The sequence below is a fragment of the Iodidimonas sp. SYSU 1G8 genome (assembly GCF_039655775.1).
Lineage (GTDB): Bacteria > Pseudomonadota > Alphaproteobacteria > SMXS01 > SMXS01 > RI-34.
On record NZ_JBBYXJ010000002.1, the window covers coordinates 1,403,295 to 1,458,225 of the forward strand.

The window sequence follows — 54,931 nt, forward strand, 5'->3', positions numbered from 1 at the left end:
CGCCCGTCGGCCGTCAACAAGGGCGGCTTGCCGGCGATGTCCGACAGCGCTTCGGGCCGCGCCTCGAGCCAGGCGATCACCGCCGGATGCGCGGTGACGGCAAGGCGCGCGCCGGGCGAGGCGGCGGCTTCCGCGCGCAGGCGGCGCAGCACGTCATAGCCGGTCGATTCGGCGGTGCGCCGGCGGCGCTGGGCGGCGATGTCGCGGCGGCCGGCCAGGAAGTCGGGCAGCGCTTCGCGGCCGCGGCGGCGGCTCACCTCGCACAGTCCCATGCGCGACCAGCCGAGCACCGAGGCGGGTGACCGGTCGCCCGCCAGCGCCTCGCGCAGGGTATCGAGCACCCGGTCGCGGTGCTTGGGGCTTTCCATGTGGATGAAGTCGATCAGGATCATGCCGCCGATGTCGCGCAGGCGGATCTGGCGCGCGATCAGCGGCGCGGCGCGCAGATTGGTGGTGAAGGCGGTCTGCTCGCGGCTCGATTCGGCGGTGCCGTCGCCCGAATTGACGTCGATCACGGTCAGCGCCTCGCCGGTCTCGACGGTAATCCAGCCGCCGCCGTCCAGGTCGAGCCGGGTCTCCAGCAGGCTGTCGATGGCCGCCTCGATTCCCGCGGCCTCGAACAGCGGCGTGTGGCCGGCATGGACCTCCAGCAGGGGCAGCAGCTCGGGCTGGCCGCGCTGCAGGTGGGCCCGGGCCTCGGCATGCAGGGCGCGGCCGTCGACCGTGATGGCGGACAGGCCGGGCCGGGCCAGGTCGCGCAGAATGCGCGCGGCGGGCGGCAGGTCGGTCTGCAGGCAGGCGGGCGTATCGGCGGCGGCGGCGCGCGCCTTCAGGCCGAGCCAGCGGTCGCGCAGCGCGCGGGCCTCGTCGAGGATGTCAGCGATCGCCGCTGATTGGGCGGCGGTGCGGATCACGAAGCCGCCGTCGCCCACGGCATCGGCGGCCTGGCGGGCGGCATCCTCCAGCCGCGCGCGCTGCGCCTCCTCGCGGATGGCGCCGGACAGCACGTTGTCGCGGCGGAACGGGTGATAGACCAGCAGGCGGCCCGGCAGGGTCACCAGCGTGGTCAGGCCGGGACCCTTGTCGCCGACCGGATCGCGCGTCGCCTCGACCAGCAGAAGCTCGCCCTGGTGCACGACGCGCTCGATGCGGCGGGCGTCGCCATCCTCGACAAGCGCGCCGACATGCTTGGCCGACAGGAAGCCGGGCAGGGACGTGCCGGGAAGGGTGACGAAGGCCGCCTGCAGCGACGGCTCCACCGCGGCCACGCGGCCGACATAGATGTTGCCGACCAGGCTTTCATGGCCTTCCCGGTCGATATGGATCTCGGCGACTTCGCCATCCTCGATCAGCGCGGCGCGGACCTCGCCGGGAACGGCGTCGATCAGCAGCGCGCGGGTCATCTCAGCGACCGGGCCGGGGCATACCCGGCGCCCGCCAGCATGGAGACGACCTCGAACACGGGCAGGCCGACCACATTGGTATAGGAGCCGTTCACGGCGCGGATGAAGGCCGCGGCAAGGCCCTGGATGGCATAGCCGCCCGCCTTGCCCTGCCATTCGTCCGAGGCGAGATAGGTCGCCAGCTCGGTCTCGCCGAGACGCTTGAAGGTGACGGCGGTCTCGACCGTGCGGCGGCGGGCGCGGCCGTCCGGGCCGATCAGGGTCACGCCGGTGAAGACGCGGTGCCGCCGGCCGGACAGCAACTCGAGGCAGCGGCGCGCGTCGTCTTGCGTCTCGGCCTTGGGCAGGATGCGCCGGCCGACGCCGACGACCGTATCGGCCGCCAGCACGAAATCGGCCGGATGCAGCGCCGCGATGGCCGAGGCCTTGTCGTCGGCAAGTCGCGCGGCGTGCGGACGTGGCAATTCGCCCTTGCGCGGCGTCTCGTCGACGTCGGCGGGAACGGTCAGGTCGGGGGGCAGGGTCACCTGGTCCAGCAACTGGCGCCGGCGCGGCGACGCGCTGGCCAGTATCAGGCGCGCCCCGTGAGCGGTATCACCTGGCGCGGCCATGACGGGACTATTTATAGCGGTAGGTGATCCGACCCTTGGTCAGGTCGTAGGGGGTCATTTCGACCAGCACCTTGTCGCCCTGCAGCACGCGGATGCGGTGCTTGCGCATCTTGCCCGCGGTGTGCGCCAGCACCTCGTGTTCGTTGTCCAGCTTCACGCGGAACATCGCGTTCGGCAGAAGTTCGACGACGGTACCGGGAAACTCGAGCAGTTCTTCTTTCGCCATGGGCGGGTTTACAAGCCTCTCTTGATCTCGAAGGTGGCGTATAAATGAGCGAGGACGCGCGCGGATGCAAGGCTTTTGCCGCTTTCGCGGGCTGGAGGCCTCAGCCTTCGCACCGGGCGTGGACCAGGGGCATGGCCTCGGCGATGCGGTCCTGGGTCTCGGCGAGCTGCTCGGGCGACAGCTTGTGCCTGTCCATCAACCGCATGATGTCGTCGCGCGTGGCCTTGCCGGTGCCGCCCAGCAGGATGAAACTTGTAAAGACGGCATAGCCTTGTGGGCCCAGCGCCTGCTTCATCCCAGCGGACACGCAGCTGCAGTAATCGCCTGACTGGCCGTCACGCGTACAGTCGCGCACCACCACTTCCTCGTAGTCCGGGACACAGGCCGCCACCAGCGATGCGGTCGACAGGATCAGTGCCGCGCGCCGGGCGCGGCCGGTCAGCGGCATTGCCGCTCCGCCTTCATGGATACGCCCATGACGGCGAACTGGAACGCCATGAAGTCCGCGGCGTCGGTTTCCTGCATGATCTTTTCCTCGGCGGCCTCGGCCGTCGCGCCGTCCTTGCCCAGATCGGACATCCGGACCAGCAGTTTGCGGTGATCGTCGCCCAGATCGGCGGCGAGCACTTCGGCGCGGCACTGGCAGTATTCCTGTTCACCGCCATCCCTGACGCAGCTCTTGGCGAGGACCGATTCGTCGTCGTTGCCGCAGGCGGCCAGCAGGACGGGGACGAGCAACATCACGGTTCTGGCGATGCGGGGCATGAAACTCTCCTGGAAGCGGGGCCGGCTTGTTTCGCGCGGCTCCCGTCGGTCCCCCAACCGGACACCACGGTATGCATGCGGCGCCGAAGGGCAACAGCTTTTTAGCCGGAAGACCGGCCTCCGGTCGAGAACCGATCCCGGATCTTGCGCATCAGCTGGTCGCGCAGTTCCCGGTAGGCGTCAAGAATCTGTTCGCGGCTGCCGGTGGTCAGGCTGGGGTCCATGGTCGGCCAGTATTCCACCTCGCAGGCCATGGTGCGGGTCAGTTCCATGGCGTTGTGCTGGGCCTGCGGCGTCATGGTGATGACCAGATCGAAGGAGGTATCCTCCAGATCATCGAAGCTCTTGGGCTTGTGTTTCGTCATGTCGACGCCGATCTCGTCCATCACCGTGACCATGAACGGGTCCAGCACGCCGGGCCGCACGCCGGCGGAATCGAAATAGATTTTCTTGCCGAACATGTAGCGTGCGATGCCCAGCGCCATCGGCGACCGCACGGCGTTCAGGTTACAGGCAAACAGGACGCTGTCCGGCAGGTCGTCGTCGGGCCGCGCCTGGCTCATGCGGCATCAGCCCCGGATATGAAGAACGCAGATCAGCGTGAACAGCCGGCGCGCCGTGGCCAGATCCATTTCGACCTGCTGCGTCAGCCGCTCGCGCAGCAGTTCCGATCCCTCGTTGTGCAGGCCGCGCCGGCCCATGTCGATCGCCTCGATCTGTGAGGGGCTCGCGGTCTTGATGGCGGCGAAGTAGCTTTCGCACACCATGAAATAGTCCTTGATGATGCGGCGGAACGGCGTGACCTGAAGGCGGATTTCCTCCAGCTGGTTCTCCTCGCCATCGCGCACCTCGATGATCAGCCGGGTCTCCTCCAGCCGCAGGACGAGATCATAGGGACCGGGCACCGACTTCAGGCTGAAGACATTGTCCTCGAGCAGGTCGAAGATCGCCACCTTGCGCTCATGCTCGATATCCGCGTTGCGGCGGACTATGGACTTCTCGTCGAGTCTGATCCTGATGATGTCGCCGGGCATGGCGCGGACGCTAAAGCGGATCGTGTCGCGGGGAAACGGGAAAGGTTGCGTAGCCGGTACGCATCGTTCAGCGGCGCCTGATTTCCATGGACAATGCGTGCGCGTCGAGGCCTTCCAGATGGGCGAGCAGCTCCGCCGCCGGTGCGATGGCATCGAGGCTCGCCGCATCGCACGAGATCAGCGTCGTGCGCTTCAGGAAGTCGAGCACCGACAGGCCCGAGGCGAAGCGCGCCGTGCGCGACGTTGGGAGCACATGGTTCGGGCCGGCGATGTAGTCTCCGATGGCCTCCGGCGTGTGGCGGCCGAGGAAGATGGCGCCAGCGTGGCGCACCAGCCCGGAAAAGCGCTCGGCGTCATCCATGGCCAGTTCCAGATGCTCCGGCGCGATCCGGTCGACCAGCGGCGCGGCATCGTGCAGCGCCTTCACCAGGATGATGGCGCCATTGGCGTTCCACGACGCGCGGGCGATCTCGGTCCGGCCCAGGCTCTGCAGGTGAATCTCCACCGCCCGTTCCACCGCGTCGGCGAAGGCCGGGTCGTCGGTAATCAGGATCGACTGCGCGGCGGTATCGTGCTCGGCCTGGCTGAGCAGGTCGGCGGCGATCCATGCCGGATCGTTCTTGCCATCGGCGACCACCAGGATTTCCGAGGGGCCGGCGATCATGTCGATGCCGATGGTGCCGAACACCTGCCGCTTGGCGGCGGCCACGAAGGCGTTGCCGGGGCCGACCACCTTGTCGACCGGCGCGATGCTCTCGGTGCCATAGGCCAGCGCCGCGACCGCCTGAGCGCCGCCCACCTTGTAGATCTCGCCCACGCCCGCCGTGCTGGCGGCGGCGAGGACCATGGGATTGAGGATTCCGTCGGGCGTCGGCACGACCATGGCGAGACGGGGCACGCCAGCGACGCGCGCCGGGATCGCGTTCATCAGCACCGAACTGGGATAGGCGGCGGTGCCGCCCGGAACGTACAGGCCGACCGCGTCGATGGGCGTCCAGCGATAGCCAAGGACGACACCGGCGGCATCGGTGAAGCGCAAATCTTCCGGCTTCTGCTTCTCGTGGAACACCCGGATGCGCTCGGCGGCGACGCGCAGGGCGTCGAGCGCCTCGCCGGAGACGGATTCGCGGGCTTCCAGGATTTCCTGCGGCCGGACGCGGACCGTCTCGGCGGACAGATCGATCCGATCGAAGCGAGAGGTGTACTCGAATAGCGCCTCGTCGCCCCGCTGGCGCACATCGCCGATGATGTCGGCCACGATCTCGGCGACGTCCGGATCAGACTCGCGCTTCAGTCCCAGCAGGGTCTGGAAGGACTGCTCGAAATTGCGCGCCGACGCGTCAAGCCGCCTGGGCATTGACGACCTCCCGGAAGCGCTCGATGCGGGCGGCGATCTCGCCGGGACGGGTCTTGAACGCGGCGCGGTTGACGATCAGCCGGGAGCTGATGTCGACAATGCGCTCGATCTCGACCAGACCATTGGCCTTCAGCGTCACGCCCGTGCTCACCAGATCGACGATATGGCGGCACAGCCCGAGCGCCGGGGCCAGTTCCATGGCGCCGTTCAGCTTGATGCATTCCGCCTGCACGCCGCGCGCCGCGAAATGCCGGTGGGTGATGTTGGGATATTTGGTGGCGACGCGGACATGGCTCCACTGGCGCGGATCGTCGCTCTCGCTCAGCTCGACCGGTTCGGCAACCGACAGGCGGCAGTGACCGATGTTAAGGTCCAGCGGCGCGTAGACGCCGTCATAGTCGAATTCCATCAGCACATCGTTGCCGCACACGCCCATCTGCGCGCCGCCGAAGGCGACGAAGGTCGCCACGTCGAAGCTGCGCACGCGGATGATCTCCAGCCCTGGATCATTGGTGGCAAAGCGCAACTTGCGGGACTTCTCGTCGTCGAAATCCGGTTCGGGCTCGATACCGGCCGCATGCAGCAGGGGGCGCACCTCTTTGAGGATGCGCCCTTTCGGCAGGGCCAGGACGATCGGGTCCGTCGCGCTCATGGTCGTTCTTTCCGGCAGCGTTCTCGTGCGGTGTTGGGGTGCCTATGTGGGCCACGTTCCGCGTGCGGCAAGGTTTAGTGATCTAAGGCGCGGAAATCAACGACGGCCGGAACCGTTTCCCGCGCTGAAACGATAAAGGCGCCGCAGGGCGTGCGTGATCAGTTACCGCCGACTTCGTGACCGGCTATACTTTTTTTCATAGACGAGGATTCAATGGACGAGGCTAGCAAGGCGTTTGGTGGGTGCGCGGGTTGTCGTGAGCCGCTCGGCTTCGATATTTCGATGGCGTTCCAGCCCATTGTGGATATCGGTGACCGCTCCATCATCGCTTACGAGGCGCTGGTACGGGGCGCGGCGGGCGAACCGGCGGGCACGGTGTTCAGCCGCCTGACCGACGAGACGCTTTACGGGTTCGACCAGGCCTGCCGGATCAAGGCCGTCGAGATGGCGGCAACGCTGGGTCTGGATAGTTTCCTCAACATCAACTTCATGCCCAACGCGGTCTACGAGCCTCGGCACTGCATCCAGAGCACGCTGGCCGCCTCGCGCCGCACGGGATTCCCGCTGCAGCGTATCGTGTTCGAGGTGAGCGAGTCCGAGCGTATTACCCGTCAGGACAGGCTGATCGAAATCTTGCGCGAATACCGGGAATTCGGGTTCCGGACCGCCATCGACGATTTCGGCGCCGGATTTGCCGGCCTCTCGTTGCTTGCCAACTTCCAGCCCGACATCGTCAAGATCGATATGGAACTGGTGCGCGGCATTGATGCCGACCTGACGCGCCGCACGATCCTGAAAGGCATCCTCGATATCTGCGGGTCGATGGACATCAAGATCATCGCCGAGGGCGTCGAAACAGCCGATGAGATGAAAGCGCTCGCCGATCTGGGGGTGACCCAGATGCAGGGATACCTGTTCGCACGTCCCGGCTTTCAGACGTTGCCAGCCGTCGATTGGCCCTGACGCAAAGGCGGGCGCCTTCCGCGTGGGACGGAATCCGGGCATTCCCTCGTTGGAAAACTCTGGTATCCTGCGGCCCGAAACGGGGCACGCTTCATGGCTTGCCGCACCGGGTGATCCTCACTAGGATCGCGCGTGACTTTTACCGTGTTCAGGGGAGAGCCAGTCAACATGGCCAAGCAGCAAGTTCCGGTCCAGGAAGGTTTGTTCACGTGGCCGTCGGACAACCCGCGCCTTATCGGTCGCCGGGAAAAGAAGACGGGCCGCATCTACTTCCCGGCCATCCACAACTATGTGTCGGATGAAGATTCCGAAGAGGTCCACCTGTCCACGCGCGGCAAGCTGTGGACCTGGACCATTCAGGGCTTCCTGCCGAAGAATCCGCCCTACAAGGGGCCGGAGACGGTCGAGACCTTCAAGCCCTACGGCGTCGGCTACATCGAGTTGCCGGGCGAGATCATTGTCGAGTCGCGGCTGACCGAGAGCGATCCGGCCAAGCTGAAGATCGGCATGGAAATGGAAATGGTCCTTATTCCGTTCCGCGAGGACGAAAAAGGCAACGAGGTAGTCACTTTTGCATTCAAGCCGGTCGAAGGCTGAGCGGCTCGAACAGGGAGACGGAATATGACTGAAGTTTGCATCATCGGCATCGGTATCCACAAATTCGGCCGCACCGACGGCATGAGCGGTCGCCAGCAGGGCGCTTACGCCGTGCGTCAGGCCCTCAAGGATTGCGGCCTGGAATGGGAAGACATGCAGTTCGCCTTCGGTGGCTCGGCCGCCGCCGGCAACGCGGACTCGCTGGTCAATGAGCTGGGCCTCACGGGCATCCAGTTCGTGAACGTGTCCAACGGCTGCGCCACGGGCGGCTCGGCCCTCTTGTCTGCCTACACGGCCATCAAGGCGGGCCAGTACGATGTCGGCGTCGCCGTCGGCTTCGACAAGCACCCGCGCGGCGCGTTCAATGCCGACCCGAAGGCCTCGGGCCTCGAGACCTGGTACGGCGAAACCGGCCTCATGCTGACGACCCAGTTCTTCGGCATGAAGATCCAGAAGTATCTGCACGATCACAACCTGTCGCCGGAAGTGCTGGGCCTGGTCGCCCAGAAGGCTTTCCGCAACGGCGCGAAGAATCCGAACGCATGGCGCCGTGACGAGGTCGATCTCGACACGATCATGAACTCGGACATGCTGTCCAACCCGCTGACCAAGTACATGTTCTGCTCGCCTGCCGAAGGCGGCGTGGCGCTCATCCTGGCCAGCGAAAAGGCGGCCCGCCGCTTCACCAACCGTCCGGTGTTCCTGAAGGCCGTCACCATGAAGACGCGCCATTACGGCTCGTTCGAGGTGTTCAGCCCCTACCAGGCGCTGCAGCAGGCCCCCGCGCCGACCGTATTCGCCGCCAAGGCCGCGTTCGAGATGGCCGGCCTCGGTCCGGAAGACGTGGGTGTGATCCAGATCCAGGACACCGAGTCGGGCGCCGAGGTCATGCACATGGCCGAGAACGGCTTCTGCAAGGATGGCGAGCAGGAAAAGCTGCTGCGTGAAGGCGCGACCGAGATCAATGGCCGCATGCCGACCAACACGGATGGCGGCTGCATCGCCAATGGCGAGCCGATCGGCGCGTCGGGTCTGCGTCAGGTCTACGAAGTCGTCCTGCAGCTCCGCGGCGAGGCCGGCGAGCGTCAGGTGCAGAACAATCCGAAGACCGGCTACACCCATGTGTACGGTGCGCCGGGCCTGTCGGCCTGCACGGTTCTGCAGAACTAGTTCCGCGGACATAGAAGTTCGAGAGGCCCGGACGGTTTCCCCGTCCGGGCCTTTTCTTTGGCGGATGATGTGGCGGCGGCGGTACGATAGGATCGCTGGATAGATACAATGCCGGTCCTCGATCCAATGATGTTCAAGCCCTTTCTTCTTCCGGCCCTCGCTCTCCTTGGCATCGCCGGGTTTGTCGCCTTCTATTTGAATGGCGCCCCGGCCAAGGCGGGCGTCCGCGTCAGCGGCGACCAGATCCTTCTCGACGGCAAGCCTTTCCAGATGCGGGGCGCGGCCGGGACCCAGCGTCTCGATATCCTCAAAGGGCTCGGTGCGACCGTGGTGCGGACCTATGGCGATCCGCCCGATGCTGTCTTGAACGAAGCGCAGAAACTGGGTCTCAAGGTGGTCGTCGGCTTCTGGCTGGAGCATCCGCGGCGCGGCTTCGACTACCGCGATCCGGCCCAGGCGAAGGCGCAGCTCGACCAGCTGGAGGCCTTCATCCGGCGCTACAAGGATCATCCCGCGCTGCTGATGTGGGGTCTCGGCAACGAGGTCGAGGCCGAGCTGGATGACGACAGCGCGGTCTGGCCCGGCATCGCCGAGGCGGCGCGGCTGGTGCGCGGGATCGACCCCGACCATCCCATCATGGCGGTTCTCGCCGAAGCAGGCGGCGACAAGGTGACGAGGCTGATGCAGGCCGCGCCCGACATCGACGTGCTCGGCGTCAATTCCTATGGCGATGCGTTGCTCAGCCTTCCGGAACGCGTCCGGGCGCAGGGGTGGAAAGGGCCGCTGGTCGTGACCGAGCTTGGCGCGCTCGGTCAGTGGCAGGCGCAGCCCAAGCCGTGGGGCGCGGTCATCGAGCCGACCAGCACCCAGAAGGCCGCGCTGCTGCGCACCTATCTGGGTGGTCTCAAGCCGAAGACCGCCGGCCAGATCCTGTTCTACTGGGGCCAGAAACAGGAGGTAACGCCGACCTGGCACAGCCTGCTGTTGCCTGACGGCAGCTGGAACGAGATCGCGGAAGTCATGGCGGAGGTGTGGGGCGGGCGCGCACCCGGCGGCAATCGGGCGCCGCGCATCGGCCGTTTCGACATGGAAGCCGGGCGCGCGGTCCTCGAGGTAACCGATCCGGATGGCGATCCGCTGGATGTGCACTGGGACGTGATGGCCGAGAGTACCGATTTGCGCAAGGCCGGGGATCTGGAGTCCGTTCCGGCGCGCCATGCGGCGGCTATCCTGTCGTCGGATCATGCCGGCGCGCGGATCGGCGGGCTGCCGCCCGGCGCCTACCGCCTGTTCGTGACCATCCGCGATGGAAGAGGCGCGGTCGCCAGCGGTAATCTTCCGTTTCTCGCGCCTTGACCGCCGGGCATCCCGATCAGTCTTCGGCCGTGACCTCCCAACGACGTCAAGTTGCGCGGTTCCCGGATGCCGCTTACGCTTCTCGCCTCAATAGGGGAGACGGGCTCATGACCGATATGAACGATGTGCTGGCGCGACTTACCGCGCTGGAGGCAGAGGTGGCACGGCAGGCGGATCTGGCGGCCATCAACGATTTGCTGACTCGCTATTCGCGGGCGCTGGACTGGCTCGACGATGCCATGCTGGACACCGTGTTCTATGACGACGCCGACATCGACTACGGCTTCTTCAAGGGCAACGGCAAGGACTTCAAGCCGCGCCTGATGGACGTGGAGCACAGCGTCGGCCGCCGGTGGCATTTCACCAGCCAGGTGAAGATCGACCTGCACGGCGAAACGGCCGAGGTGGAAAGCTACAATCTCAGCCTCTCGCTGCCCGAGAGCAAGCCCGGAGACGGCACACCCTTTGCCATCTTCTTTGGTTTCTACAAGGACCGGGTACTGAAGCGGGGCAGCCAATGGGGCATAATCGCGCGCAAGCACCTGCTGGTCGCGGGCGCGCCGCTCGCGGAAATCCCCATGGACGGCGACATGGGCATGCTCAACCAGATCGGCATGACCGGCCCGTCCCATCCCGACTACCGCGTGCTGACACAGGCGCAGGTGCTCGAAGGACGCTGAGGCATTGCACCCGTACGGGCCGCCGCCTAATGTCGGCGGCCTGACAATCAGGGGTGACTTATGTCTTACGAAACCATTCTCTATGACGTCGATGGCCCGGTGGCCGTCATCACGCTGAACCGGCCCGAGCGGCGCAACGCCTGGACGCGGGTGATGTCGCGCGAGCTGGTCGAGGCGTTCGAGCGCGCCAATGCCGACAATGCGGTCGGCGCCATCGTGCTGACCGGCGCGGGCAAGGGCTTCTGCGCGGGCGCGGATATCGAACAGGCGTTCAAGGCGCGCATCGACGGCGCCGAGGACAAGAAGGAAGAAGAGACCGGCATGCCGGGCGGCACCGACTGGGCCGATCTATGCCGCCGGTCCAAGCCGCTGATCGCGGCGGTGAATGGGGCGTCCGTCGGCGTCGGCGCCACCATGATTCTGCCCTTCGACGTGATCGTGGCGTCCGAGGAGGCCAAGTTCGGCATGTTCTTCGCCAAGATGGGCCTGGTGCCGGAGTTGGGCTCTTCCCACTTCCTCGAGCGCCGCGTGGGCTTTGGCATGGCCAACGAGCTTTGCCTGACCGCCCGGCTGATCGACGCCAAGGAAGCTGGCCGCATCCGTCTTGCCGATCATGTGGTTCCGGCGGGCGAGCTGCTGGACAAGGCCAAGGCGCTCGGGCGTGAAATCTCCGCCAATCCGGACCGTCAGCTGCGGCTCATCAAGGGCCTGCTGCGCGACCACGGCCCGGCTTCGGACATGCTGGCGGTCCAGAAGCGGGAAGGGGCCGTGCTGAAGGATTGCTATGCCTCCGACGAGCACAAGGAAGCCGTGGACGCGTTCTTGAACAAGCGTCCGGCGGTGTTCCGCTAATCATTGACGCGCGTCCGTCGGTCCCGGTTTGGGGCCGGCGGCGCGCATCAGGCCACTATTGGCCCGGCTGGGGAAACTCGCCGCCGATGGGACGGTCGCTGTCTGCTCCATCGCCATCGCGAGGGCGGGGACCTGGTTTGTCGTCCTCGCCGTCTTTCAGGTCAGTCGCCGCGTCGCGCTTGACGCTCGCGGGCGGCACCCAGACCACCGGGACGAAGGACGCCGCCGCGTCCCGGCCCTTTTCCCATTGTTCCGGCGTGATCTTCAGGCGCGCGCGCGCGAGTTTCTCGGGCGGCGTAGGCGTGAAGCCCAGGCGCTTGGTCTTGGGATTCTTGTCATAGAGCGTGAGCCATTTCGCCGCCTCGACGGGGTCGGCCATGATCCCCGCCGCATATTCGTAGGCCAGCGCGCCCTGCGCTTCCGGCCAGCCGGCCTCGGCCGCGCGGCGCAGCCACACGATGCCGTCCATGTATTTGGTGCGGTCGCCCCCGGCGAGGACGATATTACACTCGCCCAGACGGCGCTGCGCATCCTCATAGCCCGAGCCCTGGACCGCGACCCGGTAGAGAAGTTTGCTGGCGCCAGCGCAGTCACCGGCATTGTGCATCTGGACGGCCCGCACATAGGCGTTGCTCATGCGGTCCACGGCATTGCGATCCTGCGGCAGGCGGCCGCGCGGCGGCGGTTTGGACGAGCAGGCGGCGAGGGCCATGCTCGCGGCGAGCAGGACGGCGATCGTCTTGATGGCGGTCAAAGGGCGTCTCCCGGCGTTGGCCTGTGGCCTATGAACTAGCACCGGACGGCAGCGCCGCCACCAAGATTCGTCACGGCAAGGGGAAACGGGCACGGCGTCCGCCGTGCCCGTGACCGTTCAGCGCGGCAGCAGTTGCTCGGCGATCTGGACCGCGTTCAGGGCGGCGCCCTTCAGCAGCTGGTCGCCGGCGACGAACAAGGCCAGCGTCTTGCCAGACGGGTCGCCCAGATCGGTACGGATGCGCCCGACCAGCACATCGTCCTGACCCGACGCCTCCGAGGGCATGGGGAAGTGGTTGCGGGCGCGGTCGTCAACCAGTTTCAGGCCCGGCGCGCCGCTCAGCAGGCGTACTGCCTCCTCCGGAGTTACCACCTGGTCGAATTCGACCGAAATCGCCATGGCATGGGCGCGCAGCACGGGTACGCGCACGCAGGTAATGCCGATGGGCAGATCGGCGGCGTCCAGCAGGCGGCGGGTTTCGGCGACGACCTTCTGTTCCTCGCCATTGTAGCCGCTCTCCATGTCCACGTCGGCATTGTGGCTGAACAGGTTGAACGCATAGGGGTGGGGCAGAACCTTGTGGGCGTAATCCTCGCCGCGCAGGTTGGCGGCGGTGGACTCGCGCAGTTCCTCCATGGCGGCGGCGCCGGCCCCCGACGCGGCCTGATAGGTCGCCATCTGGATGCGGCGGATAGGATGGGCGTTGTGCAGTGGCGCGAGCGCCACGGTGGCAATGGCGGCGACGCAGTTGGGATTGGCGACGATACCCTGGTGCGCGGCCATCGCGGCCGGGTTGACCTCGGGCACCACCAGCGGCACGTCCGGATCCATGCGGAAAGCGGAAGAATTATCGACGACGACCGCGCCGGCCTTGATCGCCGCCGGGGCGAATTTGCGGGAAATGCTGGCGCCCGCCGAGAACAGGGCGACATCCACGCCCTCGAAGCTGTTCTCGGTCAGCTCCTCGATGGCGACCTGATGGCCCTTGAATGACATGGTCTTGCCGGCCGAGCGGGCCGAAGCCAGCAGCCGGATGCCGCCGACCGGGAACTTGCGCGCTTCCAGGCACGCCAGCAGCTCGACGCCCACGGCGCCGGTGGCGCCTACGATGGCGACGGTGGGGGAGGCCGCGATGGTGCGGGCCGAACTCTGGGGATCGATAGTGGTCTGCATGAATCTCTCTCCTGGTGTTGAGGGAGAGACAGGAACGCTTCAGTGTACGGCCCCGTCTCCCGGGGCCTTCTGGTTTGCGCTCTTAACCTGCAAGCACCAGAAAACGCCCCGCCGAAGCGGTCGTTTTCGTCGTCGTCTTGCCGGTTTTCTCCGTACGCATGGGGCGGTGTGTACCATGGGCAGAGGGCGAGGGCAACCTGTGGGGCGGAAAACGCCCGGCGGCGTCACCCGAGAAAGGACGGCTCGAAGTGTTCCACGATGGGGAAGGGATCGTAGAAATCATGCAGCAGTCCCCGCCATTCCTGATAGCGCTCGGAGCCGCGAAAGCCCTCGGTATGATCCTCAAGCGTCTCCCACCATACGAGCAGCAGGTAGCCGTCCGGCCGCTCGACGCAGCGGCGCACCTCGATGCCGCCGAAGCCGGGCGAGGCCGCGATCAGGGGGCGGGCCTTTCGCATGGCCGCTTCGAACGCGTCGGCCCGGCCTGGCTTGACCGATAGAAGGGCAGCTTCAAGGATCACGGATTGTCCCCCCAGGTGACATAGGCGCCGTGCGGTTGGGCGAAGCCGATAAGTCGGTCGTCGCCGCCGGGCCACAGGGTCAGGCGCAGTTCAGGATAGTTGCGGGCGTCGATCATTTCCATGCGCAACCACGCAACCGGCGCCTCCGGCGTGGCATTCTCTCCGGCTTGCCTGATCGCGCTCTCGAAGATCGCTTTCGTGGCGGGCGGAAAATACTGGGCGGCCAGTGAGTGATAGACCACCGTCGCCATGCCGGGCGTCTGCCCGGCCAGCTTGCGGACCGTCCAGTCGCCGGCGTCGGCGGTCTCGAGGGTGACCGGGTGGTCGGCCGCCAGCGCCAGCGCCCCCTCGAGCGCCTGGAAGCGCTCGGTGTGTTCGGGCCAGACATAGGATTTCAGCCGATCCGCGGCGCCGGGCCGGCTGATGTCGATGGGGCTGATGTCGCAGCCGGCGCGCTCGACGCAGGACAGCGACACGGAGGTATCCGGCCCGTTGCCGATCCACTGGGTGTTGATCCTGACCGGGCTGGCGGGATCGCCCCAATTTTCTCCATTGCCGAAATCGTAGTGGAAGCGGTCCCAGCGGAGATTGAGGCCGGCGCTCGCGCCGACTTCCAGGCAGCGCAGCGGCAGGCCGGTCTGCCCCGCCACCAGCATGAAGCCGCCGATCAGCGCGCCGGTCCGGCGAACCTCGTTGGTCTGGGCCGTGTTGCGCATGAACGCCTCGAGAGCGGGCCACTGGGTTCGCAGCACCTCCTCGGCGGCGTCCCACAGGCCGTCCATGCGGAACTCGCCGCCGACATTGGGGTAATAGGTGGCGAGAGCAGGGGCGTGTCCGGTCAGCACCAGGTTGTGAAGGGCCCCGACGATGCGCAGGCCGAGCACGTTCTCCATGGGATCGCGTCCCTCCCAGTCGGCCAGCAACTTCCGGCTGACGCCGCCGGCCTGATAATCCTCCATGACGGCGCGCATGAGCGCGGCGGTGAGCGGCGCGTCGAGCAATTCGCAAGCCTTGGCCTGATAGGTCAGGGCCGAAACGACGGTGCTTGGTGCGTTGGCGTCTGGTCCTGCGTCGATAAAGGTGGCGCTCATCTCCTGTCTCCTTCCCGTCTGATGGGACGATTACGCAGGCCCTTATTGCCGACGTCAATATTGATCAATATAATCAATGTATGGATGCGAAGCTCATAGGAGCGGAGGAGGCGTGCAGACGGTTGGGTGTCCGGCCGCAGACGCTTTACGCCTATGTCAGCCGAGGCCTTCTGGAGGCGCAGGCCGACGCGGCGGATCCGCGTCGCAGTCTATACTGGGAGGCAGAGGTCGATGCCCTCGCGGCGCGCCGGAAGGCGGGGCGCAGCCGGCCGGTGGTGGCGGCCAAGGCGATCAACTGGGGCGATCCGGTTCTGGAAACGCGGATTTCAACGGTGGTCCGCGGCCGGCTGATCTATCGCGGCCGCGATGTCGTCGCATGGTCCGAGACGGCGAGTCTCGAGGACACGTTGGAACTGCTGTGCGGCACGGCAGCGCGGCCGGACGCGTCGGCTCCGTCGCCTGAAACGGGCGAGAAGGGCCTGACCGGCGCGTTCACCTATCTCGCGCGCTCCGCCAGCCATGCCCCGCCCATGTTTGGTCGCGGCCGGACAGCCATCGTCACCGACGGCGCGGGATTGCTGCGAGGGATGGCCAGCGCCGTTCTCGGGTTCAGGGTGACGGGTCCGGTGCACGAGGCCGCCGCCGCCGCGTGGCGACTGAAGCCCAAGGGCGCGGATCTGGTTCGCCGCGCCATGGTGCTGCTCGCGGATCACGAGTTGAACGCCTCGACCTTTGCCGTGCGGGTCGTGGGCTCGACGGGCGCAAGCCTGCCAGCGGCGCTGACGGCGGGTCTGGCCGCGCTGACCGGGCCGCGTCATGGCGGCATGACCATGCGCACCGTCGCCATGTTCGCCGACGCTCTCGCGGCCCCCGATCCGAACGCGTTTTTCGCGGCGCGGCTCGCGCGAGGCGAGCCGATCTGGGGTCTGCACCACGAACTCTATCCCCAGGGCGATGTCCGCGCCCATGCCCTGCGCGCGGCGCACGAGCCGTCGGGCGCGCTGCGGCTGACCATCGAAGCGGCCGAGGCCGCCGGCGGCACGCTGCTCAATGTCGATGGCGCGCTCGCGGCGCTGGCGCACACGCTGGGCCTGTCGCAGGAGGCGGCATTCGCCATCTTCGCGCTCGGTCGGACGACCGGCTGGATCGCGCATGCGATCGAACAGACGGAAACGGGCGCGCTGATCCGGCCGCGCGCGCGGTATGTGGGAGATGATCCGGGCTGATCAGTCGGTATGGACCGGACGGTTCGGCGTTTCCCAGGGCTCGCCCATATCGTCCATGCCGACTTCGATCACTTCAGCTTCGAGGCGGATATCGGCACCGCCGGCAAAGCTGAGGCCGATGAGCACGCGACCCTCATGAACGACGGCATGAAGCGTCAGCAACTCGAGGACATGGTCCTTGTTGTCCTGCGGAATGCCGCGCGACCGGGCCGAGGCAACGGTCTCGAAGTGCAGGCCTGTGCGGATGCGGTAAAACCCGCTCTCGGCGCGTTCCCACATGAAACGGTTGCAGACCAGGGCAAAGCGGTTGCCACCGGGCAACCACGCCATGTCGCCCACCTTGAGGACGGCGTCCTGGAGATAGCCGCCGATAACGGCGAGATCCTCGGGACTCTCGGCGCGCAATTTCATGGCACGATGGCCCTGTCGTCCTGGGTGCGGCGGATGTCGGCGCCCACGGCGCGCAGCTTTTCTTCCAGCTTTTCGTAGCCCCGGTCCAGATGATAGACGCCGTTGACGACGGTCTCGCCCTCGGCGGCCATGCCGGCCAGCACCAGGCAGACCGAGGCGCGCAGGTCGGTGGCCATGACCGGCGCGCCGCGCAGGCGCGGGTTGCCGCGCACCATGGCCGAGCTGCCATGAACCGTGATGTCCGCCCCCATGCGCGCCAGCTCCGGCGCGTGCATGAAGCGGTTCTCGAAGATGGTCTCGGTGATCAGCGACGCGCCGTCCGCCACGGCCATCAGCGCCATGAACTGGGCCTGCATGTCGGTCGGAAAGCCGGGGAAGGGATGGGTGATGACGTCGAAGCCCCGGCAGCGGCCCGTCGGGTGCGACACGCGCACCTTGCCGAGGCCGTTGGAGATGTTGACGCCGGCCTTGGCCAGGGATTCGAACACCGCGCCGAGATGGTCCACATTGGCGCCGTCCAGCACCAGCTCGCCGCCGGTGATGGCGGCCGCGACCGCATAGGTGCCGGCCTCGATCCGGTCCGGCATCACGGTGTACTCGGCGGCATGCAAGGCATCCACGCCCTGGATAACGAGGCATTCGGTGCCGATGCCGTGAATGTTGGCGCCCATGGCCACGAGGCACTGCGCGAGATCGGTCACCTCGGGCTCGCGGGCGGCGTTCTCCATGATGGTCGTGCCCTTGGCGAGGGCGGCCGCCATCAGCAGGTTCTCGGTCGCGCCGACCGACACGAACGGAAAGCGGATGGTGGCACCCTTCAGGCCGCCGGGCGCATGGGCGATGACGTTGCCGCCCTTCAGCTCGATCTTGGCGCCCATCGCCTCCAGCCCTTTCAGATGCTGGTCGATGGGACGGATGCCGATGGCGTCGCCGCCGGGCATGGAGACGGTCGCCTCGCCCGTGCGCGCCAGTAGCGGGCCGAGCACGAGGACGGAGGCCCGGATGCGGTTGACGATCTCATAGGGCGCGACCGTGGACAGCGGCGGCCGGGCCGTCAGCTTCAGGGTACGTCCCCGGTTCGAGCCCTCCACTTCGTCGACCGTGGCGCCAAGGCTGACGAGCAGGTCGGACATGGTGCCCATGTCGTCCAGCGCCGGGATATTGTGGAGGGTAAGGGTTTCCTCGGTGAGCAGGCTGGCGGCCATGAGCGGCAGCGCCGCGTTCTTGGCGCCACTGATGGAAATCTTGCCGCGCAGGGGCTTGCCGCCCCGGATGACGAGCTGGTCCATGCTACAGCCTCGGCAGGGTCACGCCCCGCTGTCCCATGTATTTTCCCGCCTTGTCCTTGTAGGAGGTCTCGCACGGCTCGTTCCCTTTGAGGAACAGGAACTGGCAGGCGCCCTCATTGGCGTAGATCTTCGCCGGCAGCGGCGTGGTGTTGGAGAATTCCAGGGTCACGTGGCCTTCCCATTCCGGCTCCAGCGGCGTGACGTTGACGATGATGCCGCAGCGCGCATAGGTGCTCTTGCCCAAGCAGATGACGAGGACGTCACGCGGAATGCGGAAATACTCGACGGTGCGGGCCAGCGCGAAGGAATTGGGCGGAATGACGCAGACTTCCCCAGGACGGTCGACGAAGCTCTGCTTGGAGAATTCCTTGGGATCGACGATCACGGAATCCACATTGGTGAATACCTTGAACTCGTCGGAAACACGGGCGTCGTAGCCATAGGAGGAGAGCCCATAGGAGATCACACCCTGCCGCTGCTGCTTTTCGACGAAAGGCTCGATCATGCCGTTGGCGAGCGCCTGCTCGCGGATCCAGATGTCGGACATGATGGACATGGATGGAGATTCTCCAGGGAAGGGCGCTGCTCCCTTTCTTAAAGGAGCGTGGCAGGGGACTCAAGCGAACCGCAACGCTCGGTCTCGCTCGGTGGTTTCGACAAGACTGCTGGCTTTTCTTGCAGCTTATGGCAAAATCGCCCCCGGCCAACATCGTCGTAACTGGACTTGAGGGAGTCTGGGATGATTTGGGCGTCGAAACTGGCGGTGGGCCTTGCCGTTGGCTGGTTGATCTACTTTCTGTTTCCCGGCCGCCATACGGTGCGTCCGGTCGCCGCGGCGGCGGTGGGCGTGGTCGGCGCGGCTCTCGGCACCTTCCTGGCGCAACATATTCTCGCGATCGGCGGACCAGGGATTTCCCCGGCCAGCCTGGCTACCGCCGGGGCGGGTGCCTTGATCTTCACGCTTCTCTATGTCGGCACCTCTCATTGACGACCATCAGTGCCCCAGAAGTCGCTCCAGCGCGCCCGGCTTGTTATGGATGGCGAGGCGGTCGACGATGGTTTCGCTGGCCCGGTTCAGGCCGACGATCTCGACACGAACGCCGTCGCGCCGGAATTTGAGGATGACGGTATCCAGGGCGGCGACGCCTGATATGTCCCAGATATGTGCCTGGCTGACGTCGATCACGACGCTCTCAAGCGTTTCACCGAAATCGAACGCCTTGGTGAAATCGCTGGTCGATGCAAAAAAGATCTGTCCTTCCACGACGTAACGCCGCTCGGTGCCATGGGCGGACAGGCTCGACGTGACGCGGAACAGCTGGGCGATCTTCCAGGCGAAGAAGATCCCGGACAGCAATACGCCGATCAATACGCCAATCGCCAGATTGTGGGTGACGAGCACGCCCGCGACCGTCGCGAGCATCACGATGCTGGAGCTGAAAGGATGCGTTCGCAGGTTGACGAGGGAGGCCCAGCTGAACGTGCCGATGGACACCATGATCATGACGGCGACGAGCGCGGCCATCGGTATCCTGCTGACCCAGTCGCCCAACACGACGATCAGGAACAAGAGTAAGGCGCCCGCGCAGAATGTCGAGAGCCGGCCGCGCCCGCCCGATTTCACGTTGATCACCGACTGGCCGATCATGGCGCAGCCCGCCATTCCGCCGATGAAGCCTGTCGCCGTGTTGGCGATGCCCTGGCCGATGCACTCGCGATTCTTGTCGCTGGGGGTATCGGTCATGTCGTCGATAATCGACGCGGTCATCAGCGACTCCAGCAGTCCCACGGCCGCCACCGCCGCCGAATAAGGGAGGATGATCCAGAGCGTTTCCAGAGTAGGGGGAATGTCAGGCAGCAGGAACACGGGCAGGGTCGAGGGCAACTCGCCCATGTCGCCGACCGTCCGGAGGTCGAGGCCCAGCGCCAGTGAAATGGCGGTCAGGGTCACGATACAGATCAGCGGCGACGGCACCGCTTTCGTGACTCGTGGCAGCAGGTAGATAATGGCCAGGCCGCCGGCCACCATCACATAGGTGATCCACGTCACGCCGATGAGTTCGGGCAGTTGCGCCATGAAGATCAGGATCGCCAGGGCATTGACGAATCCCGTGATGACCGATCGCGACACGAACCGCATCACATAGCCCAGTTTCAGCAGCCCCGCGCCGATCTGCAGCAGCCCCGCCAGCACCGTGGCGGCGAGCAGATATTGCAGGCCATGTTCCTTGACCAGCGTGACCATCAGCACGGCCGTGGCCGCGGTGGCGGCGGAGATCATGCCCGGCCGTCCACCGGTGAAGGCGATGATGACCGCGATGGAGAAGGAAGCGTAGAGACCGATCTTGGGATCGACGCCGGCAATGATGGAAAAGGCGATGGCCTCGGGAATGAGGGCCAAGGCCACGACCAGGCCGGCGAGGACGTCGCCGCGTACATTGCCGAACCACTCGCCGCGCAGGCGTGACAGGGACTGGGAAGTCAAGACGGTCTCCAGAGATGAGGTCGCGCCATGAGCGCAGGTACCGAGGGGATTCAGAAGAGGCGGATGTGAAGGGCATCCCGGACAGCGGACCACAGTTCAGGGCGCCTGAAATGCGCTGGGTCGTCGCTGTACTGGAATGGGTGGGCTCACATTGGCGGGGTCAACCTGCAGGCCGGAAGAAACAGCCCTTTAATGGGCGGGCCACTGGGTAGCGGCACCACGCCGATAGATCAATCCCCTGGTGGCGCGGAGCCGGGTTGCGGGGGCGGCTCAGTCTTTTTCGGTGTCTTCGGGGACGGCCGGCGCCCCGGGGCGCGACTTGCGCTGCTGCTCCTTGCGGCGGCGCAGATTCTCGCGCAGCGCCTCCGCCGCACGGCGCTGGTGCTCCGCCTGATTGGGTCCGGTCTTCTGGGGTTTGTCGGCCATGGCGCCTATATATCAGCGGCCGGGCGGCGCGCCCAGCATTGTACGATGCGTGGAAGGCTGGTGAGTACCGCCGGATCCCGGGCTTCGGCATACAGGGCCTCCACCAGATCGCGGGCCTGCTCTCGGGTGACGATGCCATCCGCGACCGCCGCCGGCGTAATGGCCTCCATGGTCACGGGCGTCAGCAGTTTCAGCCTGTCATTTGTCGCTGCGGGGTTGAGCACCTCGATGTGCAGGTCCTCGAAGCCCGCCGAAGCGAGGAAACCAGGAAGCTTGCGCCCGATGTCGGGATCGCCGCCCCTGCCGCGCACGACCGTCGAGTAAATGTCCACGTATCGTGCGATCGCGGCGCTTTCCGGGTGACTGAAATGACCGCTGAAGTCCACGTCCTCCACGATGACCGTTCCGCCGGGTCTCAAGGCCTCGCGCGCATTCGACACGACGGCGGCCGGATCGCGCACATGCGACAGGAGGAAGCGCATGTAGACGACGTCATAGGGCTCGGGTAAGGGCGTCATCACGTCCGCGTTCCGGTACTCGATGGCCAAGCCTTCCGCCGCGGCCTCGCGGATGGCGATGGCAAGCTTGTCCTTGTCCATGTCAATGCCGACAACCTTGCCTCCGGGACCGGCGCGGCGGGCTAGTTCGCGCGTCACGTCTCCGCCGCCGCAACCGGCATCGAGGCACTGCGCTCCCGGCGCAATGCCAGCGGCGTCGAGTAACTTTCCGGTACTGCCAGCGAATATCCGAGTGAGCAGGGTCAGCCGGGCGCGGCCCTCGATGCCGCCTCTGATGGCGTACCGGTCATTCGTGCTCATGGTTCCCCTCTTGGTCTGGTCCGGATGGACGCGGCGCCAGTACCATATTATGCATGGAAACCCCGCCGGCGGGAAAGCATGGCGGGCACGGAGAACGAGGCTGATGCAATTTCACGCGCGACCCCGGACCCTCTTGGCGCTCTTTGCCCTGGCCTTTGTCTGCGCCCTGGCGCTGCCGGTTCGAGCCGCGCCGGTCAAGACCGAGAACGCCACGGCGGAACTCGTGGCGGACGTGGCAGCCATCGCGCCTGGCGAGGCGTTTCAGGTCGCGCTGAAGCTGACGCCGCGCAAGGGCTGGCATACCTACTGGCGCAATCCCGGCGACTCCGGCATGGCCACGACCATCGAGTGGAGCCTGCCCGCGGGTTTCACGACGGGCGATATCCAATGGCCGGCGCCTCACGCCATGCCCTACGGACCGCTGACCAACTACGGTTATGGCGAACAGCACTGGCTGCTCGTCACCGTGACGCCGCCCGCCGACCTCGCGCCGGGCGACGTGATGCTCAAGGCACGGGCCGACTGGCTGGTTTGCGAGGATATTTGCATTCCCGAAGGCGCCGACCTGACGCTCGCCCTCAAGGCGGCGCCCGCGTCGGTGCGCGATCCCTTTCAGACCGGGGGCTTCAAGACGGCGCGACAAGCCCTGCCGGTCCCGTTCGCGGGCAAGGCCGATTTCCGGGTTGATGGCAAGACTCTGGCCCTGAGGCTCGAGGGCGCCGAGATTGGTGGCGACGCCCGGTTCTTTCCATTTCACGATACGCTGATCCAGAACAGCGCCACTCAGCAGGTGAGCGATGCCGCCGATGGCGCGCGTCTGCTGCTGGTGCCGATGGGCAGCGGCAAGGTTGCGGATACTGTCGATGGCGTGCTCACGGCAGGCGGCAAGGCTTATGAAATCAGCGCCGAACGCGGCGATTTCCAAGTCCCGCCTCTGGCCGCGTCGGGCGGCACCAACAGCACCGCGGGCGGTCCGTCGGATGCTTCGCCGCTTCCCGTGTGGCAGGCGGTATTGTTCGCTTTCGCAGGCGGTATCCTGCTCAACCTGATGCCCTGCGTGTTCCCAGTGCTCTCACTCAAGGCCCTCGCGGTCGTCAAGGCGTCAGGCCTGTCACTGCGCGAGAAGCGGATGGAAGGCCTGCTGTACACGGCCGGCGTCATGGTCAGTTTTCTCGCGCTGGCAGGTGCGTTGCTCGCGTTTCGGGCTGGCGGAGCGGCCGTGGGCTGGGGCTTTCAGCTCCAGTCGCCCGAAGTGGTGGCGGTGCTGGCCGTCATCCTGTTCGCGGTCGGCCTGTCGCTCGCTGGCTATTTCGAACTGGCCGGCAGCTTCACCGGCCTGGGACAGGGGCTGGTCGATCGCGGCGGGGCGCTGGGCGCGTTCTCCACGGGCGTGCTGGCGACCATCGTCGCGACCCCGTGTACGGCGCCGTTCATGGCGTCGGCGCTGGGCGCCGCGTTGCTGTTGCCACCTCTGTCCTCGCTGCTGATCTTCGCCGCGCTCGGTTTCGGTCTCGCCTTTCCCATGCTGCTGATCAGCGAGGTGCCGGCCATCGGGAGGCTGTTGCCGAGACCTGGCCCCTGGATGGACAAGTTCCGCCAGTTTCTGGCCTTTCCTGTCTTCGCGACGGTCCTGTGGCTGGCGACCGTGCTGGGACAGCAGGCAGGCGTCCACGCGGTCGCGGCGCTGCTGGCCATCTTCCTGCTGCTGACCTTCGCCATCTGGCTCTGGCGCATCGGCCGCGGCGCGCACGGAATTGGCCGGGCGCTGGGTCATGGGCTCGCCGTGGCGGCGCTCATCGCCTGTGGCTGGCTGGTCTGGTTCGCCGGCAATCAGTCAGCGCCCGCCTCGGCGGTTGGCGGCGAAGCGCTGGCGGCCGAGCGGTTCGATCCGGCCAAGCTGGCTGAGTACCGCAATGCCGGCGAGCCGGTCTTCGTCAACTTCACGGCCGCCTGGTGCATCACCTGCCTGGCCAATGAACGGGTTGCGCTGTCGACGGAGGCGGTCGCCAATCGCTTTCGCGAGGACAAGGTTCGCTACATGAAGGGCGACTGGACCCTGCGCGATCCGGAAATCACCAAGACGCTCGCTGCCTATGGGCGCAGCGGCGTGCCGCTCTATCTCTATTTTGCGCCGGGTAGCGCGGATGCGATCGTGCTGCCTCAGCTGCTGACGCCCGACATCGTCCTCAGGGAGATGAATCGGGCCGAGGGGAACCTTGTATCCGGATAGGAGGATTTCATGAAGCCATCGCGTCTTTCGACACTGGTGATCGGCATTTTTGCCCTTGGCGCCGTGTCCTCGGCCCAGGCGGTCCCGGAAATCGGCCAGCCAGCGCCGGCCTTCACGGGCAAGGCCATGGACGGATCGTCTGTCGGCTTGGCCGATTACGCAGGCAAGACCGTCGTTCTCGAATGGACCAACCATGAATGCCCGTTCGTGAAGAAGCATTATGACAGCGGCAACATGCAGTCCCTGCAGAAGGACGTCACCGGTAAGGACGCTGTCTGGCTCACCGTAATCTCTTCCGCGCCGGGCAAGCAGGGCCATGTGAGCGCAGAGAAGGCAAAAGAGCTGACCACGTCGCGCAACGCGGCCCCATCCCATGTCCTTCTCGACGAGGACGGCACGATCGGCCAGGCCTATGGCGCGACCGCCACGCCGCAGATGGTGGTGATCACCCCGAAGCAAACGGTTGCCTACATGGGCGCCATCGACAGCATCCCGTCCGCCAAGGCCTCGGATATTCCCAAAGCCGAGAACTACGTGAAGGCGGCGTTCGACGCCGTATCGGCGGGGACGCCGGTCGCCACGGCCGAAACCAAGGCGTACGGCTGTTCGGTGAAGTACCAGTAAGGGCCGTGGCAAGCAGCTTTCCGGGCGTTCAGGGTAATTTTCGGACCTACCGGGAAACCGCTTGCAAGGGTCGGGTTTCCTTGGCATAACCCGCCCCGCTGCTGCTGTAGCTCAGTGGTAGAGCACTCCCTTGGTAAGGGAGAGGTCGACAGTTCAATCCTGTCCAGCAGCACCATTTCCCTCCTTTTATACGTCCGTCCCAGCCATGCGGGCGTCATGCGACTCGCCGCCAGTGGTCCTTGTTGATCGTTCAGTTCAGCAGATGGGCCTGCCGCGCCTTGTCTTTCTCGGCCGGATCTTCAGTCAGCGTACCCAGGCTCAGATCCCATTCGCCCGCTTTGGCGGCATTGCGGATCAGACGTGTCAGCGAATGCAGCAGGGTGTCGTCGAGGGCGAGGGTGACGGGTTTTCCCTCCGTGGACACGAGTGCGAGTTGATTGCTTTCGCCCGCGGCTTTGCGTCTGACGGCACCCTTGGTGATCAGCACAGGGTCGGGGCCGAGCGGCTGGGTCACTACCTTGTCGCTGTCATAGGCCGCACCGAAGCGCGCCTTGGCGAGGGCCTGTTCGTGCTGGAAACGCACCACGCTGGTGCGCGCGTCGGGCGTGGGTTGCGCGGCGGCTTCGGGAGTGGATTCGGCCAGCCGTACAAGATTTGGCCAGAGCAACCTGACGAATCGCCGGGTCAGCCACAGCTTGACCTCGGTACCGTCCCGCGCGATGACCGACAGCAGCAGGCGGTCTTCGGGCGCGATGTACTGGACGCGCATCTGGTGAATGGTCGACATGGCGCGGTAGCGATCCTTTCGGGCGACGGTTGCATCAGACGCATGGGACATTTTCATCCCGTGGTCGCGGGTCACCTCATTTCCTGCCGCAGGATATGCTAAAGCGGCGGTCAACCGAAGCAGCGTCATTCACGCTGGTCGCCAAGAAGCAGTCGGGGCGGAGGGGACGTACCGGACATGACCTGTAGGTCAGTAGTTTCAGCCATATGGCCCGTCGCGCTCATGGCCGCGCTGTGGTCGGAGACCGCCGTCGCCGATCCGGCCGCATCGCGTGCGCTGATCGAGGAGGTGATCTCGACCGCGCGTCAGCGGCAGGAGCCGTTGCAGCAGGTGCCCGTCGCCGCGACAGCATTCAATACCGAGATGCTCGAGCGCTATGCGCTCGATGATTTGCAGCAGGTGGCGCAGAAAACGCCCAACCTGATCGCCACCTATGGCGGCACCGGTGGCGCGGCCGCGCTCTTCTTGCGCGGCATTGGCACCAATGCGGATAGTACCGGCTTCGAATCCGCCATCGGCATCGTCATTGACGGGGTGCACCATTCGCGGGGGCGATATATCCAGCAGGGTTTTTTCGACCTGGAGCAGGTGGAGATCCTGAAGGGTCCGCAGGCGCTTTATTTCGGCAAGAACAATTCCGCCGGCCTCATCGTGCTGCGGACCAAAAGTCCCGGCACCGAGTTCGAGGCGCATGCCCGCGCCGGATATGAGGTCGAGGCAAGGGAGGTGATGGCGGAGGCCGGCATGTCCGTGCCGGTGAGCGACAAGGTCGCCTTTCGTGTCGCCGCCAAATGGTCGGACATGCGTGGCTGGGCGCGCAATCTCTCGCAGCCGATCGCGGCCAACCTGCCTTTCTGGGACGCTATCCCCGGGGCGTCGCGCCAGCATGCGCCCAACAAGGACGAACTTCTCGGCCGCTTTACCCTGCGCCTGACGCCCGGCGACCGGCTGGAGGCGATCCTCAAGGTCAGCGGCGCCCGCAACAGGGATTCCGGTCAGGCGTCGACCACGCAACTGTCCGACTGCAACGGGCCCGGCGGCCGACCGCAACGCATTCACGGCTTCGTACCCTCACCTTGGGACGATTGCGTCCTGAACGGCAAGGTGAGCCACAGCGGTCTTTCGCCGGCCCTCTTCGTCGGCGAGCCGGAAATCTTCGGTGACGGCAGAACCTTCACGGACTACCACGCGCTGACGACGTCGCTGGAGACGACTTACCGATTCGACGCCGCCACATTGACCTCGGTGACCGCATACCAGCGCTACGGCGTCCGCGGGCTGGAGAACTACACCTTCTCGGACGATGGTCAACTCGCGGCCTTCGATGAAACCCGATACGACGCCTTCAGCGAGGAGCTGCGGCTGGTCACGGATTTCGACGGTCCGGTGAACGTTCTTCTCGGGGCGCTCTATGCCCGGTCGGACCTCTATTATCGCGGGGCGATCCGGCTGGGGCCGTATCAGCTCTTCGGCATGCGCTTCGATCCCGTCACCGGGCGTCAGTTCACCTTCGACAAGCATTCGAACACGGTCGGCGAGACGTGGTCGGCCTATGCCGAGGCCCAGTGGGACATCACGCCTGTGATCGAATTGGCGGGCGGTGCGCGGTACACGCGCGAGGTGAAGACCTTCGAGATGATTCCCGACTTCATCCACCCGCTCGCCCTCGACGTCAATGGGGGCAGCCTGTCCGGCCAGTCCTATGCGGGTCGGTTCACGGACGACAACGTTTCGCCGCAGGTGACGCTGACCTGGCGCCCTCTGCCGGCGGCGACTTTCTACGTCGCCTACAAGACCGGCTTCAAGTCCGGCGGGTTCGACAGTTCCTATCTCCTCGGCACCGGGGTGACCGTGGACGATCTCACCTTCGGCAGCGAAAAGGCGAAGGGTTTCGAGGCGGGCGCCAAGACCACACTGTTGGATGGCGCGCTGCGTCTGGATGGCGTGGTCTATTCCTATGTCTTCGACGATCTGCAGGTGCAGCAGTTCAGTCCCCAGACGGCGCAGTTCAACGTGACCAATGCGGGCCGGGCCCGCACGCGCGGCATCGAGGCCGAGTTCGCCTGGGCAGCCTGGAGCGGAGCCAATCTGTTCGGCTCGATCGGCTACAACGACGCGACCTATCGCGAGTTCATCGCCGGTTGTTACTCAGGCCAGTCCATCGAGGCGGGTTGCGATGTTTTCCTGGGCGGTCCGGGAGACGCGCAGGCGGACGCGCAGGATCTGGCCGGCCGGCGGCTGGCGCGAGCACCGCGATGGGTCCTGGCGCTCGGGGCAAGCCATACTGTCTCGCTGTCCGAAAGGCTTGGCGCGACCCTTACCCTCGATGGACGCTATACGGGCGGATATTCGGCGAATGTCCTCGCCGTTCCAGAAGCGGCCCGTCCGTCATCATTCCTGCTGGATGCCACCATGCAGCTTTTCCATGCGGACGAGACGTGGGAAGTGGCGCTGATCGGCCGTAACCTGACCAATGCCAAAATTGCCTATGTCGCGGGCGAACGGCCACGGACCGGTGGTGCGTATGGTTACGACGCGGACAGTCCGTTGCTGGGAAACCGTTCCGATACATTCGCGCGGCTGGAGCGGGGCCGCCAATTATGGGTGCGCATGACCTGGCGGTTTCACTAGATTTCAGTAGCCGCCGGACACGGTCGCCGTGCCGATATCGGTATTGTAGCGGCAGCTGAAAGCCTTCAGCTTCCGTTTCTCGCCATCGCTGCGATGCAGCGACGTGCCGATCCCGCTGAGGTAGATGTACGGGACTGTGCCGTATCGTCCCGCATCGTAATAGGGCGATGTCCATGGCGATGAGCGGCTTCCCCATGACACCGTGCCGTCCGCCTGGCGTTGCAATTCCTCGGTGCATACGCCGAAGGCGCGGCTCAATGCGCGATCGAGCGCCGCGGGTTCATGATGGGCCGCGAGCGTCCGTAGTCTTCCGGTGTCCTCCACGCCATAGATTCCATTTGCCCCGGGCGCATGGGTGACCTGAAAGCGCACATCCCTGAATTCCCAGAGTTCGTCTTCCAGAAACTGCCCGTCGTCGACCTTGGGCGCGCCGAACCATTCCCGAAGCTTCTCTCTCGCGCGGGTCATGGCGGTTTCGGAGAAACGCGCGTCGGCCGCGATGAGAACGCCCTCGTGGAACTGATAGGAAACCTCGATCGGCGCTTCCGGAAAGTCCGTGCCTTCGGTCGATCCGTCGCAGATGATGACGTCAAGGCCCACATAGCGCCCATCGGTCTCGAAAAACACGCTGGATGTCTCGCTGGCGCAGTCCAGGGAACTGTCTCGGCCGGCGCCCAGAGAGAGCCCCAGATTGGTGACCTGCCGGGGACTTGTCATCTCATGGCGCATCGGCGGTGGCGGGCTCGATGCAATGGCGGCCGCGCCGAAAATCGCGACCAGAACCACGCCTGCGAACGAAATGAGGAAACCGCGACCAGGGCGCTTCAAGGAAGTGTTCCCGGCTCCGGCTCGCACGCCAGAATGGCGCTCTCGGCCCTGATCCGGCTTGCCATGAAGTCCATGAACGCCCGGACTCGGGCGCTGCGCCTCGTATCGCGGTGTGTAAGGATCCAAAGGCTTGTCCGCAGGTCCGGGATAACCGGAGTCAAACGCCGCAAGTCCTCGTCCAGTTCCGCCACGAAGCAGGGCAGGACGGCGATGCCGACCCCCGCGCGCGCGCCGGCAAGCAGCACTGTGAGGATATTGGAGCGCATGACCACATTCGCCGCTGGATGGTGGGTTCTCATCCAGCGGCCCATCGAGGTGCCGGCCAGACTTTCATCGAAAGCAAGCCATCGGTGGTTCTCCAGATCCGCGACGTCCCCAGCGGCATCCAGGTAGGAAGGCGAGCCATACACAGCGCTCGCCACGTGGCCGAGCCTGCGCCCCACCAGCGCCTCCGGCGGGTGATCCGTTGGCCTGATCGCCACGTCCGCGTCGCGCTGCGTCAGGTTGACGACCCGCTCGGACACAGCCAGTTCGACGACGATGCCGGGATAGGCGTCGTGAAACGCGGCGATATGCGGCGCGAGGAAATATTCAGCCAGCGTATCGACGGTCGCGCATCTCACCGTACCGGTCAGGCCGACGTCGCGCCCGGCGATCCGCCGCTCGAGCGTCGTGACGCTCTCCTCGACCCGGGCGGCCACGTCGGCCATTTCTTCGCCCGCCGCCGTTGGAGTATAGCCCGTGGGTGTGCGTTCGAACAGATGGACCCCGAGGCGTTCCTCGACGATGTTGAGGCGGCGCAGTACGGTGGTGTGATTGATGTTCATGAGCCTGGAAGCGCCGGAAAGGCCTCCGCCTCGCAAGATGGAGAGAACCAGCCGCAAATCGTCCCACGAGGATTCCTGTGCGCTCATGCACAGGATATTTCACCAAATGCCCAGTTATGACAAGAGCCGTGGCCGCATAGGCTGCATGTCAACGGCGGCTTCCGCCGATATTCATTCAGTGAGGGACATCATGCGCACCGTTCTCGTCATCGACTCCAGCCCCAATTTGTCCACTTCCGTCAGCCGCGCCCTGACGCGCCGCTTTTCCGAGTCCTGGTCGCTGAGTCATCCGGGCGACAGGATCGTCCATAGGGATATCGGCGCCAGTCCGCCGCCGCATCTCGACAGCGACACCCTCGCGGCGTGGTCCACGCCGCCCGAGAAGCGCGATGCGGACGGCGTCCGCCGGGCGGCGCTGTCCGACGCGCTGATCGCCGAGCTGGTCGATGCGGATGTGGTGGTGATCGGCGCGCCGATGCACAATTTCTCGGTCTCATCGGGTCTCAAGACCTGGATCGACCACGTCGCGCGCGCGGGCATGACCTTCAGGTACACCGAAGCGGGTCCCCAGGGTCTGATCGCCGACAAGCCGGTTTATCTGGTCAGCAGTCGCGGCGGCGCCTATGGCGTTGGTTCGGGCGGCGAGGCCGCCGACTTCCAGGAAACACAGCTTCTGCATGTGCTGCGTTTCCTGGGGCTGACGGATGTCACCGTGATCCGGGCGGAAAAGCTGGCCTTCGGTCCTGACGTTGCCCGGGCGAGCGTAGAGGCAGCGGAACGGCTGGTCGACGAGATCGTCGCCGACAGTGCCGCGTCGCGGGCCGCCTAGATTCGGCTCGCGCGGCCCGGGTGCCCGGGCAGGGGATTGGTGGATGGCGGGTCGTCCTTCAGGTATTGGCCCACGCCCACCACCTCGCGCTCGGCGAACAGCCACTGACCGTCGATGCGGACGAGGCGGTCCTTCCATCGACCCCAGTAGTGCATGGGATCGTGACTGCCCGCATAGCGGTGAAAGGCATAGACGTAGGATAGACCCGTCGCCGTATCGCCGCTCAGCGTCAGCTTGATGTTCGACAGATGGTGGCTGGTCGCGGTGAACGCGTCGAGAATGCCGGTCAGGCGCTGCGCGATGGCCTCTCGTCCGACGAACTTGCCCCAGTAATGGCCGATGCCATCCGGCGCGAAACAGGCGGCGGCGCCCTCCGGGTCATTCGCGTCGATGCGTTCGGCGTAATGGACCATCAGCTTGCTGATGGCGTGGTGGTCGAGCATTTCCCGGATATCATCTTGCTGGCTCATGCATTTCCTCCCCAATGAGGAACGCAGCCTAGCAGCGGGAGAGATACCGCAACAACCGTTAGCGGCATTGTCCTGGCGATCAGCGCAAGCCGGCGATGTCCAGTACCTTGGTCAGGTCGCGTTCGTCGATCCGATATTGCGCGGCTTCGGCGACCTTGGGCTTGGCGCAGAAGCCGATGCCAAAGCCGGCTGCCTGGATCATGGGCAGGTCGTTGGCGCCGTCGCCGATGGCGATGACCTGCTGGAGGCCGATGCCCATCTCGTCGGCGTACCGGCGCATGGTCTCGAGTTTCGCTTCCGCACCCAGAATCGGTTCGCCGACCGTGCCGGTCAGTTTGCCGTCCGCCACGTTCAGCGTATTGGCGTGATGGGCGTCGAAGCCGGCCGCGTCGGCGATCCTGCCGGTGAAGAAGGTAAAGCCGCCGGAGACCAGCACGCATTTGATGCCCCGGGCGTGCAGCGCGTCGGTCATTTCGCGGGCGCCTTTGGTCAGCCGGATCCGGCTGTCATAGACGTCCTGCAGTGCGGCCTCGGGCAAACCCTTCAGCATGCCGACGCGCTCGCGCAACGCCGCCTCGAAATCAAGTTCTCCGCGCATCGCCCTTTCGGTGATGGCGGAGACCTGATCCTTGAGACCGACGGCGTCGGCGAGTTCGTCAATGCATTCGTTTTCGATGATCGTGGAATCCATGTCCGCGATCAGGAGGCGAACGGTCACTAGGCCTCCGGCTTGTTCTCGATCACGAGACCCGAGCCCTTGACCGCGCCATTGGCGAGTTCAATGGCCTTGTCGCCGTCGATGCCCTCATAGCGCAGCTCGGCCTGCACGTTCTTGGTGATCCAGCGGGGTTTCAGGCCGGATGCGCCCGCGCGCGTCAGGGCAGCCGATACCAGTTCCAGATGCACCGGCGTCAGACGCGCGATACCCTGGGTCGCCTGGAAGGTAAGTGTTCTAGCCATGAATTGATGTCCTCTCCTCGTAGAACCATGCCACCGAGCGATTCCCTGCTCTCGTCACAGTGGCTTGTCCCCGTTCAGAATTTGCCGAAGTATGGTGTCATGACACCCGAGACGCGGCCTCAAGTTATTCTCATTGCCGGGCCAACCGCAAGTGGCAAATCGGCGCTCGCGCTGGTCCTCGCGGACCGGCTCGGCGGCGAAATCGTCAATGCGGACAGCATGCAAATCTATCGCGAGTTGCCCTTGCTCAGCGCCGCCCCCACGGCCGCCGAGCAGGCGATGGTGCCGCATCATCTCTATGGTATCGCGGGGGTAGGCGAGGCCTTTTCCGTCGCGCGCTGGCAGGCCGAAGCGGCGCGGGTGCTGGGCGAGATTCGCGGCCGCGGCGCCGTTCCCATCGTGGTCGGCGGCACCGGGCTGTATTTCCGGGCGCTCCTGCGCGGCCTCTCCGAGGTGCCGGCGATCGACGAACAGGTCCGTCGTGCCGTTCGGGACATGGTCATGGCCGACGGCGCGGAAGCCGCGCATGCACGGCTCGCCGTCGAGGATCCGGTGATGGCCGCGCGGCTGAATCCAGCGGACGCGCAGCGCATTGCCCGGGCCCTCGAGGTCGTGCGCGGATCAGGCCGGTCTCTCGCGGTCTGGCAGGAAGCCCAGACGGACGGGCCGCTGGCGGCAACCGATCGCGCCGGTCTGGTGGCCAAGCTGGCGCTGCTGCCGCCGCGTGACTGGCTCTATGACCGCTGTGATCGCCGCTTCGACCTGATGATGGCCGCCGGCGCGCTGGAAGAGGTCCGTGCGTTGCCGCCCGCCGATCCGGATCTCCCCGCGTTGAAAGCGCTGGGAATCCCGCAGTTGCGTGCGGCGCTCGCGGGCGAGGTGTCCCTCGAGAGGGCCGTCGCGCTCGCCAAGACGGCGACGCGTCAGTACGCGAAGCGCCAAATGACGTGGTTCAGGAACCAGTGCGCTGACTGGTGCGTCACGGATGAGAAACAAACGGAAAGAATTATCGCCAATGACTTTCCGAAAATTATCACAATCGGCTTGACGAGGTAATAAACCGTCAGTAGGGTGCGCGCCTTCCGTCCCTTCCGGGCGGGGGAAAGCGTTGCGCGGCCTTGTTCACGATGCTATTGGGCCGCGACGGACTGGGCCCGCCTTGCGCGGGCGTGCGGAATGGAAGAGGAACAGGCATGCCGCCGGAAGCACTTGGCACCACGATGACCGGCGCGGATATGATCATCCGCGCGCTCAAGGAACAGGGCGTCGACACCATCTTCGGGTATCCCGGCGGCGCCGTGCTGCCGATCTATGACGCGCTCTTCAAGCAGAATCACATCCGGCACATCCTGGTGCGGCACGAACAGGGCGCGGTCCACGCGGCCGAAGGCTATGCCCGCTCGACCGGCAAGCCCGGCGTCGTGCTGGTCACGTCCGGTCCGGGCGCGACCAATGCGGTCACCGGCCTGGTCGACGCGCTGATGGATTCGATCCCGGTCATCTGTCTGTGTGGCCAGGTGCCGACCCACCTGATCGGCAGCGATGCCTTCCAGGAAGCCGACACGGTCGGCATCACGCGCCCGGCGACCAAGCACAATTATCTGGTCAAGCGCGTCGATGACATCGGCCCGGTGATCCACGAGGCGTTCTACGTCGCGACCAATGGTCGTCCCGGTCCCGTCGTCGTCGACCTGCCGAAGGATATCCAGGTCGAGAGCGGCACCTATTCCGGCTCGCCCAAGACCAAGCACCGCAGCTATCAGCCGCAAGTGAAGGGCGACCTCAAGGCCATCAAGGAGGCGGTTGCCCTGATCGCCTCGGCCAAGCGGCCCGTCTTCTATACCGGCGGCGGCGTCATCAATTCCGGCCCGAACGCGTCGCAGCTGCTGCGCGAATTCGTGCGCATGACCGGCTTCCCGATTACCAGCACGCTGATGGGGCTGGGCTCGTACCCGGCCAGCGACAAACAGTGGCTGGGCATGCTCGGCATGCACGGCACCTACGAAGCCAATCTGGCCATGCATGATTGCGACGTCATGATCAATATCGGCGCCCGCTTCGACGACCGGATCACCGGCCGGCTGAATGCGTTCTCGCCCCATTCGAAGAAGATCCACGTCGATATCGACCGCTCCAGCATCAACAAGAACGTCCATGTGGACATCGCCATCGTCGGTGATGCCGGTCACGTTCTCGAAGACATGATCAAGGTGTGGAAGGCCGACGTGCACCGCGCCGACAAGGGAGCGCTGGATGCGTGGTGGTCGCAGATCGACGAATGGCGTGCGATCGATTGTTTGAAATACGAGCCGAGCCAGGACGTGATCATGCCGCAGTACGCGCTGCAGCGGCTGCACGCGCTGACCCAGCACCGCAAGCCATTCATCACCACCGAAGTGGGCCAGCACCAGATGTGGGCGGCTCAGTTCATCGGTTTCGACGAGCCGAACCATTGGATGACGTCCGGCGGTCTCGGCACCATGGGCTACGGCCTGCCGGCGGCGGTTGGCGTGCAAATTGCTCATCCCGACGCACTGGTCATTGACGTGGCGGGCGAAGCGTCGACCATGATGAACATTCAGGAATTCAGCACGGCGGTTCAGCATAAGGCGCCGATCAAGGTGTTCATCCTCAACAATGAATACATGGGCATGGTGCGCCAGTGGCAGCAGATCAGCTACGAGGGCCGCTACTCCCATTCCTATTCGGACTCGCTGCCTGACTTCGTGAAGCTGGCGGAGGCGATGCACGGCGTTGGCCTGCGCGCCACCACGCCGGATGAGCTGGACGGTGTCATCGAGGAAATGATGGCGATCGACCGGCCCGTCATCGTCGATTGTCAGGTGGCGAAGCTGGAGAACTGCTTCCCCATGGTGCCGTCGGGCGCCGCGCATAACGAGATCCTGCTGACTGCCAAGGACGCCGGTCTCGAGCGCAGCGACGATCTGGCGCTGGTCTAGAACAAGATACAAGAGAAGAGGCCCAAGCAATGCGCCCGCAACTTCCGATCGAACGGCACACCATGGCCGTGCTCGTCGACAACGAGGCCGGTGTTCTCGCCCGTGTCATCGGCCTGTTCTCCGGCCGGGGCTACAATATCGAGAGCCTGACCGTGGCCGAGGTCAACCATGCCGAAGGCCTGTCGCGCATCACCGTGGTGACGCGCGGCACGCCGCCGGTGATCGAGCAGATCAAGGCCCAGCTCGAGCGCCTGATCCCGGTCCACAAGGTGTCGGACCTGACCGTCGAGGGACCGTCCGTCGAACGCGAGCTGGCCCTGGTCAAGGTCGCGGCCACCGGCGACCACCGCGTGGAGAGCCTGCGGCTCGCCGACGCTTTCCGCGCCCGGGTGCTGGACACGACGACGGACTCGTTCACCTTCGAGATCACCGGCAGTTCCGAGAAGATCGATGCGTTCGTCGACCTGATGAAGCCGCTGGGACTGGTCGATGTCTCCCGGACCGGTGTCGTCGCCATCCGGCGCGGCGCCAGCGGCATGTAACCGACTCAAACCTTGCGCAAGCGGCCAAGCGGCGTTAAGGCATTGCGCACTTTTTCAACCTGACAGAACAGTCCACAGGGGAAGCCACCATGCGGGTGTACTACGACCGCGACGCGGATGTGAATCTCATCAAGACCAAGAAGGTCGTCATTGTCGGTTACGGCAGCCAGGGTCATGCCCACGCGCTTAACCTGCGCGACAGCGGCGTGAAGGAAGTTGCCGTGGCCCTGCGTCCCGGTTCGGCGACCGCCAAGAAGGCCGAGAATGAAGGCCTGCAGGTGATGAGCCCGGCCGACGCCGCCAAGTGGGCCGATGTGGTCATGGTGCTGACGCCGGATGAGAACCAGGCCGCGCTCTATGCCGACGATCTGGCCGCCAACATGAAGCAGGGCGCCGCGCTGCTGTTCGCGCACGGCCTGAACATCCATTTCCGCCTGATCGAGCCCCGTCCCGACCTGGACGTGCTGATGGTCGCGCCGAAGGGCCCGGGCCACACGGTCCGTTCCGAATACCAGCGTGGCGGCGGCGTGCCCTGCCTCGTGGCCGTGCATCAGAATCCGTCGGGCAACGCGCTCGACATCGGCCTGTCCTATGCCAGCGCTATCGGCGGTGGCCGCGCCGGCGTGATCGAGACCAATTTCCGCGAGGAATGCGAGACCGATCTGTTCGGCGAGCAGGCGGTGCTCTGCGGCGGCCTGTCGCAGCTGATCATGGCTGGTTTCGAGACGCTGACCGAGGCCGGCTATGCGCCGGAAATGGCGTATTTCGAGTGCCTGCACGAAGTGAAGCTGATCGTCGACCTGATGTATGAGGGCGGCATCGCCAACATGCGTTACTCGATCTCGAACACCGCTGAATATGGCGATTACGTCACCGGCCCGCGCATCATCACCGACGAGACGAAGGCCGAGATGAAGCGCGTCCTGAAGGACATCCAGGACGGTCGCTTCGTGCGCGACTTCGTGCTCGAAAACAAGGCCGGCTATCCCAGCTTCAAGGCTATCCGCGCCAACCAGGCCCGTCACCCCATCGAGGAAGTCGGCGAGAAGCTGCGTTCCATGATGCCCTGGATCGCCAAGAACAAGCTGGTCGACAAGGCTCGCAACTAAGCTTTCGCGGCGGGCTTCGGCCCGCGCGCCGATGGCACACAAAACCCCGCTGGACCTGGTCCGGCGGGGTTTTTTGCGTTCCCGGCCTCGTCCTCCCGGCGGGGGTGGGATATTGGTAGGATCGTCGATGCAGCGAAACCGGGGAAACGCATGATGTCGCAGCGAGAGATCCAGACCGCCGCCGAACTGTTCGAACGGGCGGCGCGGCTTTGGCCGGACAATGACGCGGTGATTTTCACGGATCGCCGCTGTACCTACGCCGAGCTGCGACGTGCAGCGATGGTCAGGGCCCGCAGCTTGGCGGCGCTGGGCGTCGGTCGAGGCGATCACGTCGGCCTGCTCATGCCCAACAGTCTCGACTTCGTCGAGATGGTCTACGCCGTCGCGCTGCTCGGAGCGGTGCTGGTGCCCCTGAACACGCGCTACAAGGCGCATGAGCTGCGCTATGTGGTCGAGAACGCCGACATTTCGGTGCTGGTCACGTCGGACGCCCTGAAACCGCATGTGGATTTCGCCGCGCTGCTGCGGGCGGCCTTGCCGGGGTTGGCGGGGAAGGACGATCCGCTGAACCTGCACCCCGACGAGGCGCCGCGATTGCGGTCCATCGTGCTGTTCGGGGCGGAGGCGCCGGAGGGTTTTATCGGCCGCGAGACCTTCGAGGGCGCGAGCCGGGACATCGCGCTGCCGGTGCCGGTCGATCCGGCGGAGACAGGCATCATCATGTACACGTCGGGCACGACGGCCAATCCGAAGGGCTGCATGGTGCCGCATCACGCGCTGGTCGGCAGCGCGGTGGATCTGTGGCGCTACCGGTATTCGCTGGGGCCGGACGACCGCATGTGGGATCCGCTGCCGGCGTTCCATATCTCGTTCCTGCTGCCGTGGATGTGCGTCGTGCACGGCGGCGGTGCCATGATTTCCCAGTTGCACTTCGACGCGGGCGAGGCGCTCCGGCTGATCGAGGAGGAACGGGCGACCTGGATCTGGCCCAGCTTCGAGGCGATCTGCGCCGACCTGATGAACCATCCGGATTTCGCGCGGCGCGATTTGACCGCGGTGCGGCGCATTACCGCCGTCGGCGGCAAGGGCCTGCTGACGCGTTTCCAGGCCGCGTTTCCCGGCGCGGTACAGACGGCGGCCTATGGTTTGTCGGAATCCTGCGGCATCGTCTGCGCGGGGATGCCGGAGGACAGTCTTGAGGATCGGCTGACCACCAACGGCAAGGCGCTGCCGGGTGTGGAACTGCGGATCATCGACCGGGACACGGGCGAGGCGCTGGGGCCGAACCGGCAGGGTGAAATGCTGATCCGGTCGGATGCGATCTTCTCGGGCTATTACAAGGACCCGGTCAAGACCGCCGAGACCCTCAAGGAGGGCTGGCTGCACACCGGCGATCTCTGTTCGCTGGACGACGACGGGCGGGTCCGTTTCCATGGCCGGGTGAAGGACATGCTCAAGGTGGGCGGCGAGAACGTGGCCGCGGTGGAGATCGAGAGTTTTCTGGCGGGCCATCCGGGGGTGAAGCTGGCCCAGGTGATCGGCGTGCCCGACGACCGTCTGGGCGAGGTGCCCGCCGCCTTCGTCGAGCTGGTGCCGGGCGCGGCGCTCGCGCCTTCCGAACTGGTCGCCTACTGCAGGGGACAGATCGCCAGCTACAAGATTCCCCGTTACGTCCAGCTCGTCGAACACTGGCCCATGTCCGCCACCAAGGTCAGCAAACGCGAACTCTCGGCCCTGCCGCTCGGCGAACGGCTGATCTAAGCCGTTTTTCCGTCATTCCCCTTGCCGCCTTGCCGCGAATTCGGTACACCGCGCCTGCGCTGGAGACAGGTCCGTGGAGGGGCGGGCCTGTTTCATCCACATCAAAGGGCGGCGCGGAACCCTCGCGGAGCGGGATTAATCAAATCCCCTCTGAGGAAAATGGTGTAAAGTCGCGTACTCGAAGGCCGATTCGCCTGATGGCGACCCCTAAAGGCAAACTTCAACCAGCGAGTTTGGGGCAACTCCCTTTAAACGCAGCATAGGTCTTAATGTTCTCACGTCTGCTTGGCCTGTTTTCCAATGACATGGCCATCGATCTCGGCACGGCAAACACCCTGGTCTATGTGAAGGGACGCGGCATCGTGCTCAACGAGCCGTCCGTCGTCGCCATCCTCGATCCCCACGGCCGCAAGCAGGTGCTGGCGGTCGGCAACGAGGCTAAGGCCATGCTCGGCCGCACGCCCGGCAACATCGCGGCCATCCGGCCCCTGCGGGACGGCGTGATCGCCGATTTCGAGGTCGCCGAGGAAATGATCAAGCATTTCATCCGCAAGGTGCACAACCACCGCTCGTTCGCCAGCCCGCAGGTCGTGATCTGCGTGCCGTCGGGCTCGACGCCGGTGGAGCGCCGCGCCATCCAGGAATCGGCCGAGGCCGCGGGCGCGCGCCGGGTTTTCCTGATCGAGGAGCCCATGGCCGCCGCCATCGGCGCCGGCCTGCCCGTGACCGAGCCGACCGGCTCCATGGTCGTCGACATCGGCGGCGGCACCACTGAAGTGGCGGTGATCTCGCTGGGCGGCATCGTCTATGCGCGTTCGGTTCGCGTCGGCGGCGACAAGATGGACGAGGCGATCATCGCCTACATCCGCCGCAATCATAATCTGCTGATCGGTGAATCGAGCGCCGAGCGCATCAAGAAGGAAATCGGCACCGCGCGTCCGCCGGCCAATGGCATCGGCGCCGAAATCCAGCTCAAGGGCCGCGACCTGATGCATGGCGTGCCCAAGGAGATCATCATCAATCAGGTCCAGGTCGCCGAGGCGCTGGCCGAGCCGGTCGCGGCCATCGTCGACGCCGTCAAGGTGGCGCTGGAACATACGGCGCCCGAGTTGGCCGCCGACATCGTCGACCGCGGCATCGTGCTGACGGGCGGCGGCGGTCTGCTCGCCGATCTGGATCAGGTGATCCGGGACGCGACGGGGCTGCCGGTGACCCGCGCCGAGGACCCGTTGTCCTGCGTGGCCTTGGGAACAGGGAAGTCGCTGGAGGACAACCTGTTGCAAGCGGTCCTGCTGCGGGGTTATTGAGGAGCCTCGACGGCACGCTTTCTGCCCCGTCGCAGGCCAACTGAACGCTCAACTGGGAGACGCAGCCCGTGAGACGGTCCATCGGCCGTGCGGTGCGCATCACGAATCCGGAGCGCGGTCTCGCGCATCGGGCCTCGTTCGCCATCTTCGTGGCGGCCTCCCTTGGTCTGCTCATCTTCAGCAAGGTCTATCCCACCCTCACGGAAGAGGTTCAGGGCGTTCTGGTCGACGTGGCCGCGCCCGTGGTCGACGTACTGGGCGAGCCGGTCACCGCCTTTCGTCATTTCGGCTCCCGGGTCGCGGATACGCTGGACGGCGCCGATCGGGTGGAAAGACTGCGCGCTGAGAACGAACGTCTGAAGCGCTGGCGGGACGTCGCCATGCGCCTGGACGGCGAGAACGCCCAGTTGCGCTCGCTGCTCAAAGTCAGCGAGGAAGCGCGAATTCCGGCCGTGACCACCCGTGTCGTCAGCGATCCGGGGGGGCCTTTCGTTCGTGCCATCATCCTCGATGCGGGCGCCGGCAAGGGCATCGGCAAGTTCCAGCCGGTGACGGACCAGTCCGGCGTGGTCGGCCGCATCGTGACCGTCGGCCGCCAGTCGGCGCGGGCGCTGCTGCTGACCGACCTGAACAGCCGGGTGCCGGTCTTCATCCGCCGCACCGGCGACCGGGCCATCCTCGTTGGCGACAACAGCGATCGGCCCAAGCTGGCCTATCTGCCCATGGAGTCCTCGGCTCGAATCGGCGACGAGGTTCTGACGTCCGGAGATGGCGGCATCTTTCCGGCACGCATGCCGGTGGGCGTGGTCGATTTCGTAGATGGCGGCCTGGTCCGGGTCAAGTTGGCCGCCGATCTCTCGCGGCTGGATTTCGTCAACGTGCTGGCCTACGAGCCGGTGGAGAAGCCGGAGGAGAGTCCGGTCGCGGGTCCGCTGGAGCCGCCACCGGGCGGACCGTCGGTTGCCCGGGAGCAGCCGGCTGAACCGGCGGCGGTCCCGCCGCCCGTATCGCCTGCCGCGCCCGCCAGCAACGCGCCCGCCACGCCGCCGGTCGACGAGGGAGGCACCTGATGGCAACAGCGATCTACCGCGCCGTCATCGCGGTTCGCCTTGCGGTGCCGTCCCTGCTGGGCATCATGCTGGCCGTGCTGTCGTTCGTGCCTTATGGCTCGCCCGAGCTCAGCATCATCATGCCGTCGCTGACATTGCCGCTGGTCTATTACTGGTCGCTCTACCGTCCCGAGGCGATGCCTGTCTACGCGGCGTTCGTCATCGGCCTGTGGCAGGACATTCTGATCGGCGGGCCGCTGGGACTGATGGCGCTGCTCCTGGTGGTGACACGCGGCGCCATCGAGAACCAGCGCCAGATACTGCTGACACAGCCCTTCGCGGTCGGCTGGCTCGGCTTCGCCATCATCTCGGCCGCGCTGACCGCGCTGGCATGGGGCCTTGCGGGATTGTGGTGGGACCACAGCTTCGCGCCGATGCCGTTCTTCGTGCACTGGGGCCTGGGTACGGCGGCCTATGTGCCGCTGGCCATCGGGTTCCGCAAGCTCGACCAGCTTTTGTACGAGCAGGTCTAGACGCATGGACATCAAGGGTGAACGTTACCGCAAGCTGACGCGCCGGGCGTTGATCCTGGGCGGCGCGCAATTGCTGGGAGTCGGCGCACTCGTCGGGCGCATGGTGCATTTGCAAATCCTCAAGGCCGACGAATACAAGATGCTGGCCGAGGAAAACCGGATCGACCTGCGGCTGATCAGTCCGCTGAGGGGACGCATCCTGGATCGACATGGCCACGAGATGGCCAACAACCAGTTGAATTACCGGGTCTCGGTGATCCCGGAACAGACCAATGATTTCAAGGACACGCTGGCCCGCCTGTCCGATGTGATCGCCATGCCGCCGGAGAAGGTCGAGGCGGTCATCCGTCAGGCCGCCCGCTCGCGGCGTTTTCTGCCGCTAACCGTGTCGGACAATCTGAGCTGGGAGGAGTTCGCGCGGGTCAACAGCATCGTGCCGGAGTTGCCCGGCGTGCAGCCCGACGCCGGCCGCAGCCGCTTCTACCCGTATCCGGCCGAGTTCGCTCTGCTGGTCGGCTATGTGGGGCAGGTGACCGATGAAGACCTGAAAAAACTGCCCAACGATCCCCTCTACATGCTGCCGGATTTCCGGATCGGCAAGCGCGGCCTCGAGGCCTATCACGAAAAGCGACTGCGCGGTGTCGCCGGCTTGCGACGGGTCGAGGTCAACGCACTGGGCCGGGAGGTCCGCGAACTTTCGCGAGAAGATGGAGTCGCTGGAAAGGATCTGGTCACCACCATCGACGCCGACATCCAGCGCTTCGCCATGCAACGCATGGGCGAGGAAAGCGCTGCTGCGGTGGTGATGAACATCCATTCCGGCGAGGTATTGGCGATGGCCTCGGCGCCTGGCTACGACCCTAACGATTTCAATTTCGGCATCAAGACGTCTACTTGGAAGGCGCTGCTGAAAGATCCACGCAAGCCGCTCCTTAACAAGGCGGTACAGGGCCAGTTCCCGCCGGGTTCGACCTTCAAGCCGGTCGTGGTGATGGCCGCGCTCGAGGCGGGTGCGATCGACGCCAATACCAAGGTGTTTTGCCCAGGCCATATGAATTTCGGCGGCCGCAAGTTCCATTGCTGGAAGAAGGGCGGCCACGGCACAGTGGATATGATCAGCGCCGTCGAGCAGTCCTGTGACGTCTTTTTCTATGAAATCGCTCGCCGGATCGGCGTCGACACCATCGCCGACATGGCCAACCGGTTCGGCCTCGGGCACCGGCACGGGATAGAGATCGACCATGAAGCCGCTGGTCTCGTGCCCACGCGCGCCTGGAAGGCCACCCGGCGCCGGGACAGGAAGTGGCACGATGGTGAAACCCTCAGTGTCTCAATCGGCCAAGGCTACATGCTGTCCACGCCGCTGCAGTTGGCGGTGATGACGTCGCGCATCGCCAATGGCGGTTACGCGGTGACCCCGACGCTGGTCAAGGACAAGGCGAAATCCGGACCGGCCGCAGTCAATTTCCCATCGGTCGGCGTCGCGTCCGAGATCGTGAAGGCGGGACAGCATGGCATGATCGCCGTGGTCGAAGGCGGCCGCGGCACGGCACGTATTGCCCGCATCCGCGAATGGCCGCGGGGGCTGGCCGGCAAGACCGGGACCTCGCAGGTGCGCGTCATCACGGCGGCCCAGCGCGCCGGCGGCGTGCCCAAGAACGAAAGCCGCCCGTGGGAGGAACGGGACCACGCCCTGTTCATCGCCTATGGGCCCATCGAAAATCCGGCCTATGCCATCGCGCTTATCGTTGAGCATGGCGGCGGCGGATCTGCCGTGGCCGCACCCATTGCCCGCGACATCATGCGCGAGGTTCTGCTGAAGGACCCGTGCGGCCTGACCGGCGGCCAGCCGGTGCTGGCGGAGTTGAAAAAGGATGCCTGACAGCAAGTCCATCGCCGGCGCCATGCGCGCCATGGCCGGCAAGGCCATGGATCTGCATGGCAGCATGCTGATTGTCCTTCTGCTGATCGCGAGCATCGGATTCGCCATGCTGTATTCCGCCGCGTCCGGGGATTTCGCCAAGCTGGCGGGTCGGCAGATGGGCGTCTTCGCCATCGGCTTCACCTGCATGCTGGTCATGGCCCTGGTTCACATCAAGTGGTGGTGGCGGTTGGCCTATCCCATCTACTCGGTCGGCCTGCTGATGCTGCTGGCGGTGGAAATCATCGGCGACATTGGCGGCGGCGCGCAGCGCTGGCTCGATCTCGGCATCATTCGACTGCAACCGTCCGAGATCATGAAGATCGGTTTGGTGATGGCTCTGGCCCGCTATTACCACGGGCTGACCCTGGACGAGGTGAAGAACCTCAAATCCCTGATCAAGCCGGCGCTTTTGATCGGCATGCCCGCGGTGCTGGTGCTGCGTCAGCCCGATCTGGGTACGATGGTGCTGATAGCTGCCGGCGGCGTGACGATCCTGTTCGTGGCCGGCGTGCCGCGCAAGGTGTTCCTCGTCGGCGCGGTCCTGGCGGTCGTGGGTGCGGTCGGCGGATTCTACCAGTTGCACGAATACCAGCGTAACCGGGTATTCACCTTCCTTGATCCCGACAGCGACCCGCTTGGCACCGGCTATCATATCCAGCAGTCCAAGATCGCCCTCGGCTCCGGCGGTGTCAGCGGCAAGGGCTTCATGCAGGGTACCCAGTCGCATCTCAACTTCCTGCCGGAAAAGCATACTGATTTCGTGTTCACCACCTTGGCCGAGGAGTTCGGCTTCATCGGCGGCGTGACCCTGCTTATCCTCTACACGGTGCTGATCGGCTATGGGTTCCTCATCGCGCTGTCGGCGCGAAACCATTTCGCACGGTTGATGGCCATCGGCGTCACCACCACTTTCTTTCTCTACGTCTTCATCAACATCGCCATGGTGATGGGGCTGGTGCCCGTCGTAGGCGTGCCCCTGCCACTCGTCTCCTATGGCGGTTCGGCGATGATGACGCTGCTGGTGGGCATGGGACTCCTGATGAACGTCTACGTCCACCGCAACACCGTCTTGTCGCGCCAGGGCATGGTTCGCTCGGGATAGAAAAATTTATGACGTTTCCCAGTCGACAGGGCGGATTCATTTTTGTATAAGCCGCCTCCTTGGTGAGCGGGCATGTAGCTCAGGTGGTAGAGCAGCTGACTCTTAATCAGCGGGTCCAAGGTTCGAGTCCTTGCATGCCCACCAAGCCAACCTTTTGCGGTTGAAGCGGAAACCACAATCCGCCACGTCTCTGTCCGTAGGATTTCGTAGCTTTAGCGGGGCCGATTGCATGTCGGCGCACCCGTGCGCACAAGCCCTCAGCGCGGCGCTTGAAGGCTGCTCAGAGTCAGCGTTCGCGCCGATAGTGCATGGCGACCACGCCGCTGTGGAACGCCGTCGGCGAGACCAGCTCGAGCCGGCGCGTAGCGGGGAGCCCGCCCTTGTAGAGGGTGGGTCCGTGGCCGGCGATCCTGGGATGGACGAGGAAACGATATTCGTCGATCAGATCCAGGCGGTCCAACTCGGCTGCGAGTTTGCCGCTACCGAGGAGCACGCCTTTCGGGGTCGCGTCCTTGAGCCTCTGCACACCGGTTCGCAGGTCGCCGGCGATGTGATGGCTGTTGGCCCAGGGGAAGTCGGTTCGCGTCGACGACACCACGTATTTCGGTTTGGCGTCCAGCTTGACCGCCCACTCGCGCAACGCTGGCGGCGCCTCTACGTCGCCGCGAGCGACGGCGGGCCAGTGGCTCTCCATCATCTCGTAGGTGATCCGGCCCCACAGCATCGCGCCGCATTCGTTCATGAGGTCCGTGAAGAACGCATGCGTTTCGTCGTCTACGACTCCCTGCTCATGGTCGATGCAGCCGTCGAGAGTGACGTTTATGGTGAATGTCAGTAGTCCCATGCGGCGAGACTAAGCCATCGGCTCAGGAAGACCGAGGGTAATCGCGTGGGTTCCCGTTCCGACTCCGCGAGGGATCGATCATGTTGCGGTGGTCAGGTGGGAACCATGTTGGCGTCGCCTCATTGTCCATCCAGAGGCCTTTCGAGGTCGGATGTCGGCAAGGCGCTCCAGCCAAGGATCACACATGACGAGTACCTCCAAAAAAAACCAAGACGACGCGGACAAAGCGACAAGAAGTGACGTCGACGAACCTGGCAGCCAGGCCAGTCGCGGGCGAAGCGAGTATGGCCAGGTTGGCGGAACTCGTGAGACGGCCACGGATGAGGGAGGGTACAGTCGGGATGGTCGTCAAGCAGGCTTTGGAGAGGAAAAGCCTGCGGCAAAGGTCGCTAGACATTCGGAAAAGCCTCGCGCCGGACAGCAACGCTCCGGCGCGGGAGACGCGTCGAAAATTGCCGGAAAAGGCTGATGGTGCTTGCCGTAAAAGACGACCCTCGATAACCGGCGTCTTCAATTGGATGTTGCATGCCGTTGGCGGCGCATCAGCCTCGCCGCCCGCTTGCGCGTCCAGATGATAACGCCGGTCACGGTCAGCAATGTGACGGCCATCCCGATGAGGCTGACCGCGATCTTGTAAGGCAGTCCCCATACCGCGCCGTAGTGCAACGCCTCAAGCCAGGCATTGAGCGCCATGCCCGCTTTGTCGCGGCGCGGTAGAACAATCTTGAGCGGCTCCCCGGTCAGGGCGCTGAAGATGACCAGGGAATCGCCGTATGTGTCCGAGACGCTGGCATCGCTGGTGAAGCGGTACAGATAGACCCCGAACTGCGGGTACTGGATGATCGCCGCCGGCCCGCTTTCGTCGATCACCGCGCCGGCCGCCTTTGTCGCCCGCTCGGCGATAAGCCTGCCGTTCGTCGCGGCGGCGCGGAAATCGTCGCCCGGTCCGCCGTGCCCGCTTCGTGGCGGTTCGATGCCAGCGGCGATGGGCTGGTAGCCGAATGTGGCCATGACCGGGTCATAGGCCTGAGGCAGGTTGAACGCCACGCCGGACCAGGCGAAGACCAGCAGCAGGGGCCATGCCCAGAGACCAGACGAGCGGTGCAGGTCCATATCGCGTTTGTAGGGTCCGCCGCGCCAGCGGATGCCCCATGACGTCCGCCACTGGGCGAACCATCCCTTGCCGCCTGTTCTTTGCTTGAAAGGCGACCGTGGCGGCAGGGTCAGGGCGAAGCCGACGAAGCAATCCAGTGTCCAGATCAGCGCCGCGATGCCGAACGCTAGCCTGCCCGCCTCGCCGAGGGCGAGAGTGAAATGCACCTTGTTGACGAAAGGCATGATGTTGATCGCGCCCTGGCCGATGTCGCCCCAAAGCCTGCGGCCGGTCTCGGTCCCATCGTAGGGATTGACGAAGACCTCATCCCAGTCTTCGGCATAGGGTCCCAGGGTCTGGTCCGCCGGATCGAAGCGCTGCATGCCGAACCGGACGCTGGCGTGAGGATCGATATGAAGCGGCACCTCGGTGATCACCGCGCCGGGATATCGGGCAAGCAGCCGGTCCCGCAGCGCGAAGCCATCGAGAGGCGGCGCGCCGGTGCCGGGCGGCGTCACCCTGAACACGGCGGGCGCCGTCAGCGGCTCCAGTTCGTGCATGAAGGCGAGGAATGCGCCGGTGATGCCCGCGACTGCCAGGAACAGGGCGATGCTCAGCCCTGACCAGCGATGCAGCACGACCCAGACCTGACGGCCAAGCGCCATGGCTTTCGGACGCCGTCAGAAACGCGATCTGACGGAGAGCTTCCAGGTGCGCGGCGCGCCGGGCCACACCTCGAACTCGCTATAGGCGTAGTCGTAATAGCGCTGGTTCGCGAGGTTCTCGATGGTGACGCCCAGCGCGATGGTGTCGGTCAGGGCGTAGTCGATGCTCGCGTCGATCCGCCAGTAGCTGGGAAGCTGGAAGCTGTTCGCCAACTCGCCCGCGCGCTTGCCGGTGTAGGTGGCCGAACCCGCGATGGAAAGGCCGGACAGCGCGCCCTGCTGGATGCTGTACGAGCCGTGCAACACAAGCGAGTGCTTGGGCACGTTGCGGATGCGCAGGCCTTCCAGGCTCGTGTCGGTATCGCGGGTCGTCCTGGCGGCTGTATAGGCATAGCCCGCATAGAGGTGCAGGCCGTCGACCGGCCGGATGTCGGCGGTCAGTTCGACACCCTTGGCCACCTGCTCGCCGATCGAGATCTGGAAGCCAGGATTGTCGCGGTCGGCGACGACGACATTGCCGCGTTCCAGGTGAAAGACCGATGCGCCCAGCGTCGCCCGGCCATCGGCGACCTGTGCCTTCACGCCGGCCTCGTACTGCGTGCCGGTTTCGGGGGGAAGCGCGGTGCCGTCTGCCGCGACGCCATATGTGGGCAGGAACGACGTCGTCCGGCTGGCGAACAAGGCGATGCCTTCCGCCGGGGTGTAGAGAAGGCCCAGCTGGCTCGTCCAGGCTGAGTCCGACTGCTCGTCGACGCTGCCCACTGGATCACCCGGTCGGGTCAGGCGAGACGTTTGCCGGAAGTCCGACCAGCGCACGCCGCCGATGACTTTCAGCTGGTCGGTCAGGCTGATGCGGTCCTGGATGAACACGCCCGCCGCGCGGCTTCTGTCGGTGATGGTCTGCGCGTAGCTCGGCACTTCGGTCATGTCGGGCGGCGCGCTGGTGGCATAGACCGGCGCATACAGATCCAGGCTGGGCAGGAAGAATACCCGGCGCGGCGTGGCGCGGTCGCGCCAGGTATAGTCACCGCCGACGACCAGCGAATGCTCGATCCCGCCAGTGGAGAACTCGATGGCGAGATCGTTATGAACGGTCCAGTTGTCGCCCTTGCCGCCGCCCTGGAGCATGAGCCGGGTCAGCGACCGGTTTTCCTCCTCCCAGCCGAAGATGCCCAGGATGTTCGATTCATCGCGGGACTCGTGGGTCCAGTCCACCGCCGCGCGCCAGCTCACGCTGTCCGAGAAGCGGTGTTCGATGCGCAGCGAGACGTTGCCGTTCTCGCGGATCGAGGGCGCCAAGGTCGGGTCGGTCAGGCTGAGCGAGCGGGGCAGGGGGCCATTCGGGTTCGGCAGGACCGTTCCGGCGGCGGGAACGCCGTTATAGAAGCCCTCCAGCCGGTTGCGGGAATAGAAGCCCTCGATGGTGATGGTCGTCGCCTCGCCGATGTCGAAGGCGAGAACGGGCGCGATGAACAGGTGCTTGCGATGCCAGAAATCGACGAACGATCCCGCGTCGTCATACGCGCCGGTCAACCGGACCCGGACGTTCCCGTCAGCTGCCAGCGGCCCCGTGAGGTCGAAGGTGCCACGGAAATCTTCAAACCGGCCATAAGAGACGGTGGCCGCGCCTCCGAAGTCGCGCTCAGGCTGTTTGGTGACGATGTTCACGACGGCGCCCGGTTGAAGCTGACCGTAGAGAACGGATGCCGGGCCCTTGAGTACCTCGACCCGTTCGATGCCGACCGTGTCACGCGCCTGCTGGATCGGGTTGGCGTAAAGGCCGTTCAGTGTCTGATTGACCTCGAAGCCGCGCATCAGGAAGGTGTCGCCAAAGGCATCCAGCGGCGAGCCGTCGCGCTGGGCGCCGGGCACGAAACGCAAGACCTCGCCCACCGTCTCGCTGCCCGTCCTCTCGATCAGGCTGGCGTTCAGCACCTCGACGGTCTGCGGCACCTCGAAGGTCGTGTCCGTGAACGCCCTGCCGAACACGAGGACCTGCTCCAGCGGTGAGGCTGCGGGCTGGATTCTGGCATCGTCGCTGGTCAGGACGAAGCCCGATTTGCCGTCGTCGATGGCTCGCAGTCCCGTGCCGCGCAGCAGTTCGGCGAGGGCCGCCGGCGCCGTGAACGTCCCTTTCACCGGATCGCTCTGCTTGCCCCGCGTCAGCGATGCGTCGGCGACCACGATGACGCCCGTCTCCTGCGTGAACCGCGCGAGCGCGCGCCCCAGCGGCGCCGCCGGCAGATCGAAGGCGCGTATGGCGTCGGCCTGCGCGATGGCGGGCGCAACGGTCGCGGTCATGCAGGCAAGCACGGCGCCTGTCAGGCACATGAAGCGGTTGGTCACGGGATTTCCCCCTGTTGGTCGTTTCTATTGACCTACGGACGGATCAGCCGGGGGAAGGGACAGAGCCGAGGTGAAAAAAATCTAACGGCGCCTCACTGTGAGGAGGCCGCCCTGTTCCTCGACGATGACGGGCAGCGCCGCGCTGATGCTGGCCAGCGCCCGGTCGGCGTCGGTCAGCGGGACGGTGCCGGTCACGGACAGCCCCGCTATATCTGACGCAGTGAACCGTATGGTGCCGAGGCGGTAACGGTTGAGTTCGCCGAGCACGACGGACAGCGGTGTGTCGTCAGCGATCAGCAGACCATCGGCCCACGACGACGCGGCGGTCGGATCGACATCGTCTAGACGGTGCACGCCCTCCGCGTCGAGGCGTACGGATTCGCCGGGCGCGAGCGCGACGCAGTGCCTGACGCCCTGCGCGCTACACGCCTCGACTCGGCTCTCGATGACCGTAACCACCGAAGCGCGGCTGTCCGTGCGCACGCTGAACCGTGTGCCCAGCGCCCGGGCTGTCCCATGCGGCGTCCAGACGGTCAGGGATCGCGCCAGGTGCGGGCGGACGTCGACCATGATGCCTCCCTGCCACAACGACACGGACCGTCCGTCGTCGTCCACGTCGGCGGCGCTGTCCGTGTCGAGCGTGATGCGGTCACCGCTTGCGAGACTGGCGCTTCGGAGTTCGCCGATATCGGTGCGCTCGTCGGCGAGCCGCGAGCGTACCGTGGGACTGTTCACGGCAATCTCGCTCAGCAACACGGCACATGCGGCGAACGCCAGCACCAGGGCGCTAACGCCCCGCGGCCGCCGGATGAGAGCGGTTTCCAACGCCGACCTCGTGACGTCATCCTGACGGGCGGCACGATTGGCGATAGCCTGCATGCGCTCGAATGCGATGCGGTGCGCTGGATCGGCGGCCAGCCAGGCCTCGAAGGCAGCCTTCCTCGCCTCGCCGCAGTCTTCTTCGGCCAGTTCGACGTGCCAGGCAGCCGCCTGTTCTATGGCGGCGCGGCCCGGCGCGATGGTCTCAGTCGGGGCAGCCATGGGCGACGATGTAGCAATGCGCGAACGCGCGCGCGACATATTGTTTTACCCGGCTGACGGACACGCCCAGTTCTGCTGCGATCTCGCCATAGGTCAGGCCATCCACGCGGCTCAGGAGGAAGGCGCGGCGCGCGCGCTCGGGCAACTCCCCAAGCAGTTGAACCAGGATCGTCAGCTCCTGAACCGCTTCGGCAATCCGTTCGGGCGTGGGCGGCGCGGCATGTCCCATGTGGAGCGCGAACGCCTCGAGAAACGATCGTTCGGACTTTCGCCGCCGCACGTCATCGATCAGCAGCCGGCGCGCGACGGTGGCGAGATAGCGGCGAGGATGCGCCTGCAGACTGAGGCCCGGGTGCTCCGCCAACCGGCAGAAGGTCTCCTGCGCCAGATCGCTCGCGCGTGTCCGGCACCGGGCGCGCGTCGACAGCCAGCCAACCAGCCAGCTGCTATGGGCGCGATAGAGTGCATCGAGGGACGGATCGGCGAGGCTCGTCATCGCGAGACGATAGCATTTCTGCAAATAGCTCGCAATAGCATCACGGGCGATCAGAGAGTGGCCGACCACATCCCCGCCAGAGTCGTTCCGGCGCTGGTCTAGGCGGCTCTCGCCAGCCGCTCCGGTTCGCCGTCCCGTTTCACCTGGCGGCGATATCGCAGCCATACCGCTCGCGCCGATTCGATGGCTCCCGGCCATGCGCCGCAGGACAGCAGATAGTCTCTCAACTCACTCCAGCAGGCCACGTCGGGCATCGCCGGGTCCTGCTTCGCGTGATCGAGGAAATCGTCGTCCGGGCTTGCGCCGCGCCGACGTCCTCTGATGTATGCCTTGAATGTCATGGCTACCTCCATGACCCCGTTATAGTCTGGCGCCGTGTCAGTCCGGTTGCACAACCGAGAATTATCAGTGTCGCACAACCAAACGGCGAGTCGCGGGAGCAAGGCTGGCGTCCGGATCAGCCGCTCGCTGTACCCTGACGATCAAGATGGCAAGACAGGGCCTGCGCCGGACGGAGTTCGAATAGGAGATTCCGAAGGCCGAGGCCGAGATACTGACGCAACCGTGATTGTCATTTCCCCCACGGATTGCATACAATCTTAACCGGGCGCTCATCACGCTCGCCGGGCGTGTCCTTGGAGCGCGTTGTCCTTGGGCATGCTGTCCTTTGCGTTTACCCGACTTTCCGGCCTCGCGGCGTTCCGCGGGGCCTTTTTTTGCGAACGATCGTGTCGTCAAGAAAATGGCTGGCCGAGCGCATCGCCCGACCAGCCATTCTTTCCGTTCCGGCGGAAACCTTAGAACTGGTACCCGATACCGGCGATCACGTTGTGCCGCTTGAAGCCGCCCTGATAGTCGGAATAGTGGTACTCGATCTTGCCGTACAGGCCGCTCGCGAAGTTGAGCTGATAGCCCGCGCCCACGCGCCAGCCGTCGCCCCAGTCGCCGACCGACGTGGTGGTGACGCCGTTGTCGTAGGTCGCCTTGATCTTGGCGCGGGTATAGGCACCCAGCACGTACAGCTTGGCATTGTCCTGGGTGAAGCCGAGACGCACGACGCCGCTCAGGTCGAGGCCGGTCTTGGCACAGGTCCGGTCACCGACGATGAAAATGCTGTTGACGCAGGCCTTGGTCGAGCTGTCATCGATGTTGCCTTCGACACCCATGAAGAAATTGTTCGACAGAGCAAAGTCGTACCCGAGACCGACGCCATAGGCGACGCCGCTCTTGCCACCCAACTGCGGAACGCTGACCCGGTCCCAGCCGCCATGCGCCTCGATGCGGAAGCCGTCAGTGCGCGCCGCGCCTGCGTCCTGGGCCAGCGACGGCGTCGCGGCAACCGCGACGGTGACGACCGCCAACCCCATGATAGATTTGCGCATTTCGAAATTCCTCCGGTGTTTTTTGTTTTTGTAAGGGCGCGCACCATAAGGCCGGCCTTTGGGAGGTCAACTGTCAGTAATCGCGGGAGAAATCCGGTTGGACTGCTCGGAATCGCCGGTGACCGGCGCTTTCCAGTCGCGCTTGTAGATCCAGGTGGAGCGCGCCGACATGCCGAAGAAGGGGATGAAATCGGCGACGGCGCCGACCGGAACGACCTTGTCCGTCCGGTTGTCCAGCATGTACCACGGAGCGGTTTCCGTCAGCCTGACCACCAGCACGGCATGGTGCCCGCCGCCTTCGATCTCGCCCACGACGATCCGGCGGTTCTTCCATGGCCAGCCCGCTTCGCGCAGGGCCAGGAATTTGGCGATGACGTAATCCTCGCAGTCGCCGCCGTCGCTGATGAATTCCAGAGGGGTTTCCCACTCGTCGGACAGCTGCGCGCGAGACGGGCTGCCGGTGTAGGTCACGGTATTGAAATGGGCGTTCAGCGCGGCGAGCATCTCCAGGGATCGGGGCGCCGCCGCCAAGGATTTTCCCTTGGCCCAGAAGTCGATGGCATCGAGAGGAAAGCCGGAAAAATCGGACCGCGTCTGGGCGTCATGGCGCGCCATGGCACCCTGCCAGCTCGGCGTCACACGATCCATTTCCATGCGTACCGCGGCATCGGAGAAGTCGGGCGGCTTCCTGTCGATGGGGACGGTGAAGAAAATGGCGGCGGACATGGTGACCGACAGGCCTGCCGACCGGAACCAACGGACGATCCTGTGCACGGCGTCGTCGGGATAGACGGGTCGCGGTCTCAACTGCGCCATTATTGTCCTTCCGCCCGAAGATATCAGTGCCCAATACCCCTTTCTACACCCCCAAGGCCGCCAAAACCCAGTGTTCGGTGGTTCCCAGGTACCAGAAGCTGACCGAAATGGGCACCGACCCGATTCATCTCATGAACGAGAGGGCTTACTCAGGAGACATGAGCGCACTTATCGAATTTAGCTATCGCGGCTATCGGATCTCGTGCCATCGCCTGCACGCTTGGTGGTGTGTGGTAGCGGACGAGGCCTCCGGTGAGTTGCTGCCCAGCATCATCAGCGCTCATCCCAGCGAGGCTGAAACCACTGTTTCCGCCCGCGCGAAGGCGGCGGTCGATGTGCATTGCCTGCTCAATGGCGGGCAGGGAGATCCATCCCCAGGTCGGGCGGCCAAGGAAACAGCATAGAAAAGTCCCGCCGGCTGGAGCCGGCGGGAAGTCAAGAGGGTGTTGCTATCTGACCGACTGCAACAGTTTTTCTACGGGCATCGAGGGAGACCGGTTCAGTCTTCCGGCGCTGGCGTCGGAGCGGGCTCGGTTTGCTGATCTTGCTCCTGCTCGCCAGTCTCCGACCGGTCGCCTTCGCGCTTTTTCAGTTTTTCCTTCTTCTTCATTTCCTTGGCGCGCGTCCGCTCGGAGCGTTGCTGGCCGTAATTGGGTCTTGCCGCCATTGTGTGACTCCTCAATGCGCTGCATGCGCGTCGGCCGCGTCCGCGACCTGTTTGATCAGAAGACTGTCATAGCAGGTGCAGGGCGCCGGCGCTCGCTGATTGATCGGTCAGCGGCGCACGCTGGCGGGGGGAATGTCGTCGTCGGTGAGTCTGGCATAGTTCCAGTTGCCCCTGGCGTACCAGAGCAGCGTGATGCCGGCGATGATCACGTTGCTCGCCGGATAGGCCCACCAGATGCCGGTCGCGCCCAGCGCCGTATGCTTTGACAGCAGATAGGCGAGCGGGAACATCAGCACCCATTGGGAGATCAGCGCCAGGATCATCGTCGCCACCATGTTGCCCGTCGCCCGGAACACACCGATCAGGCAGAGCTGCAACCCCATGAAGCCCCAGGCAAGGCACTGGATCCGGACGAAGGACGTTCCGGCCTCGATCACGCCGGGATCGCCTGGGATGAAGGTGGCCACGATCATCGGCGCCAGAAAATAGGCGCCGATCCCCAGGACGGTCAGCGCTCCGAAACCCACCGCCGCGCCGACGCGGGCGATGTGAGAGGCGCGCGCGGGATTGCGCGCGCCGATGTTCTGGCCCACCAGCACGGAAATCGCCATGGACAGGCCCATGGCCGGTATCAGCACCACCTGGAAGATGGTGGTGCCGACGCCATACGCGGCGATGGTCTGGGTCCCGAAGCTGGCGACCAGAAAGGACAGCACCGTGACGCCCAGTGCCCGGGCCGACATCTCGATGGACGCTGGAAATCCGAGCAGGAACGCCCGCTTCATATAGGCTGGATCGGGCCGGAAATCGGCCCATGAGACGTGAATGCCGTGCCGGCCGCGGAACAGCACGACCAAGGCGAGGGCCGCCGCGAGCGCCTGCGTGACGAGCGTGGAGATGGCCGCGCCAGTCACGCCCCACGCGGGAAATGGTCCCCAGCCAAAGATCAATAGAGGGCAAAGGGCAAAGTTCAGGACGACGGTGCCGAGCACGATCAGCATGGGCAGCACGGCCTCGCCAACGCCGCGCATCACCGCCTGGAACACGGCGAAGCTGAAGCCGAACACAAGGCCAATGAACGCGATCCGCATGAAGCTGAGAGCGCCGGGATAGACCTCGGCGGTCACGCCCATCAGGCGCAGGATGCCAGGCGCCAGCATATAGCCGGCGAGGCCCAGACACAGGGAAACGAGCGCGATCATCAGCAGGGTCTGGGCCGCGACCCGGTTGACCATGGGCTGGTTGCGC

Annotated in this window: 58 protein-coding genes and 2 tRNA genes (2 of these 60 only partly in view); 25 read left to right on the forward strand and 35 right to left on the reverse strand. The window is 65.2% G+C overall.

The genetic code is table 11. From position 1 onward, the window contains the following. The 9 genes from WJU17_RS17890 to hisG form a co-directional block, all read right to left on the reverse strand. Nucleotides 1-1,403 carry the 5' portion of a ribonuclease E/G gene (locus tag WJU17_RS17890; protein ID WP_346328749.1) on the reverse strand. 58 nt of this gene lie to the left of the window's left edge, so the window shows 1,403 of its 1,461 coding nt (coding positions 1-1,403); the start codon lies at nt 1,401-1,403; its stop codon lies beyond the left edge, outside the window. Further along, a complete protein-coding gene (locus WJU17_RS17895) occupies nt 1,400-2,014 on the reverse strand; it encodes a nucleoside triphosphate pyrophosphatase (protein ID WP_346328750.1) in 615 nt (204 codons plus the stop codon). The genes WJU17_RS17890 and WJU17_RS17895 overlap by 4 nt, the downstream gene beginning before the upstream one ends. Before the next feature lie 7 nt (nt 2,015-2,021). Further along, nucleotides 2,022-2,240, reverse strand: coding sequence for a translation initiation factor IF-1 (gene infA, locus WJU17_RS17900; RefSeq protein ID WP_346328751.1), 219 nt, complete (start codon nt 2,238-2,240; stop codon nt 2,022-2,024). A 100-nt stretch (nt 2,241-2,340) separates the two neighbouring features. After that, entirely contained in the window at nt 2,341-2,688 is a 348-nt protein-coding gene (locus WJU17_RS17905) for a hypothetical protein (RefSeq protein ID WP_346328752.1), read from the reverse strand. Continuing rightward, nucleotides 2,679-3,005, reverse strand: a complete 327-nt coding sequence (locus WJU17_RS17910) for a hypothetical protein (protein ID WP_346328753.1) — start codon at nt 3,003-3,005, stop codon at nt 2,679-2,681. Before WJU17_RS17910 ends, WJU17_RS17905 begins: the two co-directional genes overlap by 10 nt. Before the next feature lie 101 nt (nt 3,006-3,106). After that, on the reverse strand, nt 3,107-3,568 hold the full coding sequence (locus WJU17_RS17915; RefSeq protein ID WP_346328754.1) for an arsenate reductase ArsC: 462 nt from the start codon (nt 3,566-3,568) through the stop codon (nt 3,107-3,109). Nucleotides 3,569-3,574: 6 nt separating this feature from the next. Continuing rightward, nucleotides 3,575-4,039, reverse strand: a complete 465-nt coding sequence (locus tag WJU17_RS17920; protein WP_346328755.1) for a UPF0262 family protein — start codon at nt 4,037-4,039, stop codon at nt 3,575-3,577. 67 nt (nt 4,040-4,106) lie between these two features. Continuing rightward, entirely contained in the window at nt 4,107-5,396 is a 1,290-nt protein-coding gene (hisD, locus tag WJU17_RS17925) for a histidinol dehydrogenase (RefSeq protein ID WP_346328756.1), read from the reverse strand. Beyond that, nucleotides 5,380-6,048, reverse strand: a complete 669-nt coding sequence (gene hisG, locus WJU17_RS17930) for an ATP phosphoribosyltransferase (RefSeq protein ID WP_346328757.1) — start codon at nt 6,046-6,048, stop codon at nt 5,380-5,382. The genes hisD and hisG overlap by 17 nt, the downstream gene beginning before the upstream one ends. A gap of 213 nt (nt 6,049-6,261) precedes the next feature. Between hisG and WJU17_RS17935 the strand changes: the two genes are divergently transcribed. From WJU17_RS17935 to WJU17_RS17960, 6 genes are all read left to right on the forward strand, one after another. Then, complete coding sequence (locus WJU17_RS17935) at nt 6,262-7,011, forward strand: EAL domain-containing protein (RefSeq protein WP_346328758.1); 750 nt, start codon at nt 6,262-6,264, stop codon at nt 7,009-7,011. A gap of 168 nt (nt 7,012-7,179) precedes the next feature. Next, entirely contained in the window at nt 7,180-7,608 is a 429-nt protein-coding gene (locus WJU17_RS17940) for an OB-fold domain-containing protein (RefSeq protein ID WP_346328759.1), read from the forward strand. A 24-nt stretch (nt 7,609-7,632) separates the two neighbouring features. Continuing rightward, a complete protein-coding gene (locus WJU17_RS17945; protein ID WP_346328760.1) occupies nt 7,633-8,778 on the forward strand; it encodes a thiolase family protein in 1,146 nt (381 codons plus the stop codon). A gap of 108 nt (nt 8,779-8,886) precedes the next feature. Beyond that, nucleotides 8,887-10,134, forward strand: coding sequence for a glycoside hydrolase family 2 TIM barrel-domain containing protein (locus WJU17_RS17950; RefSeq protein WP_346328761.1), 1,248 nt, complete (start codon nt 8,887-8,889; stop codon nt 10,132-10,134). A gap of 107 nt (nt 10,135-10,241) precedes the next feature. Then, nucleotides 10,242-10,814 (forward strand): nuclear transport factor 2 family protein, encoded by a 573-nt coding sequence (locus tag WJU17_RS17955; RefSeq protein ID WP_346328762.1) that lies wholly within the window; start codon nt 10,242-10,244, stop codon nt 10,812-10,814. Between the two features lie 60 nt (nt 10,815-10,874). Further along, nucleotides 10,875-11,666: an enoyl-CoA hydratase-related protein gene (locus WJU17_RS17960; RefSeq protein ID WP_346328763.1), complete on the forward strand. Its 792-nt coding sequence runs from the start codon at nt 10,875-10,877 to the stop codon at nt 11,664-11,666. Between the two features lie 55 nt (nt 11,667-11,721). On the opposite strand, the gene WJU17_RS17965 is transcribed toward WJU17_RS17960, so the two are convergent. From WJU17_RS17965 to WJU17_RS17980, 4 genes are all read right to left on the reverse strand, one after another. Then, a complete protein-coding gene (locus WJU17_RS17965; RefSeq protein WP_346328764.1) occupies nt 11,722-12,420 on the reverse strand; it encodes a hypothetical protein in 699 nt (232 codons plus the stop codon). Between the two features lie 117 nt (nt 12,421-12,537). Further along, on the reverse strand, nt 12,538-13,593 hold the full coding sequence (locus WJU17_RS17970) for an aspartate-semialdehyde dehydrogenase (RefSeq protein WP_346328765.1): 1,056 nt from the start codon (nt 13,591-13,593) through the stop codon (nt 12,538-12,540). Between the two features lie 224 nt (nt 13,594-13,817). Then, nucleotides 13,818-14,114, reverse strand: coding sequence for an antibiotic biosynthesis monooxygenase (locus tag WJU17_RS17975; RefSeq protein WP_346328766.1), 297 nt, complete (start codon nt 14,112-14,114; stop codon nt 13,818-13,820). Next, a complete protein-coding gene (locus tag WJU17_RS17980) occupies nt 14,111-15,205 on the reverse strand; it encodes a DUF2332 domain-containing protein (RefSeq protein ID WP_346328767.1) in 1,095 nt (364 codons plus the stop codon). Before WJU17_RS17980 ends, WJU17_RS17975 begins: the two co-directional genes overlap by 4 nt. 122 nt (nt 15,206-15,327) lie before the next feature. On the opposite strand from WJU17_RS17980, the gene WJU17_RS17985 reads away from it, so the two are divergent. Continuing rightward, nucleotides 15,328-16,431, forward strand: coding sequence for a citrate synthase (locus WJU17_RS17985; protein ID WP_346328768.1), 1,104 nt, complete (start codon nt 15,328-15,330; stop codon nt 16,429-16,431). Here WJU17_RS17985 and WJU17_RS17990 read toward each other — a convergent pair whose 3' ends face one another. The 3 genes from WJU17_RS17990 to dcd are packed head-to-tail and all read right to left on the reverse strand — an operon-like array spanning nt 16,432 to nt 18,687. Further along, on the reverse strand, nt 16,432-16,842 hold the full coding sequence (locus WJU17_RS17990; protein WP_346328769.1) for a DUF2948 family protein: 411 nt from the start codon (nt 16,840-16,842) through the stop codon (nt 16,432-16,434). It lies immediately after the preceding gene. Beyond that, on the reverse strand, nt 16,839-18,131 hold the full coding sequence (murA, locus tag WJU17_RS17995; protein WP_346328770.1) for a UDP-N-acetylglucosamine 1-carboxyvinyltransferase: 1,293 nt from the start codon (nt 18,129-18,131) through the stop codon (nt 16,839-16,841). Before murA ends, WJU17_RS17990 begins: the two co-directional genes overlap by 4 nt. 1 nt (nt 18,132) lies before the next feature. Then, nucleotides 18,133-18,687 carry a dCTP deaminase gene (dcd, locus tag WJU17_RS18000; protein WP_346328771.1) on the reverse strand — a complete coding sequence of 185 codons (555 nt, stop codon included), beginning with the start codon at nt 18,685-18,687 and terminating at the stop codon, nt 18,133-18,135. A gap of 183 nt (nt 18,688-18,870) precedes the next feature. On the opposite strand from dcd, the gene WJU17_RS18005 reads away from it, so the two are divergent. After that, a complete protein-coding gene (locus WJU17_RS18005) occupies nt 18,871-19,119 on the forward strand; it encodes a hypothetical protein (RefSeq protein ID WP_346328772.1) in 249 nt (82 codons plus the stop codon). 6 nt (nt 19,120-19,125) lie between these two features. Here the strand turns inward: WJU17_RS18005 and WJU17_RS18010 are convergent, their stop codons facing one another. The 3 genes from WJU17_RS18010 to WJU17_RS18020 all read right to left on the reverse strand — a co-directional run bounded on the left by WJU17_RS18010 (nt 19,126) and on the right by WJU17_RS18020 (nt 21,860). Beyond that, nucleotides 19,126-20,616, reverse strand: coding sequence for a SulP family inorganic anion transporter (locus WJU17_RS18010; protein ID WP_346328773.1), 1,491 nt, complete (start codon nt 20,614-20,616; stop codon nt 19,126-19,128). Between the two features lie 270 nt (nt 20,617-20,886). Then, nucleotides 20,887-21,042 carry a hypothetical protein gene (locus WJU17_RS18015; protein WP_346328774.1) on the reverse strand — a complete coding sequence of 52 codons (156 nt, stop codon included), beginning with the start codon at nt 21,040-21,042 and terminating at the stop codon, nt 20,887-20,889. A 5-nt stretch (nt 21,043-21,047) separates the two neighbouring features. After that, nucleotides 21,048-21,860 carry a methyltransferase domain-containing protein gene (locus tag WJU17_RS18020; RefSeq protein ID WP_346328775.1) on the reverse strand — a complete coding sequence of 271 codons (813 nt, stop codon included), beginning with the start codon at nt 21,858-21,860 and terminating at the stop codon, nt 21,048-21,050. 103 nt (nt 21,861-21,963) lie between these two features. Here WJU17_RS18020 and WJU17_RS18025 point away from each other — a divergent pair, with 103 nt between their 5' ends. From WJU17_RS18025 to WJU17_RS18035, 3 genes are all read left to right on the forward strand, one after another. Further along, nucleotides 21,964-24,090, forward strand: a complete 2,127-nt coding sequence (locus tag WJU17_RS18025; protein ID WP_346328776.1) for a protein-disulfide reductase DsbD domain-containing protein — start codon at nt 21,964-21,966, stop codon at nt 24,088-24,090. 9 nt (nt 24,091-24,099) lie between these two features. Further along, a complete protein-coding gene (locus WJU17_RS18030; RefSeq protein WP_346328777.1) occupies nt 24,100-24,714 on the forward strand; it encodes a redoxin domain-containing protein in 615 nt (204 codons plus the stop codon). Nucleotides 24,715-24,814: 100 nt separating this feature from the next. Next, nucleotides 24,815-24,889: transfer RNA gene (locus tag WJU17_RS18035), tRNA-Thr, on the forward strand. 75 nt (nt 24,890-24,964) lie between these two features. On the opposite strand, the gene WJU17_RS18040 is transcribed toward WJU17_RS18035, so the two are convergent. Further along, entirely contained in the window at nt 24,965-25,576 is a 612-nt protein-coding gene (locus tag WJU17_RS18040) for a hypothetical protein (protein ID WP_346328778.1), read from the reverse strand. Between the two features lie 102 nt (nt 25,577-25,678). Between WJU17_RS18040 and WJU17_RS18045 the strand changes: the two genes are divergently transcribed. Beyond that, on the forward strand, nt 25,679-28,132 hold the full coding sequence (locus tag WJU17_RS18045; RefSeq protein ID WP_346328779.1) for a TonB-dependent receptor: 2,454 nt from the start codon (nt 25,679-25,681) through the stop codon (nt 28,130-28,132). Nucleotides 28,133-28,135: 3 nt separating this feature from the next. Here WJU17_RS18045 and WJU17_RS18050 read toward each other — a convergent pair whose 3' ends face one another. Both WJU17_RS18050 and WJU17_RS18055 read right to left on the reverse strand, forming a co-directional pair. After that, nucleotides 28,136-28,960, reverse strand: a complete 825-nt coding sequence (locus WJU17_RS18050; protein ID WP_346328780.1) for a hypothetical protein — start codon at nt 28,958-28,960, stop codon at nt 28,136-28,138. Next, nucleotides 28,957-29,874 (reverse strand): LysR family transcriptional regulator, encoded by a 918-nt coding sequence (locus WJU17_RS18055; protein WP_346328781.1) that lies wholly within the window; start codon nt 29,872-29,874, stop codon nt 28,957-28,959. Before WJU17_RS18055 ends, WJU17_RS18050 begins: the two co-directional genes overlap by 4 nt. A 103-nt stretch (nt 29,875-29,977) precedes the next feature. Here WJU17_RS18055 and WJU17_RS18060 point away from each other — a divergent pair, with 103 nt between their 5' ends. Further along, nucleotides 29,978-30,616 carry an NAD(P)H-dependent oxidoreductase gene (locus WJU17_RS18060; RefSeq protein WP_346328782.1) on the forward strand — a complete coding sequence of 213 codons (639 nt, stop codon included), beginning with the start codon at nt 29,978-29,980 and terminating at the stop codon, nt 30,614-30,616. Here the strand turns inward: WJU17_RS18060 and WJU17_RS18065 are convergent. The 3 genes from WJU17_RS18065 to WJU17_RS18075 all read right to left on the reverse strand — a co-directional run bounded on the left by WJU17_RS18065 (nt 30,613) and on the right by WJU17_RS18075 (nt 32,046). Further along, nucleotides 30,613-31,086, reverse strand: coding sequence for a nuclear transport factor 2 family protein (locus tag WJU17_RS18065; protein ID WP_346328783.1), 474 nt, complete (start codon nt 31,084-31,086; stop codon nt 30,613-30,615). The genes WJU17_RS18060 and WJU17_RS18065 overlap by 4 nt on opposite strands. A gap of 79 nt (nt 31,087-31,165) precedes the next feature. Then, complete coding sequence (serB, locus tag WJU17_RS18070) at nt 31,166-31,804, reverse strand: phosphoserine phosphatase SerB (protein WP_346328784.1); 639 nt, start codon at nt 31,802-31,804, stop codon at nt 31,166-31,168. Further along, nucleotides 31,804-32,046: a hypothetical protein gene (locus WJU17_RS18075; protein ID WP_346328785.1), complete on the reverse strand. Its 243-nt coding sequence runs from the start codon at nt 32,044-32,046 to the stop codon at nt 31,804-31,806. Before WJU17_RS18075 ends, serB begins: the two co-directional genes overlap by 1 nt. Before the next feature lie 99 nt (nt 32,047-32,145). On the opposite strand from WJU17_RS18075, the gene miaA reads away from it, so the two are divergent. The 11 genes from miaA (at nt 32,146) to WJU17_RS18130 (ending at nt 44,477) form a co-directional block, all read left to right on the forward strand. After that, nucleotides 32,146-33,102, forward strand: coding sequence for a tRNA (adenosine(37)-N6)-dimethylallyltransferase MiaA (gene miaA, locus WJU17_RS18080; protein ID WP_346328786.1), 957 nt, complete (start codon nt 32,146-32,148; stop codon nt 33,100-33,102). Nucleotides 33,103-33,239: 137 nt separating this feature from the next. Then, a complete protein-coding gene (locus WJU17_RS18085) occupies nt 33,240-35,006 on the forward strand; it encodes an acetolactate synthase 3 large subunit (RefSeq protein ID WP_346328787.1) in 1,767 nt (588 codons plus the stop codon). A gap of 29 nt (nt 35,007-35,035) precedes the next feature. Beyond that, nucleotides 35,036-35,548, forward strand: a complete 513-nt coding sequence (ilvN, locus tag WJU17_RS18090; protein ID WP_346328788.1) for an acetolactate synthase small subunit — start codon at nt 35,036-35,038, stop codon at nt 35,546-35,548. A gap of 89 nt (nt 35,549-35,637) precedes the next feature. Continuing rightward, nucleotides 35,638-36,657 carry a ketol-acid reductoisomerase gene (ilvC, locus tag WJU17_RS18095; RefSeq protein ID WP_346328789.1) on the forward strand — a complete coding sequence of 340 codons (1,020 nt, stop codon included), beginning with the start codon at nt 35,638-35,640 and terminating at the stop codon, nt 36,655-36,657. Between the two features lie 150 nt (nt 36,658-36,807). Then, complete coding sequence (locus tag WJU17_RS18100) at nt 36,808-38,418, forward strand: class I adenylate-forming enzyme family protein (protein WP_346328790.1); 1,611 nt, start codon at nt 36,808-36,810, stop codon at nt 38,416-38,418. A gap of 269 nt (nt 38,419-38,687) precedes the next feature. Then, nucleotides 38,688-39,725: a rod shape-determining protein gene (locus WJU17_RS18105; protein WP_346328791.1), complete on the forward strand. Its 1,038-nt coding sequence runs from the start codon at nt 38,688-38,690 to the stop codon at nt 39,723-39,725. A 68-nt stretch (nt 39,726-39,793) separates the two neighbouring features. Then, nucleotides 39,794-40,795, forward strand: coding sequence for a rod shape-determining protein MreC (gene mreC, locus WJU17_RS18110; RefSeq protein ID WP_346328792.1), 1,002 nt, complete (start codon nt 39,794-39,796; stop codon nt 40,793-40,795). Further along, nucleotides 40,795-41,307, forward strand: a complete 513-nt coding sequence (gene mreD, locus WJU17_RS18115) for a rod shape-determining protein MreD (protein ID WP_346328793.1) — start codon at nt 40,795-40,797, stop codon at nt 41,305-41,307. Before mreC ends, mreD begins: the two co-directional genes overlap by 1 nt. A gap of 4 nt (nt 41,308-41,311) precedes the next feature. Then, nucleotides 41,312-43,189 (forward strand): penicillin-binding protein 2, encoded by a 1,878-nt coding sequence (gene mrdA / locus WJU17_RS18120; protein ID WP_346328794.1) that lies wholly within the window; start codon nt 41,312-41,314, stop codon nt 43,187-43,189. Further along, nucleotides 43,182-44,333: a rod shape-determining protein RodA gene (gene rodA, locus WJU17_RS18125; RefSeq protein WP_346328795.1), complete on the forward strand. Its 1,152-nt coding sequence runs from the start codon at nt 43,182-43,184 to the stop codon at nt 44,331-44,333. Before mrdA ends, rodA begins: the two co-directional genes overlap by 8 nt. Before the next feature lie 68 nt (nt 44,334-44,401). Next, nucleotides 44,402-44,477, forward strand: a tRNA-Lys gene (locus tag WJU17_RS18130). A 142-nt stretch (nt 44,478-44,619) separates the two neighbouring features. On the opposite strand, the gene WJU17_RS18135 is transcribed toward WJU17_RS18130, so the two are convergent. The 8 genes from WJU17_RS18135 to WJU17_RS18170 all read right to left on the reverse strand — a co-directional run bounded on the left by WJU17_RS18135 (nt 44,620) and on the right by WJU17_RS18170 (nt 53,016). Further along, nucleotides 44,620-45,177 (reverse strand): dihydrofolate reductase family protein, encoded by a 558-nt coding sequence (locus tag WJU17_RS18135; protein WP_346328796.1) that lies wholly within the window; start codon nt 45,175-45,177, stop codon nt 44,620-44,622. A gap of 510 nt (nt 45,178-45,687) precedes the next feature. After that, nucleotides 45,688-46,935, reverse strand: a complete 1,248-nt coding sequence (locus WJU17_RS18140; RefSeq protein ID WP_346328797.1) for a PepSY-associated TM helix domain-containing protein — start codon at nt 46,933-46,935, stop codon at nt 45,688-45,690. 15 nt (nt 46,936-46,950) lie between these two features. Beyond that, the gene (locus tag WJU17_RS18145) at nt 46,951-49,281 is read right to left on the reverse strand and encodes a TonB-dependent receptor (RefSeq protein WP_346328798.1); all 2,331 of its coding nucleotides are present in this window, start codon (nt 49,279-49,281) and stop codon (nt 46,951-46,953) included. An 81-nt stretch (nt 49,282-49,362) separates the two neighbouring features. Further along, the gene (locus tag WJU17_RS18150) at nt 49,363-50,322 is read right to left on the reverse strand and encodes a FecR domain-containing protein (protein ID WP_346328799.1); all 960 of its coding nucleotides are present in this window, start codon (nt 50,320-50,322) and stop codon (nt 49,363-49,365) included. Beyond that, nucleotides 50,306-50,818 (reverse strand): sigma-70 family RNA polymerase sigma factor, encoded by a 513-nt coding sequence (locus WJU17_RS18155; RefSeq protein WP_346328800.1) that lies wholly within the window; start codon nt 50,816-50,818, stop codon nt 50,306-50,308. The genes WJU17_RS18150 and WJU17_RS18155 overlap by 17 nt, the downstream gene beginning before the upstream one ends. Nucleotides 50,819-50,916: 98 nt before the next feature. Then, nucleotides 50,917-51,159 carry a hypothetical protein gene (locus WJU17_RS18160; protein WP_346328801.1) on the reverse strand — a complete coding sequence of 81 codons (243 nt, stop codon included), beginning with the start codon at nt 51,157-51,159 and terminating at the stop codon, nt 50,917-50,919. A gap of 456 nt (nt 51,160-51,615) precedes the next feature. Further along, nucleotides 51,616-52,200, reverse strand: coding sequence for a porin family protein (locus WJU17_RS18165; RefSeq protein WP_346328802.1), 585 nt, complete (start codon nt 52,198-52,200; stop codon nt 51,616-51,618). Between the two features lie 66 nt (nt 52,201-52,266). Next, nucleotides 52,267-53,016: a transglutaminase-like cysteine peptidase gene (locus WJU17_RS18170; protein WP_346328803.1), complete on the reverse strand. Its 750-nt coding sequence runs from the start codon at nt 53,014-53,016 to the stop codon at nt 52,267-52,269. Between the two features lie 26 nt (nt 53,017-53,042). Here WJU17_RS18170 and WJU17_RS18175 point away from each other — a divergent pair, with 26 nt between their 5' ends. Next, nucleotides 53,043-53,420, forward strand: coding sequence for a hypothetical protein (locus WJU17_RS18175; RefSeq protein WP_346328804.1), 378 nt, complete (start codon nt 53,043-53,045; stop codon nt 53,418-53,420). A 95-nt stretch (nt 53,421-53,515) separates the two neighbouring features. Here the strand turns inward: WJU17_RS18175 and WJU17_RS18180 are convergent, their stop codons facing one another. Together WJU17_RS18180 and WJU17_RS18185 are read right to left on the reverse strand one after the other, a co-directional pair. Continuing rightward, nucleotides 53,516-53,683, reverse strand: coding sequence for a hypothetical protein (locus WJU17_RS18180; protein ID WP_346328805.1), 168 nt, complete (start codon nt 53,681-53,683; stop codon nt 53,516-53,518). A gap of 107 nt (nt 53,684-53,790) precedes the next feature. After that, nucleotides 53,791-54,931 carry the 3' portion of an MATE family efflux transporter gene (locus WJU17_RS18185; protein WP_346328806.1) on the reverse strand. The gene runs 260 nt beyond the window's last position, so only the last 1,141 of its 1,401 coding nucleotides appear in the window; the start codon falls outside the window, past its right edge; it ends in the stop codon at nt 53,791-53,793.

Excerpts from the sequence above, each read along its gene's own strand:
- WJU17_RS17895 (WP_346328750.1), bottom strand. The coding sequence starts at position 2,014 with ATGGCCGCGCCAGGTGATACCGCTCACGGGGCGCGCCTGATACTGGCC.
- infA (WP_346328751.1), bottom strand. The coding sequence starts at position 2,240 with ATGGCGAAAGAAGAACTGCTCGAGTTTCCCGGTACCGTCGTCGAACTT.
- WJU17_RS17905 (WP_346328752.1), bottom strand. The coding sequence starts at position 2,688 with ATGCCGCTGACCGGCCGCGCCCGGCGCGCGGCACTGATCCTGTCGACC.
- WJU17_RS17910 (WP_346328753.1), bottom strand. The coding sequence starts at position 3,005 with ATGCCCCGCATCGCCAGAACCGTGATGTTGCTCGTCCCCGTCCTGCTG.
- WJU17_RS17915 (WP_346328754.1), bottom strand. The coding sequence starts at position 3,568 with ATGAGCCAGGCGCGGCCCGACGACGACCTGCCGGACAGCGTCCTGTTT.
- WJU17_RS17920 (WP_346328755.1), bottom strand. The coding sequence starts at position 4,039 with ATGCCCGGCGACATCATCAGGATCAGACTCGACGAGAAGTCCATAGTC.
- hisD (WP_346328756.1), bottom strand. The coding sequence starts at position 5,396 with ATGCCCAGGCGGCTTGACGCGTCGGCGCGCAATTTCGAGCAGTCCTTC.
- hisG (WP_346328757.1), bottom strand. The coding sequence starts at position 6,048 with ATGAGCGCGACGGACCCGATCGTCCTGGCCCTGCCGAAAGGGCGCATC.
- WJU17_RS17935 (WP_346328758.1), top strand. The coding sequence starts at position 6,262 with ATGGACGAGGCTAGCAAGGCGTTTGGTGGGTGCGCGGGTTGTCGTGAG.
- WJU17_RS17940 (WP_346328759.1), top strand. The coding sequence starts at position 7,180 with ATGGCCAAGCAGCAAGTTCCGGTCCAGGAAGGTTTGTTCACGTGGCCG.
- WJU17_RS17945 (WP_346328760.1), top strand. The coding sequence starts at position 7,633 with ATGACTGAAGTTTGCATCATCGGCATCGGTATCCACAAATTCGGCCGC.
- WJU17_RS17950 (WP_346328761.1), top strand. The coding sequence starts at position 8,887 with ATGCCGGTCCTCGATCCAATGATGTTCAAGCCCTTTCTTCTTCCGGCC.
- WJU17_RS17955 (WP_346328762.1), top strand. The coding sequence starts at position 10,242 with ATGACCGATATGAACGATGTGCTGGCGCGACTTACCGCGCTGGAGGCA.
- WJU17_RS17960 (WP_346328763.1), top strand. The coding sequence starts at position 10,875 with ATGTCTTACGAAACCATTCTCTATGACGTCGATGGCCCGGTGGCCGTC.
- WJU17_RS17970 (WP_346328765.1), bottom strand. The coding sequence starts at position 13,593 with ATGCAGACCACTATCGATCCCCAGAGTTCGGCCCGCACCATCGCGGCC.
- WJU17_RS17980 (WP_346328767.1), bottom strand. The coding sequence starts at position 15,205 with ATGAGCGCCACCTTTATCGACGCAGGACCAGACGCCAACGCACCAAGC.
- WJU17_RS17990 (WP_346328769.1), bottom strand. The coding sequence starts at position 16,842 with ATGAAATTGCGCGCCGAGAGTCCCGAGGATCTCGCCGTTATCGGCGGC.
- murA (WP_346328770.1), bottom strand. The coding sequence starts at position 18,131 with ATGGACCAGCTCGTCATCCGGGGCGGCAAGCCCCTGCGCGGCAAGATT.
- dcd (WP_346328771.1), bottom strand. The coding sequence starts at position 18,687 with ATGTCCATCATGTCCGACATCTGGATCCGCGAGCAGGCGCTCGCCAAC.
- WJU17_RS18005 (WP_346328772.1), top strand. The coding sequence starts at position 18,871 with ATGATTTGGGCGTCGAAACTGGCGGTGGGCCTTGCCGTTGGCTGGTTG.
- WJU17_RS18015 (WP_346328774.1), bottom strand. The coding sequence starts at position 21,042 with ATGGCCGACAAACCCCAGAAGACCGGACCCAATCAGGCGGAGCACCAG.
- WJU17_RS18020 (WP_346328775.1), bottom strand. The coding sequence starts at position 21,860 with ATGAGCACGAATGACCGGTACGCCATCAGAGGCGGCATCGAGGGCCGC.
- WJU17_RS18025 (WP_346328776.1), top strand. The coding sequence starts at position 21,964 with ATGCAATTTCACGCGCGACCCCGGACCCTCTTGGCGCTCTTTGCCCTG.
- WJU17_RS18030 (WP_346328777.1), top strand. The coding sequence starts at position 24,100 with ATGAAGCCATCGCGTCTTTCGACACTGGTGATCGGCATTTTTGCCCTT.
- WJU17_RS18045 (WP_346328779.1), top strand. The coding sequence starts at position 25,679 with ATGACCTGTAGGTCAGTAGTTTCAGCCATATGGCCCGTCGCGCTCATG.
- WJU17_RS18055 (WP_346328781.1), bottom strand. The coding sequence starts at position 29,874 with ATGAGCGCACAGGAATCCTCGTGGGACGATTTGCGGCTGGTTCTCTCC.
- WJU17_RS18060 (WP_346328782.1), top strand. The coding sequence starts at position 29,978 with ATGCGCACCGTTCTCGTCATCGACTCCAGCCCCAATTTGTCCACTTCC.
- WJU17_RS18065 (WP_346328783.1), bottom strand. The coding sequence starts at position 31,086 with ATGAGCCAGCAAGATGATATCCGGGAAATGCTCGACCACCACGCCATC.
- WJU17_RS18075 (WP_346328785.1), bottom strand. The coding sequence starts at position 32,046 with ATGGCTAGAACACTTACCTTCCAGGCGACCCAGGGTATCGCGCGTCTG.
- miaA (WP_346328786.1), top strand. The coding sequence starts at position 32,146 with ATGACACCCGAGACGCGGCCTCAAGTTATTCTCATTGCCGGGCCAACC.
- WJU17_RS18085 (WP_346328787.1), top strand. The coding sequence starts at position 33,240 with ATGCCGCCGGAAGCACTTGGCACCACGATGACCGGCGCGGATATGATC.
- ilvN (WP_346328788.1), top strand. The coding sequence starts at position 35,036 with ATGCGCCCGCAACTTCCGATCGAACGGCACACCATGGCCGTGCTCGTC.
- ilvC (WP_346328789.1), top strand. The coding sequence starts at position 35,638 with ATGCGGGTGTACTACGACCGCGACGCGGATGTGAATCTCATCAAGACC.
- WJU17_RS18100 (WP_346328790.1), top strand. The coding sequence starts at position 36,808 with ATGATGTCGCAGCGAGAGATCCAGACCGCCGCCGAACTGTTCGAACGG.
- WJU17_RS18105 (WP_346328791.1), top strand. The coding sequence starts at position 38,688 with ATGTTCTCACGTCTGCTTGGCCTGTTTTCCAATGACATGGCCATCGAT.
- mreD (WP_346328793.1), top strand. The coding sequence starts at position 40,795 with ATGGCAACAGCGATCTACCGCGCCGTCATCGCGGTTCGCCTTGCGGTG.
- mrdA (WP_346328794.1), top strand. The coding sequence starts at position 41,312 with ATGGACATCAAGGGTGAACGTTACCGCAAGCTGACGCGCCGGGCGTTG.
- rodA (WP_346328795.1), top strand. The coding sequence starts at position 43,182 with ATGCCTGACAGCAAGTCCATCGCCGGCGCCATGCGCGCCATGGCCGGC.
- WJU17_RS18135 (WP_346328796.1), bottom strand. The coding sequence starts at position 45,177 with ATGGGACTACTGACATTCACCATAAACGTCACTCTCGACGGCTGCATC.
- WJU17_RS18140 (WP_346328797.1), bottom strand. The coding sequence starts at position 46,935 with ATGGCGCTTGGCCGTCAGGTCTGGGTCGTGCTGCATCGCTGGTCAGGG.
- WJU17_RS18150 (WP_346328799.1), bottom strand. The coding sequence starts at position 50,322 with ATGGCTGCCCCGACTGAGACCATCGCGCCGGGCCGCGCCGCCATAGAA.
- WJU17_RS18155 (WP_346328800.1), bottom strand. The coding sequence starts at position 50,818 with ATGACGAGCCTCGCCGATCCGTCCCTCGATGCACTCTATCGCGCCCAT.
- WJU17_RS18160 (WP_346328801.1), bottom strand. The coding sequence starts at position 51,159 with ATGACATTCAAGGCATACATCAGAGGACGTCGGCGCGGCGCAAGCCCG.
- WJU17_RS18165 (WP_346328802.1), bottom strand. The coding sequence starts at position 52,200 with ATGCGCAAATCTATCATGGGGTTGGCGGTCGTCACCGTCGCGGTTGCC.
- WJU17_RS18170 (WP_346328803.1), bottom strand. The coding sequence starts at position 53,016 with ATGGCGCAGTTGAGACCGCGACCCGTCTATCCCGACGACGCCGTGCAC.
- WJU17_RS18180 (WP_346328805.1), bottom strand. The coding sequence starts at position 53,683 with ATGGCGGCAAGACCCAATTACGGCCAGCAACGCTCCGAGCGGACGCGC.